This window comes from Maricaulis salignorans, assembly GCF_900103475.1.
Lineage (GTDB): Bacteria > Pseudomonadota > Alphaproteobacteria > Caulobacterales > Maricaulaceae > Maricaulis > Maricaulis salignorans.
The window spans coordinates 343,476-401,146 of the sequence record NZ_FNHG01000001.1 but is presented as its reverse complement, the minus strand read 5'-3'; the positions used below and the strand labels follow the sequence as shown (position 1 = coordinate 401,146).

Sequence of the window (57,671 nt, the reverse complement as noted above, 5' to 3'; positions counted from 1 at the left end):
CCATCACCGATGCCGAGCAGGAGCGTATTGTCGGGCAGGAAAGCCAGCCGGGCGCCGTAATGGACATCCGTATTGCGGCGCGGCGCGGCCGCGAAGATTTCCTCGAAACCGGTCAGGGCCATGCCCTCGAGCCGGCCACGGCCGAGCTTGAGCGTGTTGTCGCGAGCCTCACCCTCCGACCAGGTCAGATAGATGATTTGATTGGCCGCGAAGTCCGGATGCAGCACGACATCGAGCAGACCGCCCTGCCCTGAATGGAGCACATCGGGCACGCCCGAGATGGCTTCGGCGCGAAGGCCGGTTTCATCGATCACGCGCAGGCGGCCCGGCTTCTCGGTGACCAGCATGCGGCCATCGGGCAGGAAAGCCAGGCTCCAGGGGTATTCCAGTCCCTCGGCAACCGTCTCATGCCGTTGTTCGGCAAATCCGGCCGTGCTCATCATGGCCGCCGCAAAAGCTGCAATAACCCAGTGTTTCATGGTCAAACTCCGCCAATTGTCGTGTCGCCGGACAGCCTATAGGCTGACGCGCATTGTGTAGAGCCCCGGAAAGCCACCGCTGATGTCTATTTTTCGCACCGTCCTGATTTTCGTCCTCAGCGTGCTGGTTGGAACTGTCCTGGTCAGCATCGCCAATACCCATGTCGTGCTGCAATCACTGGCGGCGGTCGGGGCGGAAATTCCCCCGGCCGTGCGGATCGACGCCATCACGCGCGACTTGCTGGGCTTTGGACCGACACTCTTTATCGTCGTGCTGATCGGCTTCGCCATCGCCTTTCCGGTCGCCGGCTGGATCGCACGATTGCTCGGAAAACCCTGGCGGCGGATCGGCTTTACGCTGGCGGGCGGTGTTGCTGTCGCCTGCATCATGCTGGCCATCACCGCCTTTTATGCCGAGGCCCTGCAATCGACGATCACACCCGTTGCCTCCAGCCGGACACTGGGCGGTCTGCTCAGCCTGGCACTTGGCGGTGCCGGTGCGGGCTTCTTCTTTTCACTGCTCAAGCGACCCGCACACACGCGCTGACGGGCCCGACCGCTGATCAAGCTGAAGCGGGGCCGGTGTGCGGGAAACCCTTTGGCCTCCCGCACACGCTCAAGCCTCGTTACTCAACGGTCACCCGGCTGAGATTATCGTCGGAGTCGCGATCGATCAGCTTGTTGTAGGGATCGATCCCGACGAAAACGGGCTCTTCATCAACAATCAGTTCGAAGCGCATCGTCGTCTCATTGATGCGGTGCTTCTCCATGTAGAGGACATGGTCGGAGCCCTCGATGGCGCCTTCCAGATTGCGCGTGAAGACGCCGATATCAATCATGTAGTCGATATCTTCCTCGGTCTGCTCACCCGCACCGTCGGCGGAGAATTTGTGAGCTTCCACATCGATCACCACATCCCAGCGGCCATCCTCACGTTGGGTGGCCGTGGCTTCGGTGACCTTGAGATCAAACAACACGATCCGCTCGAAGAAGTCATGGATCATCTGCTCGTGCTCCGGCCCGGCCTCCTCGCGCAATATGCGCAGGAAATCGAGCGTGGTCGCATAGGGCTCGCTCGAATAGGCCCGCTCCTCGATCAAACGCGCCATGACATGATTGACCGTCTCCTCGCCGAGATAATCCTGCAGCGCATACATGATCACCGAACCCTTGCGGTAGTGAATGTATTGCTGGTTCTCGACTCGGTAGAGCGGCTGTTCCTCGATCGCTTCCGAACCGCGCGCGCCCAGATAGCGGTCGAGTTCATATTTGAGGAAACGACGCATGGCATCGGCGCCATATTCCTGGCGCATCACCATCAGGGCCGAATACTGGGCGAAACTCTCGATCAGCATCGTGCCGCCCTGCACATTCGCCGACATCACCTGGTGCGCCCACCACTGGTGCGCTGCCTCATGAGCGGTGACGTAATAGACGTAATCGATATCCTCGATTTCGCGCAAATCAGCAATGAAGCCAATACCTTCCGAGAAAGGAATCGTATTCGGGAAGGCTTGGGCGAATGACTGATAGGCCGGGAATTCCAGGATACGGAACTGACGGTATTGATAAGGGCTGAAATGCTCGGAGAAATACCCCAGAGAATCCTCGGCCGCGTCCAGCATGCGCTCGACATTCCAGGCATGTGGTTGGTGATAGAAGACCTGTAGATCAATCCCGTCACGCGTGCGTTCGACCAGCTCGTAATCGGCCGAGAGCCATGAGTAGAAATTGAGGATCGGCCGGTCCATCACATATTCGAAGTAACGACGATCGCCCTCAACCCATTCGCGCTCGAGATAACCCGGTGCGATAGCGGTCTGGTCGCGACTGGTCGACACGATGGTGCGGAAGTTCACATAATGAGCCGAGTTGCCAAAAGCCCCTTCGGTCCAGCGGCTTTCATCCTCCAGATCATAGGCCCGGGGCAAAGGCTCAAGCCCCTCACGCCGGCGTTGCTGGCGATCCTGCAGGAAGACACCCTGATTGACGCCAATGCCCGGCATGGCTTCGCTGTTATTGAAGAAACTGCCGTTGTAATTGACCGTCGTCACATTGCCCGAATTGCGAAATCCGGGATTGAGGCGCGCGACTTCGAAATCGAAGGCACGGCTCTCGTCCGGCTGCATCGGTACATCCAGCGCGAAGCTGTAAATGTAAGACTCCTCATCGGAGGTCGCGATGGATGCGCCCTCGAAGACCTGGCTGCGGATAGTTGTGCCGGGCCCGTAGGAAATCCACAAAGTATCGAGTGGGCCGTCGGTCTGGTTTTGCAGCACATAGCTGCCCCGCGCTTCATAACGCCGCTCATCGGGATAGATGTCGACATCATAGGAAACGTCCGTGATGGTCGGCTGCGGCAGGTCGACCAGATGTTCGTACTCACGCTCATAGGCCGCCTGCTGATGCCGGACATCAGGGCCAGAGACATATTCGTTGAGCACATTGGTGTTGTAGAAGATCCAGCCTCCGGTCACAGACGCCCCGATCAGGGCCGCCGCAGTGAGGCCGGCAGTCGCCGGCGTGAACCGGCCGAACAATCCGCCGAGTCGCGACCAGATCGGCGTCAGGGCACCCCGGCTCCAAAGCTGATAGGCCAGCACGAGCAGGATGACCGCGACAAAGCTCCAATACAAGCTGTACCACAGCGCTATGCCGAGGAAATGGCCATAGCCGTTCATGTCGGACCACGGGCCCGTCGGCGGGAAGCCATAGCTGTAGAGCTGGTGGTCGAACCCGACCTGCGACATCACCAGGGTGATGATGAAGAAGACCATCATCGCCGCCATGCCGAGCCAGCGATTATTGAGGACGACCTGCAGGAAGATCGCCAGTGCCGCCAGCAATACCGGTGGGACAATCAGCTCGATGAAGCCGCGAATGGCGTACTGGCCGAACTCGAACACCGTATAGCCCTGGATCAGCTGCGAGATGATTGCCGAGACAATGATCACCACCGCCAGGGACACGATCACCACGCACATGGCGAGGAATTTCGAGACGATAAAGACCCAGCTCGGCGTCGGCGTGGCATCGGTGATTTCCGAGAAACCGACACCGCGCTCGCGCCACATCAGTTCTGCGGCATAGAAGATCACGATGATGATCGGGAAAATCCCATAACCGCCCGCAATCATGTCCATCATGACACGGGTGACGGGATAATTGTCGGTCCCGAAAATGCCGCCGCCGAGGAAGAAGCCCGGCACGGTATTGATCAGGCCGATGGCGAGGATGATCCAGAAGGCGACATTGAAGACAACGCCCTTCACCTCGAAATTCAGGCGGGCCAGGAATTGCTGCCATGACGTCGCACCACCCAGCGTCGGGGTGACGCGCGGCAGGGCCACTTCGGAGATCGCGGAGGGCGAGACGGCCACAGCGGCTGGCTTGCCCCGGCGTCCGGCCGAGGATGCGGCCTTGCGGAAGCGGAAGCTGGCAATATTGATCACCAGCAGGACCAGGCCAAAGCCCATCCAGCCCAGCCGATTGATCATGAACACGCCTTCAAAGGGCACGACCTGGCTGTTCTGTTCGAACGTGGTCCAGTAGCGCGTCATCTCACCATAGGTGTTGAGCCCAAATGGATCGATCAGGGCGATGGTATCGCGCAATTCCGGTTCCTGGCCGGCGATGATCGAGCCCGTCAGATAGAGGACGAACAGGACCAGGAAGGCGATCCAGACCAGAAGGTTGGAGCGGGTGAAATTGGCGACCGTGAACAGGATCGTCCCCATTACCCACATATTCACCAGGCCAATCACGGCATAGACATAGCCATACCAGGCCAGATTGGTCGCTCCGATCAATTCCTGGTCAAGCCAGGGCATTTGCGAACCGATCAGGAAGGCCAGCGGGACGCTGGCAAAGCACAGCGCCGTCGCGATAAAGCCGCCGGTGAAGCGGCCGAGCACGAAATCCGTTTCCCGGATCGGGCGCGAGAAGAAGAGCTCTTCGGTCTTGAAGCTCCGGTCGCGCAAAATTCCGGACGACAGGAACGCAGCCGGAATGAAGCCGCCGAATAGCGAGAAGATCATCACATTGATGGTCAGCGCATTGGGTGAATTGATATTGGTCGAGCCGCCGCCACCGATCTGGATATTGTCGATGGTGACGCCACCGAAGACCAGGAAGAAGAAAATGGCGAAAACGGCGATGAAGGTGGGCGAGAACAGCTGATAGCGAATCTCGAACCCGGCAATTTTGGAGAGCATGGTGAGCTCCTTCCGTTCAGGTTCGAGGATCAGGCGGCCGCCGCAGCGGCCGGACGGCCCTGGCGGATGGTCGAGAAATACACGTCTTCCAGATCGGCCTGGATCGGCTCGAAGCCCTCACCGGGATTGGCGTCAGACACGACATGGATGCGGACCTGGCCGACGGTCAGCCGCTCGGAGATGATATTGTACTGGCTGCGCAGGCCGGCCAGTTCGGACTTGGCAATCGTACGTGCCCAGACCTTGCCCTCCATCTGTGCGATCAGCTCGCCGGGCGAACCCTTGGCGACAATCTTGCCGCCATTGAGGATCGCCATGTTCGGGCAGAGATCCGAGACATCCTCGACGATATGGGTCGAGAGGATGACAACGACATTCTCACCGATTTCCGAGAGGAGGTTGTGGAAGCGATTGCGCTCTTCCGGGTCGAGACCGGCGGTCGGTTCGTCGACAATGATCAATTGCGGATCGCCGAGCAGGGCCTGGGCGATGCCGAAGCGCTGGCGCATGCCGCCGGAAAAGCTGGCAACGGCCTTGTTGGCGTGCTGGGCCAGATTGGTCTGTTCCAGCAGGCCGGTGACGACGTCCTTGCGCTGCTTGCCGTTGGAGATGCCCTTGAGGACGGCGAGATGGTCCAGCATGGCCCGCGCCGACATGCGCGGATAGACGCCGAAATCCTGGGGCAGATAGCCCAGAGTGGCGCGCAGGGCCTGGGGATCCTTGAGAATGTCGATATCGCCGAAAGTCAGGCTGCCTTCATCCGGCGCCTGTAGCGTCGCGATCGTGCGCATCAGGGTCGATTTGCCGGCGCCATTGGGCCCGAGCAGGCCGAACATGCCCTTGGGGATGGACAGGTCGACCCCGTCCAGCGCGCGAACCTTATTGCCGTAGGTTTTCGACAGTCCCTTGATTTCCAACATATTCTGATCGCGGCCGCTTGCGGGCCCCGCCCCTCTTGATTGCCATTCCCGGCCGGATTGGCCGCGAAGTTTATCAGTCCATACCACCGGCCCTCGGCCCGCTGGAGGGGGACACGCCTTGGCGGAATCCCCGTTTCTTACATCATCCGGCGCTGCGTTGCGGCGCCTGCATCCCTGTTTCCGTCTGCATCCGGGTCAGCAGTGGACGAGCCAGAAGTGCCGCACGGGCATCAACCATGCCCGTGTGCAAATCCATTCCGATCTCGTTGAACAGGTCGCTATAGGCCCGCTCCAGCCGAGGCAGGAAGGCCTGAAGCTTGTCACCTTCGGTCTGGCCGGCACTCGTCAGGCTGACCAGGCGGCGGCGGCGGTCTTCGGGATCATCATCGATCACCACCAGGCCCTCCTTGACCAGCCAGCGCAGCCGCTGGGAGGCGAGCTGGTGGGACAGGCCCAGGCGTTCAGCCAGCGCCGACACGGATTGCGGCCCGCCATGATAGAGGGTCTGGACGAGGCTGGTCGCATAGGCGGGCAGGGTCAGCCCGTGCGCCTGCAGACACTGGTCCATCTGCTCATACAGCGCGGCCGAAGCCTGGCGAACACGCAGGGCAAAGGCCGCCGGGCGGCCGAAGAACGGGATTTCATTCATGGATCTTGTCACCACTCCTGGGTCGATTTGAATGCACATCTAGCATCATACAACTAATTGCACAATTTACCGCAGAATTACTTTTTGTACGGGTTTGACTTTTCGGCTCGCCCACCTGATCGCGGACCGTGACCTTCCACGCGCGGACCTGTATGCGGTGCCTCATGGCTCCACCTCTTCTTACTCTCCAGAATATCCACCTCACCTTCGGCGTCACCGCCCTGCTCGACGGCGCTGAGCTCAGCGTCGGCGAAGGCGAACGCCTGTGCCTGGTCGGCCGTAATGGCTCGGGCAAGTCCACGCTGATGAAAGTCGCCGCCGGCACAGTTGAGCCCGATGAGGGCGAACGCTTCGTCCATCCCGGCTCGACGATCCGTTATCTCGAGCAGGACCCGGACCTGACGAAGTTCAAGACGGTGATGGAGTATGTCGAGTCCGGCCTGACCGGCGGCGATGATCCCTATCGCGCCCAATACCTGCTGGAGCATCTCGGCCTGACCGGGCTGGAAGACCCCAAAGTCCTGTCCGGCGGCGAGGCGCGCCGCGCCGCCCTGGCCCAGGCGCTCGCCCCGAGCCCGGATATTCTCCTCCTCGACGAGCCGACCAATCACCTCGACCTGCCGGCGATCGAATGGCTGGAATCCGAGCTCAAATCCAGCCGCTCCGCCCTCGTCCTGATCAGCCATGACCGGCGTTTCCTGTCCAATCTCTCGCGCAAGACGCTGTGGCTTGATCGCGGCCGCACCCGGCTGATGGACCGCAGCTTCTCCGCCTTCGAGGCCTGGCGGGATGAAGTGCTCGAAGCCGAACAGCTGGAAATGCACAAGCTCGACCGCAAGATCGTGCGCGAGGAGCACTGGCTGCGCTATGGCGTCACCGCCCGGCGCAAGCGCAATGTGAAGCGCCTGTCCGATCTGCAGGGCCTGCGCCAGCAGCGCACCGAGCATCGCGGGCCGCAGGGTCAGGTCAATCTGCAATCCTCCGCTGCCCAGGATTCCGGCAAGCTGGTGGCCGAGGCGATTGACCTCAACAAGGCCTATGAAGGCCGCGATATCGTCAAGGATTTCTCGACCAAGATCGCGCGCGGTGCCCGCATCGGCCTGATCGGGCCCAATGGTGCCGGCAAGACCACCCTGCTCAATTTGCTGACCGGCAAACTCGAGCCCGATAGCGGCGAAGTCCGCCTTGGCACCAAGCTGGAAATGGCCAGTCTCGACCAGAAGCGCGTCGCGCTAAAGCCGGAATGGACCCTGTCCGAAGCCCTCACCCAGGGCGGTGGCAATACCGTCGAAGTCAATGGCCAGTCCAAACATGTCATTGCCTATATGAAGGACTTCCTGTTCCCGCCGGAGCAGATCAATACCCCGATCGAAGTGTTGTCCGGCGGCGAGAAGGCGCGCGTCATGCTGGCCCGCGCGCTCGCCCTGCCCTCCAACCTCCTGGTGCTGGACGAGCCGACCAATGATCTCGATCTGGAGACGCTCGACCTGCTGCAGGCGCTGATCGACGAGTATTCCGGCACCGTGTTCATCGTTTCCCACGACCGGGACTTTCTCGACCGGGTCTGTACCAGTGTCATGATTGCCGAGGGGGATGGTCACTGGACCGAATATGCCGGTGGCTATTCCGACATGGTGTCCCAGCGCGGCTATGGACTGACGCCGCTTGGCGGCGATGTCGCGCCGAACCGCAAGGCCGCCGCCAAGGCCGCCGCGCCGGCCCGTGTCGTGAAACGCAAGATGGCGAACAAGGACCGCTATGCGCTGAAACTCCTGCCCGGCGAGATCGACGTGCTCGACAAGGCCATCGCCAAGCTGGAAACCGAGCTGGCCGATCCGGAGATCTTCAAAGACACGGCCCGCTTCACCAAGGCGAGCAAAGACCTCGCGGCGGCGCTGGCCTCACGCTCGGAGAAGGAAGACCGCTGGCTCGAACTGGAAGCCGAACGCGTCGAGATCGAGGGCGAATAAGCCCCCCATCCCGAAGCCGTCAGCGCATGCCGCGACTATGGGCCGGCCCGAGCAGAACGGCGTTGAGCAACAAGAGATCAAGCCCTTCCAGATAGGCGCGCGTTGTCGGCGCCTGGGTGAAGGCGATCACCTGGCCTGACCCCATCGAGTTGGAAATCACGAATGGCTTGAAAGCGATCTGTGAGGCCGATTCCGCCCACATATACCCGCCAGCCACGAGCGTGTCGGGCCCGGCGAAACGCATCGCCGTATCAGCCGCGTCGCGGCTGACCGGTGCATAGATGTCAGACCCTGTCACCAGCGCGGCGGCGCCACGTGAATAGCCCGCCGACATCCAGGCGTCCGGATTGGCTTCGACACGCAGCAGCGCGCCAGGCGAATAATCCGGCATCGCGCCCTGTTCGGCCTGCACGACATCGAGTTCATCGACCGAGGTGAGCAAGACCGCATCGACGACAGCATTGTCCTGCGCACCGGCGCGTGGCGTTTCCGCGGCGCGCTCACGGCGGGTCGGGATCAGGCCCACTTCGGGGTCAGCCAGCCAGCGTGTCGCATCACCCAGGCCCACCAGCACACCGCCGGCACGGACGAAGCGGGTCAATTGCGCCGAACCGCTTGCGCCGAGCACCGATGAATAGCCGCTACGGCCCTGCTCGGGCAGGATCAGGACATCAAAAGCTGACAGATCGGCCCGCCCCAGCGTCCCGGCCCGGATAATGCTGACAGGCATGCCATAGCGCTGCTCGAGTACATAGCGTGTGGCGCCGGCGGAATTGGAATCGGTGCCATCATCCCAGAGCATCGCAATGCGCGGCGCCGTCACAGGGACAAAGTGTTCGGACCCCGGATTGGGACCCTCATCGACCCAGCTCGAGGCGAGGCCGACAAAGCGTGCACCGATCTCACCGCCGAGGCGGGTGATCAGGCTGTCGAGATTGGCCGGCGCGCCATGGCGCGGCACGACGACACTGCCGCGCGGGAAGGTGCGCTCACCAATCCTGAAAGCCACATCGCTGGAACGAACCGACACGCCCGCCGCGGCGAGGGCTGCCACGAGGCGAGCCTGACCGGCATCCTCCCAGGCAATCGCATAGCCCCAGGCCCCACCGGCACTGGAACCGGTCGAGGCAATCGGGTCATCGGCAGCAACCGGCTCGCCATTCAGGCCGGGATCGCGGCGGCAGACCACCGAATTGACGTTGTGCATCAGCGGCAAGGACCAGGCCGTGACGTCATAGAGCTCGGCGTGCAGGCCGCGCGTGCGGCGGCTCTCCTGCTCCTGCATGAAATCGCCCGGCAATTCGGTGGTGTCCTCGAGGAGTGTGCGCGCCAGCCGGCCTGCGGGCTGGTTGAAGCGGACCTCGAAGGCGCCGTCCTCAAAACGGCTGCCGCAGGCGGATAGCGAGCCATCAACACGGCTGACTTCTATGCCCTGGGCCACCAGCAAGCGGGCCAGCCGTTCGGCGCCCCACCGATTGGAGGACAGGTCGAGCAGAACCGCTTGCGGTCCGTTCTGATCGTCGGCCGCGGAGGCGCGGAAATTGAGATAGTCGCGAACAAAGCGCTCACGATTGGCGGCCACCACTTCGGCGGTCGACAGACTGGCGACATAATGATGCTCGACGGCTTCGCCATAGGTCAGAAGCGAACCATCGCGCCGGCGCCAGACCAGACCGCGGGCCGAGGCCTGTTCATAGGTCATCGCCACGGCACCCTGCAGGGTTGGCCACATATCGCCATAGCCCGGATAGAAAGCGTCGAAGACTTCACGCGTGAAATAGTCATAGCCGAATTGGTCGAACCAGCGGCCATGATTGCGCCCGATCAAATCCTGGGCATCGCGCTGGCTCTGGACCACATGCGGATTGAAGGGTTCGGCCGAGGGCGCGAAGAAATAGCTGCTGTCTCCGCCCATTTCATGCGCATCGACAACGACCACGGGACGCCAGTCGAGCATCGCCGCGACGCGGCCACGCGTCTCCGGTTGCGTCATCGCAAACCAGTCGCGATTCATGTCGAACAGATAGTGGTTGGTGCGGCCGCCCGGCCAGGGCTGGTCGTGCTCGGCCGTAAAGCGGTTTTCATCCATTTGCAGGCCACGCGCCGCGGTAAAGCTGTGCACGAAGCGCGCCCGGCCATCGGGGTTTTGCACCGGGTCAATGATGACAATGGTCTGATCCAGGATCTGGTCGACACCGGCGTCATTGCGCGAGGCGAGCAGGTGGTAGGCGGTTCGCAGGCCGGCATCGGTCGAGGAAATCTCATCGCCATGCACGCCATAGGAGAGCCAGACCACAGCCGGCGTCGAGGCGACCAGGCTGTCGCGCTCACCGGCGCTCAGCCCGCGCGGATCGGCCAGTTGCTGCAGGTCGGCCTGGATGTCATCAAGCCGCGCCATGGAGTCCGGATTGGCAATAATGGCGTAGGCGAGCGGGCGCCCTTCCCAGCTGGTCGCGTAATCAACGACCCGGACGCGGTCAGGGGCGGCAGCCTCCAGGGCCCGAAGATAGGCAATCGCCTGATCGGGCGGGGTGATTTCAGCACCAAATTGATGACCCAATACCGATTGCGCGGTCGGAATCTGCGCATCGTATTGGCCGGCCAGCGGCGAAGATTGCGCCAGCGCCGGTACCGACGCCATAACCAGACCGACCAAGGCCCCGAACAAATGCTTCATCATGAAATCCCCGTATATCCTGCGACCAGTAAAGCAGGTTTTTCGCGGCCGGTGAAAGCCTTGTTGCTGTGCGTCCCCAACGCGCCGGGCCGGTGAAGATCAATCGGCCAGCGTTTCCCATTCAGCGCACGGTGCCTGGATTCGGCATGCTCCCCGCCCGGTTCGGCGGCCTTTTTCGCTGGCCTTCTGCGGGGGGATCGCCGATTATCCCTAACACGCAACTGTTTGCGGGATGGGGACACGCATGATGGCGGACAAATCCTGGGCAAGGGCCCTGGATGCTCTCTCTCTGACGGACCAAGATGCTCGCGCTGCGTTGATGACGCGCGCCGAAATTCGACGCTTCCCCGCCGGCGCCAGCATCATCGCACAGGATGATCAGGGCGATCAGGTCTTCCTCGTGCTGGATGGCACCGCACGCGTGGTTCTGCTCTCCGAGGGCGGCCAGGAAATCTGGCTCGACACGCTACAGGCCGGCACGATCATCGGCGAGCTCGCCGCCCTGACTGACCGGCGCCGGACCTCGGAAATCATCGCCGAAACCGAGTGCGAGCTGGCGAGCTATCCGGCCGCTGTCTTTCTCGATCTGCTCCAGCAATATGGCGATCTGGGACTGGCGTTGGCGCGCATTCTGGCGCACCGCGTACACCACACGACCCAGCGGATGTTCGAGCTATCTGCCCTGTCTGCCCCCGGCCGGATCTATGCGGAAATCCTGCGCATGTCCGAGTGTTCGAAGGCGGGGCCGACCCGGGTTATCCGCCCCATTCCCTCGCTGACCGCCATCGCGTTACGGGTCAACACGACGCGCGAAACCGTGTCGCGCACGGTCAGCAATCTTGAGCGGCGCGGCATGCTGATGCGACGCCCCGATGCCTTCGAACTCGTCGACCCCGACCATCTGGCGCGGCTAAGCACCGCCAATTGACGCCGCCGCGTCGAGCGCTGCCGGGCAATCGGCTGCCACGGCGCGCAAACTGTACATGCCGATCTCCGGCATCAAGGCGTCGATCGCTGTCTGACCGACATACTCACACCGGAACTCGCTGCCGCGTGCCATCGCCAGGGCCGCCGCGAAAAACGCGCTGACGAAAATCGAACCGGGCAAGGTTGCGCGCTCGATGCGTGAGGCGATCGCCACCTGGCCGCCAAACAGGGTCGGCGTCTTGCGCAGCGGGTCCTGCGCCTCGTGCACCGGGCCGTAATGCCCTCCGATCCGCAGGGCGAGATGTTCTGGCAGGCCAAGCGCTGCAAGATCAATCGCTGAAAAAGCGCGGCGGAGCGTGTCGGCCGCGCGGGCCGCCTCGTCGACATCGCGGAAGGCGAGAAAGAGACCATCACCCCAGCTATCGGCGTGCAGCGGGGCCGGCTCCAGCGCATCGCACACTTGCGCCAGGACGCTCATGACCGACGTCACGAAGACCGGCACCAGATCATCGGCGACAGTCGATGAGCCGCAGACATCGATGAAGAGCATAGCCCGAAGGACTTGTCGGAAATCCGGATCGGCGACCGATTTTGCGAGGTCATCGCCGCGATAGCGCTCCAGGCCGGTCGCCGGGACCACGATCTGACGCAGTCCCGCCTCCTGCCAGACGTCACGGTCATGGGCGGTGCCGAACGGATCGGCGGGCGGCGCATCGTCGGCGACCAGGAGTTGAACGGGTGAGGTCGACAGGGCACTGGCCCGCATTCGCGCCAACCCCATCGCGACCTCGCTGGCGAAGCGGATATGCTGGCCGGACAAAAGCTTGCGATCCGTGGTGACCTCGTGGATAGCCGCAGCGCTGGACAGGCAGGCCTCACAGCGCCGGACCCAATGCCCGCCCAGCGGGCGAACAGAGGCATCGATGAAAACATTGACCGGGACGGGCAGGACCAGGTGCAGCTCATTGCCGCGCGCGATGGCCACCTCGGCGACCAAAATGTCCGCGCCGGCCGCGATGGCACCGTAACAGGGCCCGATATTCTCCCGCTCAAAGGCCTCGGCAATGGCCAGGCTAAGGCCTGCCTCACGCGCCGGCGCGACCCCGTCCGCATCGCCCCCGGCGTGAAACAAATGGCCGGCGAAATGGCACGGGCCGGGCGGCTCAAGCTCGTGCAGCCACGGGGCTGACAATTGAAGAAGGCGCTTGACCATGCGCAATTGCCGGATCGTCGTCGCATGCGCCATCGAGTTGCCGCGATCGCAGGCGATCGCCGATTCCAGCGCCATCTGGGCCGCACCGGAATCGCCGAGAAGGAGATGGGCCTCGGCCTGCGAGGCCAGGCGGTAATACGCCTCTTCGGCATCGGTCGGGTTGGCGCCGCGGCAACAGGCCAAAACCTTGCGCGCCAACGCGTCGGCGCGCTGACCATCGCCGGCCAACAGATACAGGGTTGCCGCATTGATGCCGGGATAATGGCCGCCCGTCTGGGAGAATATCCGCTGATACTGGGCCGCGGCGACGGCCGCCAGGGGCCGGACCTCCTCAGCGTGGGCCTCCAGCGCCATACTCTTGCTCAACCGCGCGCCGAGCGCCAGGCTATCCTCGTCATGGCTGGCCTCAGACAGACGGAAACGGCGAAAATCGAGCTCCGCACGCTCCAGCGCCCCGGAACGAACGAGGCAGAGCACGGCGCGGTGCTTGAACCAGCCATCATCAGGTTGTTGCGCCAGGGCAGCCAGGCACAGATCATAGGCCCGCGCCAGATCGCCCTGGTTGAACCTTTCGAGGATTATCCGGCGCATCCGCCCTCCAGCGACCGTCCTGGCTCAAAAAGGCCCGATGATCGCCGGCGGGTCAATCTTCATTCTTGATGATCGGATCGACAATGACGCGTGTGTGCTGGGCGCCGCCGGCCTGCGCGACATCCATGAAGAGCGCGAACTCGAAGCTCTCGTCAGTCTGGGTGCAGCTATCGACCAGCTGGAAGGCATTGGGCTCCAGGCTCACCCCATTGAGGGTCAGCCATTCAAGACCGCCGAACTCGCCCTTGCCAAAGCCCGTCTTCAGCTTGATCCGGGCGGGTTCAAAACTCCAGTTTTGCATGCTCAGGGCGAAGATCAGCCGGCTGGCACAATGCACGTTGAGATCATACGGGCTGGGCTTGACGCTATTGCTCGGCGTCCACATCGGCGCGAGCGTCGTATAGGCCAGTGTGCGCAATTGCGCGGCCGTCAGGCCGGGATTGCCGGTGACGACAGAGTCGAATGTGGCGAGAATGACGCCGATCTCGGTATCGGTGAACGGATCACGATCATCATCACTGCCGGCGAGCACAACGAAACTGCCGTCGCGTAACGTGCTCACGCTGATCTGGGTGCACTCGAAACTGCGCGTCGGCAGGTCAAGGAGTTCAGCCTGTACCTTGGTCCCGTCAAGCCCACTCATGTCTGAAAGCGTCATCGCTGGCCTCAATCTTCAAGCTGGCGCCCGGTTATCCGGGCGCGTGGACGATCCCGCAGGACCTAATTTGCCTCCGCAGCCTCCAGGGCGGTCACGGATTGCGCGCGGTGAAATTCCATCGCGGCATCAAGCCGCAACTGACTGGAAATCGGAGTCAGCATGGTCACCATATGTGAACGCAGCGTTTCCGCAGCCGCAGGGGCGCCCCGGCGCAATTCAAGATCGGCCAGCTCATTGGCTGACGCGGCGTAGAGATAGGGACCATACTGGAATTCGGTCTGCCAATTGGCTTCAGCGACCAGCGATGTCATCAAATGATCCAGCCGCAAATGCGCCGATTCATCCTGCCCCATCGCGACAAAAATCCGCGCCTCGACCAGGGCCGCATAGAGCCGGGTCTCCGCGATACGGGCACTGGCATCGGCCATCCAGGACGGATGCGCCATATAGGCAGACGCGTCGAGATAGGCCTCGCGGGCGCCGGCGACATCATGGGCAAGCAGGCGGGCCTGGGCCAGCCACAAGCGCTGCCGGACCGTGGTCAGACGCCAGTTCCCATTGGCCGGGTCACGCTGCAGCAAGGCGTCAGCCTCGAACGACGTCGCCTCCAGGATGGCCAACGCGATCTGCAGATCAGCCGCCGGCGTATCGGCACCCGGTGCGATCAGGAGACGAGCCAGGGCGCGCTCGGCATTGATCGCGTCGCGACGGATATTCCAGTCATCGACCTCAGCGGACAACTGGTCCTCATAGATGGCGATTTCCTGCTGGCGCGCCGCGATGGCGGCATCCCGGCCATCGGTCATCTCATAGACCGTCGCAACCCAGGCCAGGGCGTTGGCATGGTCGACATGCGCCTGCACCACATCCGGTTGACGCGACGCAAGATCGGCCATCAGCGCACTGGCGGCGACGAAGGAGTCGCGGGCTTCCGGCAAACGCGCTGACTGAAGATAGACCACACCCAGATTGGTGTTGGCATAGGCAAATTCGGCGAGCCATTCGGTATTGCCGGCATCGATTTCGGTGAGACGCCCGGCCAGGTCGCGGTAAGCCCGGAAATGGCCTTCAGCATCATCGAGCCGCCCCTGGCGCCAGGCATAATAGCCAACCCAGTAAGCGCTCTGGGAGTGTTCGAAAATGCGGTCAGGATCATCGTCGGCGATCAGGAGCAATTGTTGGGTCGCGTCATAGGCGCGGCGAAAATGCTCATAGGCAGATTCCAGATCCCCCTCAGCCGATTCGATTTCCCCAAGCAGATGGAAGGCGCGCGACCGGCGCCCGAGCGCATCCGCCGACAATTGCCGTGTCGGCTGCGCCGCGTAATAGGCGACAACCTTCTCGCCTACTGCATCGAGGACATCGAGCCGCCCGACCGGCTCCAGCTTGTCTTGAAGGTCACTCAACATAAACTCGATCAAATCCTCTGCATCGGCCTTGCGGCGTTCCGCCTCGGATCGGGCCGAAGACGCGAGCAGGGTCAGACCCGTCATGATTACCGCGAGCAGAAGTGAGAGCATCGTGACGGTAGTCACGCGCTGTTGACGGCGCTGGAGGTCGCGCTGGATGATCTCGTCGAGCCGCAGGCCCAACATGCCCGCAACGAGCTTGACCACGCCCATCCGGAAGCCATCGCCCTTCGGCCGGAAGTCCGCACCGACCGGCTCAGCCTCCGATTCCGGCAAGCCATTCTCAAGCAGGGCTGCCGGGAAGCAGCCATCCCCGGCGCCATCAGGGCCAGCCACCGTGCCAGGATTGCCAGCGACGATCGCCGCAAGAATCTGTCCCTGCGGACGCACGGTGCGGAATTCCTGGATCTCCTGGTTCACCCAGCGCGAGGCTGCCGCAGCGGGCGAGCAGACCACGATCAGAACATCGGACTGCGCGAGCGCCGTGCGGACCGACGCCGTGAGGTCACCGGCCGCGGGCAAATCATCGCGGTCGCGGAAAATGGGATTGAGCCGCTTCGGCACCAGCCCATGCGCGGTCGATGTCCCGACCAGATTCGCGGGCAGGCGATAGGCTTCCAGGGCGCGGTGAATCCGGCGCGCCCAGCGGCTGTCATCATGGCTGTAACTGATAAACGCCCGGTATTTCGTCTGCCCGCTCATAATGCCCCTGCTCCCAAGCCCGGCACATGATCGGGCCAGTTGCCGCAAGGTGCAAGCTCGAGGGCAAATTGCGCGGCAGCGCACCGGAAAACCCGGGCAAACAGCAAAAATTCGGCGGGGCGCGAGGCGAAGTTGGGGCTTCGCTTGGGCAAGGACTCGCGCCCCGACCGACCCCCAATCGAGGAGGAGGAGGGAAGCTGCAAAGGGCAGCCTGCCAATGAAGCTACAGATTAGCCGGCGCGCATGGTGTGATCGCGGTCACACTGACCCGCGAATTTCAAGGCGCGCTAGGGTTCGGCGGACGCCAACTGGATGTCGAGCTCGGCGACCTGGATCGTCACACCGCCGAAGCCGGCCCGCGTGTGCAGCCGGACCGGCAGGTAGAAACCGTGCTCGGGAAAGGGCGCCAACCAGATATCGAGCGGATAACGCAATTCCGCCTGTGTCGGGTAGTCCTCGGGATCATAACCCGCAATCGGCTCATACCAGGCGTGGCACAGCAAGGCCTCACCGCGCCAGGCCGGAGTCCGGATGGTCTGGCTTTCCCCGGCCTCGAGGCGCAGGTTATAGCGCGCCTTGCCATCGAACACCGGCAGGCTTCCGGAACACACTCCTGCCTCACCACCGATCCGCGCCTGCGCCAGCAGAAAAATGGCAGAAATCGGATCGATCACGCCTTCGCGCTGCTCCGCTGTCGCGGGCGGTACACCAAGCGAGCCGAACGGCGGCGTGGCGTGGGCCGAGGCCATACGGTTGTCGAAGGCGATATCGACGGCGCGAACCTTCGAACCCGTGCGCTCGACATGGGCGTAACGCAGGGGCAGCACCGAGGCCTCAGTGCGTCTGCCCTCCACCTCGGCGCGAATATCGAAATCCGTGAACAGGGCTGCCAGACCGGCCGCTTCAACGACCGTGTCGGCCGCATAATGCTCCGGATCGATCCGGGCCGTGAGGCTGATCGCCCCGACCCTGAAAATCAGCACCGAACTGGAATAGCGCGCCGAAATGACCCGTCCGCCGGGATAGGGCTCGGCAGCGGCGTCGGACTCGCGTGCGATCTCGCCAACGGCGGACCCCGCCAAAACCAGGCTTGTGGCCGCCACAAGGACTTGAAACAATGCCGGCATGATCCCCACCCAATCGGTTCGAGCCTGTAAGCTTGCGCGATAATTGCGGTGGCAATTTGGCGTCGTGGCGGATCCTGCACAAGGGCGCACACAAGGGCGCAGCCGGCCGGGTGACACCGGCACGCCCTGCCGGCGCCGAGATGCAGAGAGTCTATGACGGAACTCGCCCGCATGCCTATATGACACAGCGTCCGCAGGAAGGTGGCCCCGCTTGAAGTCCCTCATCGTCTCACTTGCCGTTCTGATGGCCTGCGGTCCCGCCTTCGCAGCGCCGCTCGCAACGATTGAAGGCATAGCGGACCCGGTGCTGCTGGGCGCATTGCAGTCTGCGGTCGGTGAGCGTGCGGAAACCGATAACCCTGCAGACGGGCCGATGCGCCAGGCGCGCACTGCGGCGGACCGGGCGCGGCGGCTGCTGAGATCCGAAGGCTATTATCGGGCACAAGTCGATCCGCGCCTCGACAGCCGCTCGCAGGCTGTCGTCCACATCACCCTGGGCCCCCGCGTCCGGATTGCGACAATCGACGCCCTCACCACACCCGACCTCGATGCGGTTCCGGTCGCACGCGGCGCCATCACCCTGAGCCCAGATGCGCCGCTGCGCGCCGCCGACGTTATTGCCAGTGACGCGCTCGGGCTCGCAGCCCTGCAGGATGCCGGCTGGCCCAGCGCCGAAAGCGGCGATCGTCGGGTCAGGGTCGATCACGCCACCGACACCGCCACGGTTCAGTTTGTCTACGATACCGGGCCTTTTTCGGTCTATGGCCCGTTTGAGCTGGACGGCGACAATTGGCGCCCCGGTTTCATTGCCGGCCTGTCACCGCTGACCCGCGGAGCGACCGCCAGCCGCACACAGATCCTGGAATACCAGCGCCGGCTGGACGCGCTGGCCAGCGTGCGCACCTCACAGGTCATGCTCGGTGATGCCGACCCCGCAACCGGCGAACGACCGGTCAGGGTGGAGCTGACCCCGACTTCGCGCCACAGTATCGAAGCCTCGTTGAGCTTTGCCACCAGCGAAGGTGCCGGTGCCAATTTCGACTGGACGCGGCGCAATATGTTTCTCGGGGACGAAACCCTCACCGTGCAGGCGGGCATCGCCACCCTGCAGCAGGGTCTCGGCGCGACGTTGACCCTGCCGCATTGGCGCCGCTACCAGCAAACCCTGTCATTCAGTGCCGGACTTCTATCCCAGGAGACCGATGCTTTCGATCAGACCGAGCTCCTGCTGAGCGCCGGCGTGACGCGCCGGGCCGGCCATCTCGAATATGGCGCGGCGACGCGGCTCGACATCTCGCAAGTGACCGATGCGACCGGTCCACGCGATGCCAATACGCTGGCCCTCGACCTGAGTGCCGCCTACGACACGCGCAATAATCCGCTCGACCCGGAAGCGGGTTTGCGTGGCAGCCTGCAACTCTCGCCCGCCGCGACCTTCGGCGATGTCGAAACGCGCTATGTTCGCGTTGAAGCCCGCGCCAGCAGCTATTACCGGCTCTCCGGTGACCTCGTCGCGGCGGCGCGCATGCGGATCGGGACGGTGCTGGGGACTTCCGCTGAAAGCCTGCCGGCCGACTTGCGACTCTATGCCGGCGGCGGCGGATCGGTGCGGGGTTATAGTTATCAGTCGCTCAGCCCGCTTGGCATTGATGGTTCGCCATTCGGTGGCCAGTCCGTGACGGAAACCAGCCTTGAGCTACGCTGGCGCGCGCGAGAAAAATGGGGCGCGGTGGCTTTCCTCGATTCCGGGGCGGCCTCGACCGCATCAACACCGGACTTTTCCGAATTCCGTTCTGCCGTCGGTATCGGTGTCCGCTATTATTTTGATTTCGCGCCGGTCCGCTTCGACATTGCCACCCCGCTCGATCGCCGCTCCGGTGATGCGGCCGTCCAGATCTATTTCAGCCTCGGACAGGCATTTTGATGGCGGTGCGAGACATTCCCTGGCGCGGCCTTCTGCAAGCCCTGGCTTTGGGGCTCGGCCTGTTATTGATCCTGGCGACCGGTGCGATTCTCGCCCTGAGCCACGGACCGGGGCGCTGGCTGGTCCGTTCCTTCGTTGACGGACAGGAGATCGGCTCGATCGGACACGTCCGGATCGAAGGCCTGCGCGGCGACCTCCTCTCTGAGTTTTCCATTGACCGGATCGTGCTGACCGATACGGACGGCGTCTGGCTGGAGGCCGATTCCATTGCGGTGCGCTGGCAGCCCCTCTCCCTGGTCAACGGACCGGTCCGGGTCGACCTGCTTGCGACCGAACGGGTCATGATCGCACGACGTCCGGATCTGCCGGAACGGGCTGATCGAGGGTCTGGCGGCGGCTTGCCGGAGTTCATCCTGACCGAGGCCCGGATTGACCAGCTCGACCTGGCCGAGGGCCTGGCTGGACCGGCCGTGCGCTTGCAGGCGCGCGGTGACATGCAGCTACAGGACGGCGCGCCGGGACAGGCCTCGATCTCCATCCGCCGCCTGGACGCGCCGGGCGATGCCGTTGACGGCCGGCTCGAAATTTACGCAGACGGCCGTATCGACGGGCATTTCACCGCCTCCGGTGCGCCGGGCGGACCACTGGCCGTGCTGGCCCGAATGCCCGATGAGCAGATCGAAATTGCCGCGGACCTCTCCGGCGACAGGCAGTCCGGCAGCGGCGATTTCAGCGTCCGGATTACCGGCCGTGAACTGGCCATTGGCCAGCTGGCCTGGGCCGACAATGCCTGGCAGCTCGACAGCGCCGTCGCGCCCGGCCACTGGACCGGCCTGCCCGAGCCCCTGGCCCCCATCCTGTCGCAGGGGCGGATGAGCGCCAGCGGCAGGGTCTCGAAATTCGGCGTCTACAACGCACAGCTACGTGCCGATACAATCGAGATTGATCTGGCCCTCAATGCCGAGCAGAGCTGGGATCTCGTGCTTCAAACGAGCGGCCAGGCGCTGGCGCAATTATCCGGCGGCGAGGTCAGTGCCGGCTCGCTGCGTTTCGCAGGCAGCGTCGACATGGTCGAAGGCTATGGCCTCGACGGGGCGCTCGCCGTCGAGCAGCTGGCCACCGGTGAAGCGCAAATCGGTATGATCGGCGGCCCCTTGCAGCTGCGCTATGATTCCGGGCAGCTGGACGTCACGGCCCAGCTCGCACTGTCGGGTCCCGCACTGGGCGAGCGCACCCTCAATGATCTGGTCGGCGAACAGGCCACACTGACCTTCGACCTGGCGGCCGATCTCGACGAGGGCCGCTATCAGCTCACTGGTTCGCGACTGCTGGGGGCACATATTCAGATCGATGCCGACGGGGTTTACGGTCCGGGCAGCGACCGGATTGCGCTCAATGCCCGTGCAAGGCTCGACGACCTTGCCCTCCTGACTGACCGGGCCAGCGGCCCGGTTTCCGCTGTCATCACCACGACCGGCGCCAATGAAATCCAGCTGGTGATTGATGGCAGCGCCCTCGAGACCGATGCCCGCCTTGCCAGCTTGATCGAAGCCCTGAGCGTGACGGCCACGCTGCGCCTGGAAGAGGCCGGCTGGCGCGTGCCGGCCCTGTCGCTCAGCTCGACGCGGCTATCGCTGGAAGCCGAGGCGCAGGGGAGTTCCGGCGAGGACTGGCAGGCCAGCGGCGATCTGGCATTTTCCGGCGCGCTGGAGGGCGTGGCATTGAGTTTCACCGGCGGCCTGGCGACGGGTTTCGAACTGAATTCAGTGGCCGGTCTGATCAGCGCCCGCACCGTCACCGCCACTGAGGCGATCCTGCTGGGCGAGACCCGCTTCAACGCGCCGCGACTGGCGCTCAATGCCGCGTATGATGACGGCAATCTCTCCGCCGACTGGACGCTCGCTGGCCGCTATGATGCCCGGGAGCTCTTGCTGGCCGGTGCGGCCGAACAGGACGGCGCGGACTGGACGGTGGCTGTTCGCGATGGTCAGTTCGGCCCGTCGGTGATCGAAGCCGATGCCAGGATCGAGCAAGACCGGCTGCAATTCAGCCTGTTGGCCGGCACACAAGCGCGCTGGTCGCTCTCGGTCGAATACAATGCCGCGCTCGAAGCCCTGCTCGACGGCGACTTCGATGCCCGGCTGGGCGTCCGGGATCTGGTCGCCGGCTCCTTTGTGCTGACCGATGCCCAGGTCTCATTGAGCGGGCCGATGGCGGGTCTGGCCCTGGAGGCCGAATTGTCGGGCCTTGCCGGCGTGCCCTTCGACCTCGATGCCACCGGCATGATCAGCCTCGACGAAACCGGGATGCGCGCTGAATTGCGCCCGGCTGGGCATCTCGGTGCCAATGCCTGGACAACGGTCGAGCCCATCCTCGCTGTGATTGCGGGGGAGGATCGCTCACTGGGCGGACGCATCGAATTCGGCGGCGGCGAACTCGGGGCGAACTGGCAGGAAAGCGCCGGACGGGCGCAGCTTGATGTCCAGGTCAACCGCTTGCCGATCGCCTTGATGGTCGATCTGGCGGGATTGCCGACGGTAGACGGCATGATCGATGCCAGTGCAGCCCTGCAACAGACCGACGGCATCTGGCGCGGCAATGCCGAGCTGGTGGCAAGCGGTCTGACGGCGGCCTCGCTGGCAGACGCACCGGTATTGCGGATCGAAAACCGCCTCACCCTTGGCGAGAATGCCCAGATCGAGAGCCTGGCAACCGGCGGCGGGTTGCGCGCGCGCAGCTTCCTGACCCGCCAGGGCAGCACAACCGGACTGCTGGCGATTCTCGACGGACCCGATGCGGTCATCACCGGCGGCATTGAGGCCAGCGGTGAAATCCAGTCCCTGACATCGCTGCTGCTGCCGATCGGCACCGCCCTCGCCGGCGCAGCCGATATCAATCTCGCAATTTCCGGAACCCGCAGCGCGCCGCAAATCGACGGCTCGATCGCGCTGCATGACGGCCGTTTCAGCGCTGCGGAGAGCGGCACGGATATTCTCGACATCCAGCTCCTCGCGAACCTCCACAACAGCCGGGTCACGCTGGAGAGTTTCACGGCCGGTGACGGCTCGACCGGGCAGATGCACGCCACCGCCTCCGGCGTCATCACAGCGCAGGGGCCACGTGGCCAGGCCGAGTTCAATTTCGAGAATTTCACCGCGACCCGGCGCCCCGACCTGACCGCACGCATGACCGGCCAGACCCGCCTGACCATGGATGAGGAGGGCCTGCTCGTCGCCGGAGAAACCCGGCTCGACCGCGTCTACGCCCAGCCCCCGGCCAATGGGGTCGCATCCATTCCGCAGATCGAGGTCGTCGAGCTCAACCTGCCCAAGAACCAGATCCGCGCCTCGCGGGCCCGATTGCCAATCCAGCTGGATTACCGGGTCTATGCCACCGACCAGATCTATTTCAATTCATCCAGCTTCAACACGGAGTGGCGTGCCGATATCCGCATTACCGGCCAGGCCAAGAAACCGACCCTGACGGGAACGGCAAACCTGGTGCGCGGCTCGGCGACCGTCTTCAGCCGGCGCTTCACGCTGGAAGAGGGCGAGGTCTTGTTCAACGGCCCGCCGGCCGATGCCCGGGTATCCCTGCTGGCGCATTATCAGCGCGAGGACTTCCAGGCCGATGTCGCCATCGCCGGGCCGCTGATGACGCCGAGTGTTACCCTGACGAGCACGCCAACCCTGCCGGATGACGAGATTATTGCCCGCCTCCTGTTCGACCGTTCGGCCAGCCAGCTCGGCCCCTTCGAGGCGGCCCAGCTGGCGGCGCAGCTGGCCGGTCAGGACATTTTCGGCTTCTTCGGGCGCTTCCGCGAACTGGTCGGCGTCGACCGGCTTGATATCGGATCGGACGCCAATGGCGGCCTGACCGTTACCAGCGGGCGACGGTTCGGCAATGATTTCTACGTCGAGGTCGAGAGCGCCGGCGCCGCTGCGCTGAGCACGGCCAGCGTCGAGTGGACACTGACGCCGCAGCTCAGCATTCTGTCCCGCCTGAGCGCCGATACCGAAGCGTCGGTCGCGATCCGCTGGCGCCGCGATTATTGAGCCACAGGCGCAGCGTGCCCGGCCAGTCGCCTTGCACCACCAGCCGTGGCAGAGTAGGCAGCGAGATGATGACCCGGCAGTCTTGCCGGTCCCGAAACGGGTAGCAGAACGGGTGGGCTGGCATGGGTGATTTCTGGAAGCATATCATCAAGCCGAGGGGGCCCTGGGCCCACTGGCTGATCTTTTTCAGCCTGCTGGGCATTGTCGCCGCCGGCGTCACCGGCAATCTGGCAATTGTCGCCCAGTATCTCGACACCGAGGCGCTGACTTTCCGGGCCGGTGAGTTCCATGTCAGCCCCTATGACGCTCTGCGCGCGCTGGTGCTGCTGGTCCTGATATTCTGGGTCACAGCGGCGATTGCCGATCTGGTTCAGCACCGGGTTCGCGGGCTTTCCAGACTGCACCCGACAACGCGGACACTCGTTTCGAAAATCCTCCAGATCGCGATCTATATCATCGCGATTCTGGTCTCGATGGACGTGCTCGGCCTCAATCTGACGACGCTGACCGTGTTCAGCGGCGCGGTCGGCATCGGCATCGGTTTCGGCTTGCAGAATATCGCCTCCAACTTCATCTCAGGCCTGATCCTGCTGCTGGAACGCTCGGTTGATATCGATGATCTGATCGAATTGCCCGACGGGGTGACGGGCTTCGTGCGTAAATCGAGCGCGCGCTACACCCTGCTCGAAACGCTCGACGGCAAGGAAGTCCTGGTGCCGAACGAGGATTTCATCACCAACCGGGTGACCAACTGGACCCTCTCGACCAGCAAGGCGCGGGTCGAAATCAGTGTCGGCGTCGCCTATGGCTGCGATCTTGAGCTGGCGCATAACCTCATCCTGCAAGCCGCGACCGAACACGCGATGTGCATGAGCGACCCGGCACCGCAATGCTTTCTGCGTAATTTCGGCGACAGCTCGATCGATTTCATACTGACCTTCTGGGTCGAGGATATTGTCGCCGGCCGCTGGCGGCCGCAGAGCGATGTGATGTTCGCGATCTGGCACAAATTCCGCGATAACGGCATCGAGATTCCCTTCCCGCAACGCGATCTGCATATCAAGAATGCGGCCGCCCTGAAGGAGGCCATCAATGCCCAATGAATTCGGCATTCTGCACGCCTGCTCGATCAATGGTGACGGGCATGGCGATGTGCTGACCGGCGATGATGTCTCGCGCCTGATCCGCGATGAGGCGCTCGCCTGGGTCCATCTCGATGCCGGCCATCCCGGGGCACGCGCCTGGCTTGAACGCGAGATCACCTATCTCGACCCGATCATCATCAACGCCCTGCTGGCCGAGGAAACCCGCCCGCGCATGGTGATGTTCGAACAGGGCGCATTGATGATCCTGCGCGGCGTCAATCTCAATGAAGACGCCCAGCCTGAGGATATGGTCTCGATCCGGCTCTGGATCGACGGTTCGCGCATCATCAGCGTACGCCGGCGCCGGCTGAAAGCTGTCTCGGACTTGCGAGAACGTCTGGCCGAGGGCACGGGTCCGAAAAACTCTGCAGACTTCATCTCCATGCTCACCGCGCGCCTGTTTGAGCGCATGGAGCCGGTCCTGACGGAACTGGACGAGCGGCTCGATGACGTCGAGGAAGACGTGATGGAAGCGCCGACACCGGCCTCGCGCCAGGCCATTAACGGCCTGCGCAAGCAGGCGATCATGTTTCGTCGCTATATCGCCCCCCAGCGCGATGTCATCGCGCATTTGCGCATTTCCGAGCTGGCCTGGCTCGACGCGATGAACAAGCGGCGCCTGCAGGAAAACCTCGATATGGTGATCCGCTATATCGAGGATCTCGACACGATTCGAGAACGGGCCCAGATCGTCAAGGACGAGTTGGCCAATGGTCTGGCCGACCGGATGAACAAAAATCTCTACGTGCTGTCGGTGATCGCCGCCATCTTCCTGCCGCTGGGCTTCCTGACCGGCCTGCTCGGCATCAATGTCGGCGGCATTCCCGGCTCCGACAATGTCAGCGCCTTCTGGTTCTTCGTCGCCCTCCTGTTCGGTATTGGCGGCGTCCAGATTGCGGCCTTCAAATATCTGAAATGGATCTAGCATGAGACTGGCGGCGCTATTGGCCGGTCTGGCTATCGTCCTCGGCGGCGCACCGGTGATGGCGCAATCGGCAGCCGATCCCGGCCCCGGCGCCTGGTATGGGCAGGCAGACAGGGTGGAGCGGGCGGACGCCAGTCCGGTCTGGACCGGCCCTGCCGCCGATCCGGCCCAGCTGAAAGGCCTGGTCACCGCGATCCGCGCATCGGCCACTCACGGGCTCAATCCGCAAGACTATCATCTGGCCCAGCTGGAGGCCGTCGATTCCCTCCGTTCCGACCCAGCGATCGATGCGCTCGCGACCCGCGCCTGTCTGAGCCTGGCCGGGCACCTTCTGGCGGGCCGGTTTGACCCGGTCCGCTTCGAACCGGACTGGACAGCGCCGCGCCGCACACGCGATCTGCGGGCCTGGCTGGAACAGGCCATGGCCGACGGCGACATCGCCGCCAGTCTCGATGCCCTCGCCCCGGACGAGCCGGGTTATGCGGCCTTGCGCAATGCGCTGCTGCGCCATGAGGCGATCTTCGAGGCGGGCGGCTGGCCCTCGATCGCGGAAGGCCCCGAGATGCGGCCCGGTGACCGGGGTCCACGCGTGGCCCAGCTTCGGGCCCGGCTGGAGGCCAGTGGCGATCTTGCTCCGCTGCCAAGCCCCACCGAAGCCGACGGTCAGGCAAGCGGCGCCAGCGACCTGGTCACGCCAGATCCCGCCAGCCCAGATGACACCAGCCCGGACCCCGCCGACTCCGGGCCCGGCGATCCGGAATTCTTCGACGCACCCTTGCAGGCCGCGGTCGAGGCTTTCCAGCAAGCCAGCCGGCTTGAAATCGATGGCCGTGTCGGGAGCCAGACCCTGCACGAGCTGAATTTGAGTGCCGGGCACCGCGTCTCGCAGATCCGCGCCAATCTTGAACGCTATCGCTGGCTGCCCGCGGATATGGGCCGGCGTCATATCCGGGTAAATATCCCGGACTTTTCGCTTGAAGCCCGCCATGAGGGCGTGGTCGAGCGCCGCCATGATGCGATCGTTGGCCTGAGCTACCGGCCGACGCCCGTCTTCTCGGCGGAGATGACCTATATTGTCGTCAATCCCTGGTGGGAGACGCCGCGAAGCATCGCCGTGCGCAATGAGTTGCCGCTCTTTCGCAGGGATCCCGGTGCGGTCACCCGGCTGGGCTTCCAGGTGCTGGACCGCGACGGCAATGTGGTCGATCCGGCAATGATTGACTGGAACACCGTCTCGGCGAGCGATTTCCCCTACCGGCTACGCCAGGCGCCCGGCCCGCTCAATGCGCTGGGCGAGGTCAAGCTGATCTTCCCCAATCGGCACAATGTCTATCTGCACGACACCTCGAACCGGGAATTGTTCGCTCATAACCGGCGTTGCTATTCATCGGGCTGTGTCCGGCTGCGTGATCCGTTCGAGCTGGCCGATTGGGTGATCGCCGAAACACCCGAATTGACACCGGAAGGGCTGCGCGAAATTGCCGCCGGCAATACCGAAACCCGCCTGCCCCTGGCCCGGCCCATCCCGGTCTATATCCTATACTGGACAACCGTTCACGACCCGTCGACTGGCATCCGCTTTATCGCAGACCTATATCAAAGGGATGATGAGTTGATTGCGGCGCTGGAGGCTACTCCGTCGTCCATGGAGTAGCGTAATGAAAAAATTTCTCGGAAAAGCCCTGTTGAGTGCCGCCCTGGTGTCTGTCCTGCCCCAGATCGCGCACGCCAGGCTTCTCAACCCGGTCATCGACCGGACGACCCCGCCCGCGGCCGGCTTCGAACCCGGGCGCCTTCCCTTCGCGATCACCCTGCGTGATGGTCTCGTCGTCGATCTGGACACTTTTGCCGTATTCGCCCACCCGGGCGAACAGGTCCGCATTCGCGCCGATACGCCGCTCAGCTGGCTGGAGGGCGAAGCCAGCCGGGCCGCAGCGACCGATCTCGACTGGACGGCGCCGGTCACACCGGGTCTGACGCAAGTGCAGCTGGATGATGGTGACGGTCACGTCATGACGCTCAACCTGGTCGTGATGCGATCGCACGCACCCGATGATGGCGAGACAATCAATGGCTACCGGCTTGGAAGCTATCCGTCGGAACCCTATCGTGGTCACGAGAATTACCGCGCACCGGAGAATTTCCTCGAGGTCACCGACGGGCTTGAGGATCTGGCCGTATCGCCGCATTTCCGGCTCGGCCAGTTTCTTTGCAAACAGCCCGCCGACGGCAACCAGTATCTGGTGCTGAGCGAACGCCTCCTCGTCAAGCTTGAGGGCATTCTTGAAGCGGCCAATGAGCGCGGCTGGGAAGCCGACACCTTCACCGTGATGAGTGGCTACCGGACTCCGGCCTATAATGCCTCCATCGGCAATGGCCGCCATTCGCGCCACATCTATGGTGGTGCCGCCGATATTTTCATCGACGCCAATCAGGACGGCGTGATGGATGATCTCAATGGCGATGGCGTGCATGACCGCCGCGATGCCGCAGCCCTGTTCGATCTGGTCGACAGCCTGTCGCACAATGCGCCGCAATTTACCCCGCTGATCGGTGGGCTGGGCGAATACGCCCCGACCTCCAATCACGGCCCCTTCGTCCATGTCGATGAACGCGGCTGGCGCGCTCGCTGGGGCCGGAGCTAGGCGCCCCGGCGCGTGACCGCATTGGTCAGCCCCGGCGAGTCAGGATAGGCTTTGGGCGGGTCCATCGGCCCGCCCCTGAAGAATGAGGCTATCCATGATCAAGCGGCTGAAACGCCTTGCCCTCGCCTGTGCGGCGGCCCCCCTGCTGGGCCTGTCGCCGGCCAGTGCGGTCATCGTCAATTATGATTGCCGCGCCTGCGAGACCGGCACGCGCTTCTATCAGGCCCGAGAGCTCAGCCTCGCCTGGACCGGACCAGCCAACGCCCATCTCTATACCGATCTCATTACCGCCGTGCGCGGTGCCGCGTCACACGGGCTCGACCCGGCCGATTATCACCTGGCGCTGCTCGAAGCGGCCGACCCGTTGCAGGCCGATCTTGATCTCGATGAGGTCGCGACCGACGCCTATCTGACGCTGGCGGCGCATCTGCTCTCCGGTCGCCTCAATCCGGTGACCATCGAACCGGATTGGACAGCCGCACGCCGGGGCCGCGATCTGGTCGCCTATCTTCAGGCTGCCCTCGGCAATGATGCGATCGCCGAAAGCCTTGAAGCGCTGGCTCCGGACCAGCCGGGCTATCACGCGCTGCGCGCGGCACTGACGCGGTTTGAAACCATCGCTGCGGCGGGCGGCTGGCCCGGCGTGGACGCGGGGCCGACCGTGCGTCCGGGAGATCGTGGCCCACGCGTCGCCCAGATCCGCGCCCGGCTGGGGGCAACCGGCGATCTGGCCGCGGCGATGCCCCCGACTGATCCGGCCACGCTACCGCCCGACCCGGAATATTTTGATCCGGCGCTTGATGCATCTGTGCGCATCTTCCAGCACCGCGCCAGTCTCGATGCGGATGGCGTTGTGGGCGCCCTGACCGTCGCCCAGCTCAATACAAGTGCAGACCAGCGTGTTGCACAGATCCGGGCCAATCTGGAGCGCTGGCGCTGGCTACCCGATGATCTCGGCCGCCGGCATATCCGCGTCAATATCGCCGATTATTCGCTGGAAGCCCGCAATGACGGCGTGGTCGAACGCACGCATGACGTCATCGTCGGGCGGCTCTACCGGCGCACGCCGGTCTTTTCGGCCAGCATGACCTATTTTGTCATCAATCCCTGGTGGGAGACCCCGCCCAGCCTGGCCGCACGCGACAAACTGCCAGCCTTCCGCGCCGATCCGGGTGCGGTGACGCGGCTGGGCTTTCAGGTCATTGACCGGTCCGGCACCCTCGTCGATCCGGCGACGATCGACTGGGCCAGCGTTCCGGCCAATAATTTCCCCTATCGCCTGCGTCAGGCGCCCGGGCCGCTCAATGCGCTCGGCGAAATCAAATTCATGTTCCCCAACCGGCATAATGTCTATCTGCACGATACGCCGACGCGCGGCCTCTTCGCCCAGACCCGGCGCGACTTCTCCTCAGGCTGCGTGCGGGTGCGTGACCCGCTCGCCCTGGCCGAATGGGTCGCGGCGGAGAGCCCCGGCATGACACCGGCCCGCCTGCAGTCGATCGCCGCCGGCAATGACGAGACCCGGATTTCGCTCGGCCGCGCGATTCCGGTCCACATCCTGTATTGGACGGCGGTGCTCGATTCAGACACTGGCGTGCGTTTCGTGAACGACGTATATGACAGGGATGCCGTGTTAATCGCCGCGCTGGATTCACCACCGCCGCCTTTGGAGTAGCGTCCTTGAACGCCATTATCGGGAGTGCGCTGATCGCCACTCTTTGGCTTGCCGGCCCTGTCCATGCGGCCGAGCTCGCCGCACCAGGCCCAATGAACCTGACCCCGCCGCCAGCCTCCACGCTCGCTGCCGAGTTCGCGCCGGGTCATCTGCCCTTCTCGCTGACCATACGCGACGGGCTGAGCGTCGATTACGAAACCTTCGCCATTTTCGCCCGCCCCGGCGAGCAGGTCCGCATCCGCGCCGACCGGCCCCTGAGCTGGACCGATGACGCGGTGATGCGCGCGCCCTCACCCGAGCTCGACTGGACAGCGCCGATGCAGCCCGGCCTGTCGCGCGTCAGCCTCGAGGATGACGAAGGCCATGTGATGACCCTCAATCTGATCGTGATGCGATCGGCCGATGGCGACAGCATTAATGGCTATCATCTCGGTAATTATCCCAGTGAACCCTATCGCGGCCACGAGAATTATCGCGCCCCGGAATTCTTTCTCGAAGTCGATAGCGAGCTGGGCGAAATTGCCGTCTCGCCGCATTTCCGGCTGGGTCAATTCCTGTGCAAGCAGGAAGCCGATGGTCCGCAATATCTCGTCCTGAGCGAGCGGCTTCTGGTCAAGCTCGAACGTATCCTGGAAGCGGCCAATGACCGCGGCTGGCGCACGGATGGCTTCACCGTCATGAGCGGCTATCGCACGCCGGCCTATAATGCCGATCTCGGCAATGGCGAGAATTCACGCCATATCTATGGCGGCGCCGCCGACATCTTTATCGATGTCGATGGCGATGAGGTGATGGACGATCTCAATGGCGATGGTGAACTGGACCGGCGCGATGCCGCCGCCCTGTTCGACCTGGTCGAATCCCTGGCCGACAATCCGCTCTTCGCCGGACTGGCTGGCGGTCTGGGCGAATATGCGCCCAATGCCTGGCACGGCCCCTTCGTCCATGTCGATGAGCGCGGCTGGAATGTGCAATGGGGCCGTTAGGCGCTAGCTGAAGCTCTTGGCCGCCATCCGCCGGATAAAGGCTTCCGTCTCGGCCGGCCGGTTGATCTGTACCATGTGACCAATGCCCGGCAGGACTTCCTCATCAAGCTGCGGGATACTCGCCCGCAGAGCGTCCAGATTGGCGTTCGCGTCGAGAATGCGGTCGCTATCGCCATAAATGACACCGGCGGGCATCTTGATCTCGGAAAAGCGCGCCGTTAGCGCCGGCATGTCGAGCCCGACCGCAGCATAGTCTGTCGAGGCGGTGACAAAGGCGCGCGGGCGCAAACCGAGCAGGCCGCCACCACGAAGGCGGAAATCGGCGGGCGCTTCATTGGGGCCAAAGACGAGGCGTAGCGTCGCATCGCCGGTGCGGATCGACATCGGAACCGCCAGCGTCTCGCCGATCAGGCGCCGCATCAGCGGGCTGGCGATCTTGAGCGCGTTGAAGGCTTTGGCACCCTCTTCGGGAAGCTTCGCCAGGGGCGCGATCAGGGCGATGCCCGAGATCGAGTCCGGATGGTTCAACGCCAGGGTCAGCGCCACGGCACCGCCCAGCGAGTGACCGACGATCAGGGGTTTTTCGATCCCCTTCGCGGCAAGGAATTCAGCGATCATCCGCGCCTGTTCGGGGATGCGCGCCTGCTCATCACTGTCGCGGGCCGAATAGCCGCTGCCGGGACGGTCCAGCGCGATCACGCGAAAATCACCCTTCAGCGCATCCGTGGTCGAATGGGTGAAATTCTGCAAATGCCCGGCAAGTCCGTGGATCATCACGATCGGGCGGCCCTCGCCCTGGTCGAGGAAGTGGATCTTGCCGCCCGTCACCGTCGCGATCTCACCGGCGGGCGGGATCGCCGCCTCGACCCGGCGCGCGATCATGCGCGACCAGATGCTGAGCCCGGCCAATATGGCAAGACTGATCAAAACCAGCCCGCCCAGAACCGTCACGAGAACTGAAGTCATGCGTTTATTCCTTGTTCCGGAGCTGCGGCTTCGGGGCTCGCATTGCGACCGATCAGGCTCCAGTAATGGGCTGGCAGGATGCGCTCGATCAGGGCCATGAAATGGGCATCACGGCCAACCAGGACGCGCGGGCGGCGGCGCGTGACACCGCGCAATATGATTTCGGCCGCCTGTTCCGGCGGCATGACGAGAAATTTCTCGAAGGCTTCCTGACCCCGGGCCAGCTCCGCCGGATCCGCATTGGCAGCGTGGCGGGCATTTTTCGCGATCGATGTCCGGATACCGCCCGGATGCACCGTGGTGACGCCGACCGTTGTGCCGGCCAGCTCGTGACGCAGCGAGTCGGAGAAACCACGCACCGCAAACTTGCTGGCGCTATAGGCGGTCTGACCGGCCGGAGCGACCAGGCCGAACAGGCTGGAAATATTGGTAATCTGGGCCTGATCCGGTTCCCGAAGCATGGGCAGGAAAGCGCGTGTCATCCGGACCACGCCCCAGAAATTGATCGACATCAGCCAGTCGAAATCCGCCTCCGACACGTCTTCGAACTGGCCGCCTACAGCAACGCCGGCATTGTTGAACAGGAGCGCTGCGCCGCCATGAGCGAGCCGGACCGCATCCGGGAAAGCGGCAATCGCCTGGGCGTCGGACACGTCGAGATGATGCAGGCTGACACGGTCGGCCGCGATCCCGGTGGAGGCCGCAACCTGATCGAGGCCGTCGCGATCGATATCCGCCAGAGCCAGACGGCAACCGCGCGCGGCCAGGCCGTGGGCCAGGGCGGCACCGATACCGCTGGCGGCCCCCGTAATCACCGCCGTGCGGTCAGCAAACTCGAACTGGGCGGGCATGGGCACTCCTGAGGCTTGGGCCGTCACGATCCGGATGGATCGTCCGAATACTTGCCCAAGTATGCCTCAGCGCCAAGCTACAAAAGCGGGAAGTCGGGTATTTCTCTTTTCCGGTATGGCAACCCGGTCAGGGCGCCGGATCGCTTTCCGGGCCCTGACCGATGTCAGGCTTGGGCAGACGCGCGGAAACCCAGCGGCCGACCACATAGAAGACCGGAGTAAAGATCAGACCGAATATCGTCACGCCAATCATGCCCGAGAAGACAGCAACGCCGAGCGCCTGGCGCATTTCAGCACCGGCCCCATGGGCGAAGGCCAGCGGCGTCACGCCGAGAATGAAGGCCAGCGCGGTCATCAGGATCGGCCGCAGACGCAGCCGCGCTGACATCACAGCCGCCTCGCCCGGCGCGACGCCGTCGCTCTCTTCGGCCTGCTTGGCGAATTCCACCAGGAGAATGGCGTTCTTCGCGGCCAGGGCGATCAGGACGATCAGGCCCACCTGGGTGAGGATATTATTGTCCATCCCCGCCAGATTGATGCCGATCATCGCCGCCAGGATACACATCGGCACGATGAAGATCACCGCCCAGGGCAGGGTGAAAGCCTCGTACTGGGCGGCCAGCACCAGGAAAACGAAAACCACGGCCAGCGCGAAGACGATCAGTCCGGAATTGCCGGCAGCCTTCTCCTGATAGGCCAGCTCGGTCCATTCATAGCCAAAGCCCGGTGGCAGGGCCGCGTCGGCAATCTCTTCCATCGCGGCGAGCGACTGGCTCGTCGACATGCCCGGCGGCGTACTGCCCTGCACCTCGACGGCGGAGAAGATATTGTGGCGGACAACGCGCACCGGACCGGAATCCGGGCTCACGGTCGCGACCGCGGAGATCGGCACCATCTCGCCGCTCAGGGACCGCACCTGCAGGCGACCAATATCGGCGACATCATCGCGGAAGGGCGCATCGGCCTGGGCCATGACCCGGAATGTGCGGCCAAGGAAGTTGAAATCATTGACGTAGCTTCCGCCAAGATAGATCCCCAGCGTTTGATAGACAGCCTGCGGGTCCACCCCGATGCGCTGCGCCCGGTCACGATCGACATCAACGCGGATGCGCGGCGAACCGGTATTGAAACTCGTATAGACCCGCGCGACACGTGGATCCTGGTTGGCCGCCGCGATGACCGCATTGGCGGCCTGCTGCAGCGCTTCCATCCCCTGGCCGGAACGATCCTGGACCATGAGTTTGAAACCACCGCCATTGCCCAGACCGCGCACCGCCGGCGGAGCGATGATGAAGGCAAAGCCTTCCGGAATGGCTTGCCCCAGAATACCGGTGAGGCGTTGCGACATCTCGACAGCGGACATGCCCGGCCGGCCTTCCCGCTCGTCATAGGGGGCGAGCCGGATGAACATGGTCGCCGCATTCGAGCCCATGGTGAAACTCGATCCGTCCAGGCCGACCAGGGCTGCCAGTGTGTCGACACCCTCGGTGGCGAGCAGAACATCTTGCGCCCGGCGCACGACTTCGTCGGTACGGGCCAGGGAGGCGCCCGGCGGCAATTGGATGACACCGATCAGCGAGCCCTGGTCCTGCTCGGGAATGAAGCCGGTTGGTGTGTCCGCGAGCTGCCAGGCGGTCAGGCCGAGCAAACCACCATAGACGATCAGGACGAGTGCTATGGTGCGCACGAGGCGCGCCACCGAGCGGCCGTAAAAAGCGGCGAGCCGGTCAAAGCCCTCATTGAACTTGCGGCCGGCAAAGCGCAGCGGCGCCATGAAGGGGAGCCGGTCAGGCGAGCCGTCGCTGGCATGCGGCTTGAGCAGGAGCGCGCACATGGCCGGCGTCAGGGTCAGGGAGACAAAGAGCGAAATCACTGCCGCCGAAGCAATCGCAACAGCGAACTGGCGATAGAAAATGCCCGGAATACCGCTCAGGAAAGCGGTCGGGACGAAGACCGAAACCAGCACCAGCGTCATGGCGATCAGGGCACCGCTGACCTCGTCCATGGATTTGCGCGAGGCATCGCGAGCCGACAGGCCGTTACGCATCAGGCGTTCGACATTCTCGACCACCACGATGGCGTCATCGACCACAATCCCGACGGCAAGAACCATGGCGAACAGGGACAGGGAATTGATTGAATAGCCCAGGGCCAGCTGGATCGCGAAAATCCCGATGATCGAAATCGGGATCGCGGCGATGGGGATCAGGGCCGCGCGCCAGCTTTGCAGGAAGATGATGACCACCAGCACGACGAGGAAGACCGCTTCAAGCAGCGTGCTTTGCACCGCATGCACCGAAGCCTCGACGAATTCGGTCGGGTTGTAGGGGATGATATAATCCATCCCCTCGGGGAAGCTGGCCGAGGCGTCCTCCACCGCGGCGAGCACGAGATCGGCCGTGGCCAGGGCATTGGCACCCGGTTGCTGGATGATCGCCATGCCAACGCCGGATATGCCGCCGAAATAGCCGCGCACCAGATAGGATTCCGAGCCGAGCTCGACGCGAGCGATATCATTGAGACGGGTGACGGCACCATCGGCATCACGATGCACGACGACATCGGCAAATTCCGCCGGTTCAATCAGACGGCCCCGCACCTGGACGGGCAGCTGGAAAGCGGCGGGCTGACCATCGGCGAAAGGCGGCTGGCCGAGATTGCCACCCGCGGCCTGGATATTCTGGGCCCGCAGGGCATTGACCACATCAATCGCGGTCAGGCCACGCGCGGCCGCCCGGTCGGGATCGATCCAGACACGCATCGAATAGCTGCCGGCACCGAAGATGCGGACATCGCCCACCCCGTCGAGCCGCAACATCCGGTCACGCAATTCGGAACTGGCATAATTGCCGAGATAGTCGGCATCAAGCGAGCCATCGACCGAGCGCAGGGCGAAGAGAAGGAGAAAGCCACTCGCTTGCGCCTGAACGGTCACACCGGTCTGGCGAACAGTTTCCGGCAGGCGGGTCTGGGCGCGATTGACCCGGTTCTGCACCAGGACCTGGGCGGTATCGATATCCGTGCCGGGTTCAAACGTGACCGTGACCGAGGCCAGCCCGTCAGCCGTTGATGAGGAGGCCATGTACAACATGCCCTCGACACCATTGATCTCCTGCTCGAGCGGTGCCGCGACCTGGGCTGCGACAGCCTCCGCGGTGGCACCGGGATAGCTCGCGGTGACGGAAATGGTCGGCGGCGCGATCTCGGGATATTGCGCCAGCGGCAATTGCGGATAGGCGAACACGCCCATCAATGTTGTGAAGACCGCGAGGACCAGCGCAAAAATCGGACGGTCGATGAAGAAGTGTGACAGACGCATGGCGGGAGGTCCTGAACGGATGCGGGAATGCGGGAGCGGTGATTACTGCTCGACGGGATAGGCAGCGGAGGCGGGTTGCGCCTGGGTCAGCGCAGTCGGCTCGTCCAGGTCCTCCCGGACCAGTTCGACCAGCTGCGGGGTCACGGTCACGCCGGGGCGGGCGCGCATGATGCCATTGACGATCACGCGATCCGTGGGCTCCAGGCCTGCGGAAATGACCTGGAGATTGCCGCTCGGCGGGCCGGGCGTGACGATGCGCGGCTCGACGACATTCTCGTCATTGACGACATAGACCAGACGCCGTGGTCCATCGGAAAGGATGGCGGTCTCGGGGACCAGGATCGCCTCATAGAAAGCGCTGCCGCCGACGCGCGCCGCGCCGAGCATGCCCGGGCGGATCAGGCCGTCCGGATTGGCGACCCGCGCCCGCACCCGGATCGTGCCGGAGGCCGGATTGATGCGATTGTCGGCAAAGACGATTTCGCCAACATGCAGGTATTCCGTCTCATCCTGCAGCCGGATTTCCACGCGCGAGACATCATCGGTACGTTCGCGCCGCTGATAGCGCAGATAGACAGCCTCCGAGGCATCAAATTCGAAATAGAGCGGGTCTGAGCCGACAATTGTCGTGAGGATATCACCGGCGGAATTACCACCCGACACCAGATTGCCCGGATCGACCATGCGCGAGGAGGTTCGCCCGGCAGCCGGGGCGGTCACCTGGGTGAATTCAAGATTGAGCGCGGCGGCAGCCGAATTGGCATTCGCTGAAGCCAGCCCGGCTTCGGCTGTGCGCACGGCGGTGCGGCGTTGTTCAATCGCCTCTTCGGAGATTGCCCGCGAGGACACGAGGCGCTCGGCCCGGTCAAGATCGGCGCGAGCCTGGGCCAATTGCGCCCGGGCCTGGGCCGTCTGGCCATTGGCCGCAGCCAACACGGCTTCAAACGGGCGCGGATCGATCGTGAACAACAGATCGCCAGCCTCGACGATGGCACCATCCTCGAAATGAACGGCCTCGAGATAGCCGCTGACCCGGCTTCGGACATCGACATGTTCCGGCGAGTCAAAGCGGCCGGTGAAGGCGTCCCAGTCGGCAACCCGCTCGACCAGGGGCAGGGCGACATCAACGCCCGGCGCGCCCGGCGCCTGTTGTGAGGCACCGCCGCCGCCACAGCTGGCCAAAGCAAAAGCGAAGCAGAAAAGAATGAAGCGGGGAGCGAGGCGTGCCATGTCGAGTCCTTGGAAAATGGGCCGATACGGGCGCAGCTGCGGCTACAAGTCATCGGTCGATGACATAATTGCGCCCGATGGCTATACTATGTCAACAGCCGATGACAAGTTGTTGCTGCGAACCAGGATTGTTTTATGACCAAGCCCGCCCGCCCCCGTAATGCCGAGGCCACACGCGCCGCAATTCTGGCCGCAGCGCGCTATTGTTTCTCGCGCGAGAGCTATGACCAGGTCGGGGTTCGCGATATCGCCGTCAAGGCGGGCGTCGATGCGGCCCTGGTCTGCCGCTATTTCGGCTCCAAGGAAGAATTGTTCGCCCAGCTCCTGCTGCGCCCGGACAAACCTCTCGATGTGATCGAGGCCGGCCGCGACGGGCTCAGTGTCCGGGTTGCGGAGATGGTCGTCAGCAAGGATGGCGACCAGGAGGCGGTTGAGGACCTGCTCATCATGCTGCGCTCGGCCTCGTCCAGGACCGCCGCGACCCTGGTGCGCGACGCGATGGTCCAGCGCTTCGATGAACCGATCTCGCAATTGCTCGACGGCGAGAGCCCGCAATTGCGCGCGCGCATGATGGGCAGCGTCATTATCGGTTTGATCGTCAGCAAGATCATCCGCGGCTCCTGGGATATCGAGGCGCCCGGACAGGCCGCCTTCCAGAAGCGGATCGAGGATCTCGTTCGCCTCAGCATCAAGGAATTCTGAGGCCGCAAGCCAGACCTCTGGCCCGGTGCGCCGGCCAAAGCCCGCCTAGACGATCCAGGGCAGGAAGGCTGACGCCAGGCTGAGTACCAGGAAGAAGCCGGCCATGTCGGTAATGGTCGTCAATAAGGGCCCGCTCGCCGCGGCGGGATCCTGGCCGAAGCGCTTGAGCAGAAGCGGCACTACGCCGCCGATGGAGACGGCCAGCACGGTATTAAGCGCCAGTGCGACGCCGATGACGCCGCCCAGCACCGCATTGCCCTTCCAGATCCAGGCCACCAGCCCGATCAGGATGCCCAGCACGATCCCGTTGATCACCCCGACCGAGGCCTCCTTGGCCCAGACCCGGAACGCGTCGATCGGCTTGACCAGCCCCAGCGATAATTCGCGCATCGTGACCGCCACCGCCTGATTGCCGGAACAACCGCTCATGTCGGACACCATGGGCAGGAAGATGGCGATCGCGATGATGGCGGTCAGGGTTTCCTCATAAGCCGAGATCACACAGGCCGCGATGATGTTGAGGACAATATTGGTCGAGAGCCAGGCGAGCCGGCGCCGCGCGCGCAGGACGGTCGGTTGCGAGCGCAACTCATCGCCAACCAGACCCTGGCGCTTCAGGCCATCGGACTCGGAGCGCTCCAGGACCGCCTCGTCCATCGCCGAGCGGGAGACGACACCGACCAGGCGACCATCGGCCTCCACCACCGGAATCCCCAGATAACTGTACTTGTCGAACAGGTCCCGCAGCTCATCGAGCGGAGCCTGCGCCCCGACCGTGACCGGTGTGCTCATGATGCCGGAGAGCGCGGCGCTGCGCTTGGAGGTCAGCAAGGCCCGCAAGGAGACAACCCCGACCGGCCGCTCCTCTGCGTCGAGGATATAGGGGTGCTGACCGCGATAGGGCTCGAAGTCCTCCTCATCGGAGGCGAGCCGGCGCAGAACCTGGCCGACCGTATCGCCTTCGTGAAAAGTGAACGCCTCGGCGATCATCAGGCCACCGGCCGTGCCGTCATCATAGGAGACCAGACGCCGGACATCGGCGGCGTCCTGTTCATCCATCTCCGCCAGGATCGCCTCGGCATCCTCATCGCTGAGCTCGCCGATGACATCAGCCTGAACATCGGAATCCAGCTCATCGATAATATCGACGGCGGTGCCCACCGAGAGCCGCTCGACGAGTTCGACGGCAATTTCGTTCGGTGCCTCATTGATCAGTTCGGCGGCGCGGTCGGCATGCAGCATGCCGAAGATGCGGTCGCGTTCCTTCGGGGCGAATTGCAGGATTTCACGCAGGGCATCGCTGAGCGTCAGCGTCGCGAGCAAGGCTTCCAGCCCGTCGACATCATCGGCCGCAATCGCGTCGCGGATCCGGTCGTGGATATCGCCGGGTTCGTCGAATTCAGGTTCTGGGTGGGTCTGCGACACGGGACGCCCTCCGGATCAGTGCGTATCGATTATGGATTTACTGCTTAATGACATAAAAAACTTTCTCTGGACAATTATTTTATGTCTTTCTATCGTGTGGCATGAATTTGACCCCACCTTGCTTCGAGACGGCCGCCGACAAGCTTGCAGCCCTGTTCGACACACCGTTCGGCGGCAAGCCGAAGGGACGGTTCCGGATATCGAACAAGCTCCTGCGCCAGATATTTCAACGCCGCCGCCTCTATGATGATGATATCCGCCAACTGACCCGAAGCCTGCTCGAACGCGGCTATATCCTTGTCGACATGGACAGTTTTTTCGTGGTTCTGAGTGCGAATTCCTTCGTGAACTACCGGCGCGCCAATGAGGAAAGCCTGCGGTGACAAAGCCTCACCGCGCCTCCCCCAGGACAGAAATCGGCTGGCGCGAAATCGTCGGGCTACCGGGCCTCGATATCCCGGCGCTCCACGCCAAGATCGATACCGGTGCGCGCACTTCTGCGCTCAATGCGTCCATCGTCCGCGAGTTTGAGCGCGCCGGCGAAACCTGGGTGGAATTCGATGTGACCTTCACCGAGGACCGTCATGTCCAACGCTGCCTCGCCCCGATTGCGGACCGGCGTGAAATCAAGAATACCAGCGGCATTCCCGAGCTGCGCCATGTCATAGAAACCCGGCTGACGCTCGGCTCGCGCCAATGGTCAATCGAACTCTCGCTCGCCGATCGCGAACCGATGAAATACGACCTGATCCTGGGGCGAACGGCGCTGCGAAACCGCCGGATCTGCGTCAATCCGGGCCGCTCATTCCTCAGCGGACCGCCTTCCCATCCCGTGCCGGCCGCAGGCCAACCGGCCTGACACATGCTGACGGCGAACCATCCGGCCGCTGTCCGACCACCTCTGAAAGGACTATCGCCATGAAAATCGCCATGCTGGCCCGCAATGCCAATCTCTACTCGCACAAGCGCCTGAAAGAGGCGGCGGAAGCACGCGGCCACGAGCTCGACATCATCGATACGCTGCGCTGCTACATGAATATCGCCTCGCGCAATCCGGCGATTTACTACAATGGCGAGAAACTGCCGAAATACGACGCGGTCATCCCGCGCATCGGTGCCTCGGTAACATTTTACGGCCTCGCCGTGCTGCGCCAGTTCGAGATGATGGGCGTCTATCCGCTCAATGAATCCGTCGCCATCGGGCGCTCGCGCGACAAGCTGCGCTCCTTGCAGCTGCTGGCGCGCGACGGGATTGGCCTGCCGGTGACGACCTTCGCCCATGATCCCAAACAGACCACCGAAGTGCTCGCCGTCACCGGCGGCTCGCCCCTGGTCATCAAACTGCTTGAGGGCACACAAGGCATTGGCGTCGTGCTGGTCGATTCCGACCGCTCCGCCAAATCCGTCATCGAGGCCTTCCGCGGTGCCGGCGTGAATATCCTGGTGCAGGAATTCATCAAGGAAGCCGGCGGCTCGGACATCCGCGCCCTCGTGGTCGGCGGCAAGGTCGTCGCGGCGATGCAGCGCACCGGCGCCAAGGGCGAGTTCCGCTCCAACCTGCACCAGGGCGGCACGGCCCAGGCGGTGAAGATCTCACCGGAAGAGCGCTCGACCGCCGTGCGCGCCGCCAAAAGCATGGGGCTGAATGTCTGCGGCGTCGACATGCTGCGCTCCAATCACGGCCCGGTGGTGATGGAGGTCAATTCCTCGCCCGGCCTAGAAGGCGTCGAGAAAGCGACCGGGATTGATGTCGCCGGCAAGATTATCGAGACGCTGGAGAAGACCAGCGTGCCCGGCAAGACCAAGACCAAGGGCGCGGGCTGATGCCGGCCCGTCCCGCTTTCGAAATCGGCCGGCATGCCATTGCCGCCGGCAGCCGCGCCACGGTCGACCTGCCGGTCAGCGTGCTGTCGGACCACACGCCCGTCACCATGTCGGCGCATGTCGTCCACGGCAAGCGCGCCGGACCGAGGCTGTTCGTCAGCGCTGCGGTTCATGGTGACGAGATCATCGGTGTCGAGATCGTACGCCGCCTGCTGCGCAATCCGGCCCTGAACCGGCTGCGCGGCACACTGCTGGCTGTGCCGATCGTCAATTCCTATGGCTTCATGTCGCATTCGCGCTATCTGCCCGACCGGCGCGATCTCAATCGCTGCTTCCCCGGCAGCACCCAGGGATCACTGGCGGCGCGGCTGGCGCACATTTTCATGACGGAGATCGTCAAGCGCTCCGATGTCGGGATTGACCTGCACTCCGCCGCCATCAACCGCACCAATCTGCCGCAGATCCGCATCTCACCCGCGATGCCGCGCACCATGGAGCTGGCCGAGGCCTTTGGTGCGCCACTGATCCTGACCTCGAAAACCCGCGAGGGCTCGCTGCGCTACACGGCGCAGGAAGCCGGCGTCGATGTGCTGCTCTATGAGGCGGGCGAAGGACTGCGCTTCGACGAATTCGCCATCCGTGCCGGCGTCACCGGCATCATGCGCGTCATGCGTCATCTGGAAATGCTGCCCGCCAAGGATGCCACGCGTCCCCGCACCCCGCCAATGAAGTCGCGCTCGAGCTATTGGATACGCGCACCGGCCGGCGGCCTGATGCGCAGCTACAAGACGATTGGCGACCAGGTGATGGCCAATGATGTGCTGGGCGTGATTTCCGATCCCTTCGGCGAGGTCGAGATCGAGCTGATTGTCGAGGAGCCCGGCCTGATCGTTGGCCGCACCAATCTGCCGGTGGTCAATGAGGGCGATGGCCTGTTCCACATCGCCAAGCTCAGCAAGGCCGCCGACGCGGAATCGACGCTCGACAATATGGCGCTCGAATTCGAGGCCGACCCGATCTTCGACGAAGACGAGATCATCTAGACCGTTTGCCCCTGAGAACCGGCCCGCCAGCACCTGTGTGCCGGCGGGCCGTTTGCGTTTCAGCCGTCAGCCGGGGCGACGGGTTTCTCCGGTCCGCGCAGCAGGATCGAGACCGACATCAGGCCGACAATCGCGACCACGATCACTGCCCCCGTCGGCAGATCGAAGGCCGCCGAGGCCAGCAGACCGATGACATAGCCTGCGACAGCCACACCATAGGCGATGGCGAGCCCGAAACGGTCGGGCCAGAAGCGGGCCGCGAGGGCCGGCGCGATCAGCGTCGCGAAGACGAGATAGATGCCGACCAGCTGCACCGACTGGGTCACGACCAGGGCGAACAGGGCGTAGAAACCGAAGCGGCCGATACGGTCGCGCGCCAGGAACCAGACCGCCAGCACGACGGCATACATCGCCGCGACGGGCCAGAGACTGTCGATCGAGACCCAGAGGATCTGACCGACCAGCAAGTCCTTGAGATGCTCGCCGCCATGGGGATTATTGGCGAGCAACAAGAGCTCGACGCTGGCGGCGAAGACGAACAGGACGCCGATCAGGGCCTCCTGCACAGACGGCCAGCGTCGCTCGGTCCAGCGCAGGAGCAAGGCCGCGAGCAAGGCGGCCGCGACCGCCGAGATCTGCACCGTCCAGCCCGCCCCGTCGAAGCCGAAGGCGGCAGCAGCGGTCACGCCGAGCCCGGCGACCTGGGCAATCGCCAGATCAATGAAGACAATGCCACGCGCCAGCACCTGACGGCCCATTGGCACATGCGTCGAGATGACCAGGAGCCCGGCAATAAAGGCCGGAAACAACAGGCTCAGTTCCAGCGCGCCCATGTCAGCTACTCCTGTGCTGCAGCGGCCAGAAGCCGGCGCAGGGTTTCGTCATACAGGCCAAACAGGTCATCGGCCGCATCATTGCCGCCGACCGTAAAGGGCAGCTCGACGGCAGGGATTCCCAGCCGCTCGGCAATGAAATGGGTCGGCCGATCATCCTCATAGGCGGCCCGGATCACCATCCGCGCCGGCTGGTCTTGCAGCGTGCTGACCACTTCGGCCAGATGCCCGCTCGAGGGCGGAACACCCGGCTGGGATTCCAGCACGGCGACCCGGTCCAGTCCGAGCCAGTCTTCCAGATAGATCCAGCTTTGATGCTGGGTCACCACGGGAAGACCGTGCAGGGGCGCCGCCTCGGCCTCCCAGCGCAGCAGGGCCGCATCCCAGCGCTGCAGGAAGTCTGCAAGCCGGGCCTGATACACGCTCGCATTGGCCGGATCGAGCTCGATGAAGCGCTGGCCCAGGGCCCGGGCAACCAGAGCGATATTATGCGGATTGGTCTGGATGTGCGGATTGCCCGGTGCATGGACATCGCCTTGTGAGCGATCCACCGAGCTGGGCACTTCCAGCATGGTCACGACGCTGGTCGCCTCGAAATATCCTGGCTGACCTTCGGCGATATTGCGATTGGCCGCCTGGCGCACGACTTGCGGCAACCAGCCAATTTCCAGCGTCGCACCGGTGCAGATCAGGATATCGGCGCGGCGGGCGCGGGAGATCAGGGATGGCCGGGCCTGGATATGATGCGGATCCTGGCCGCCCGTCGTGGCGGTATAGATATCGACATGATCGCCGCCGATTTCCTCCGACAAGGCGCCCCATTCCGGTTCGCAGGCGAAGACCCGCAGATCGGCGAAGGCCGGGACTGAAACAGACAGGCTGAGGGCAACCGCCATCGCGGCACCGGGGATGAAGTTTTTCATGATCACGGTTCCAGTCCTCAATAGCGGTGGGCGCTGTGCGGCCCATAAATGACGGTGTATTGCAGCCGGAATTCATCATTCGCGACCGGACCGGTTTCATCATGCGTGAACTGGGCCCGCAGGCGTCCAAATTCGCTGGTGTCGAACTCGAGCAGGGCCGTCGCCGCCCAGGGATCAACCCCGTCAGCATCAAACACGCTGCCGGCGAGGGCCGCTGGCACACTGTCCGGCGTCAGCGCGGCATAGCGCAGGCCGACACTCCAGCGGCGGCGGAATTGATACACGCCCTGGGCATACCAGCCGCTGCGATCGAGACTGATTGGAACGGCGTCAAATTCGCCCTCCATCGTGTCGAAGAAATACTCCCCCGACAGGGTGAGATTCTGTTCGCGGCGATTACCGCCCGGTGCCCATTTATAGACGAGGGACAGAATGCCCAGCGTCTCGTCGCCGGTGAAGGAACTGCCATCGATATCGCGATCATCCGCTCCGGCATTCATGTAGGAGGCCGAGGCGAGCCAGCTCGAGCTATCGCCGATATCGCCGCCGGTGCGGACCCAGACCGCCTGGGTGCCGGTACCGCCATTGGCCGCACCGCCGGCCGGGAAGCTGTCACCCTTGTAGAGCTCGGCACCGAATTCGACATACTGGTCGAGCGGGGCGAGCCAGCGCAGCTGTACCCCGTCATCGCCATACTGTCCGCCGAGCAGGGCGCGGTAAGGCAAGGGCTGGTCGGAGAAGGACCAGTTATGGCCGTGCACTTCGTTGAGATAGCCGATGCCGGAGAAGAGCCGGCCGCCGCGCAGGGTGACGCCGCCGCCCAGGGCTGTGGTCTGGATATAGGCTTCCTCGACCTCGGCCTCGCCTTCAGGGGTCAGCGCAAAGGTGAGATTGCCATACAGGGACGGGTCGATATTCGCGGTCAGGACGATCTCGGACTCACCGAGATTGAAACCGCGCTCCGGACGTCCGGCTTCCTCGTCGAGCGCAAAGCCTGACACGCCGGCACCATCGGGATCCTCGCTACTGGCGGCGTATTGCCCGTTCAGGACAACGGAAATGCCCGGATTGAAGGCATTGTCAGCGGTCCGGCTGGCGCTGGAGACCGGCATGGCCCGGGGCGCCACTGTGGCCGCCGGCGGAATGGCGGCCACCGCCGTGCGGGCGGAATTGGCCGTCGCCTCGGCATTGGCGGCGCGAGTTTCCGCTTCGGCAAGCCGGTTTTCAAGCTCTGAAATCCGGGACTGGTACTCGCTGCGCATCGCGTCGATCTCGGCGCGGATGGATGACAGATCGTCATCAGCAAAGGCTGGGCTGGCAATACTCGTGAGGCCGGCTAGCGCGGCCGCATTCAACAAATGTCTCATGGACATCCTCCATCGAAAGCTGGGAAAGGCCGTCATCGCCCGGCAGGGGCGATACGGCGGATCGGCAGTCAGGCGTGGAGATGAAGCGGCGGTCCGCGCACGCGCCAGACGCCCTTCGGCACGGCGCGCGTATGGGGCTGGTGGAGAACCGGGCGTGCCACACTGGAAACGGTGAAGGCTACCGACAGGCCGGTCTGGGCTGCCGGCAGTATCGAAACAGACCCGAGGGAGGAATGACAAAGCTTGCATTGCGCCGCCGGGGCCGGATTGCCCGGCATTGGCGCATCGGAACCGGACTGTGCCGTCAGGCTGATATGGTCCGGCTCGAACTCTTGATAATGCGCATTGCGGTGCGCCATGGCGGCCGCGCCTTGCAGACTCATCAGCAAGACCACGACCAGGCCGAGGCCCAGTCGCCGCCAATCGGGCATGAATGCCCGCTTGCGATGATGACTCTGATTCATGCGCATAAGCTTCCAGCACTCCCTCAGCGATAGCATGTCAACGATACAATATAACGTCACCTTACGGAACGGTAAGGTGACGGATTGCCTCAGTCGCCCGCCGCACGCGGTTTGCGCGGTTTCACCCCCTCACCGCGCGGCGCCTCCTGCCCGGCGGCGAAGCCCAGCAGGAATTGCTGCACACCGCGCCGGATATTGGCGAGACTATAGCCGCCTTCCTGCACGATCAGGGTTTTGTATTTCTCCCGGCCGATCGCCTCGGCAATACGGTGCATTCCCTCCGGCGTGATGAAGAAATTCCCGGTCGGATCGCCCTTCATGATGTCGACGCCGAGGCTGACCACCAGATAGTCGGGCGCGAACGCCTTGATGCGCCGCAGCGCACGGCCGAGCACGGTCAGATAGCCGGCATCATCGACGCCGGGCCGGATCGGATAATTGCGGTTGAAGCCGAGCCCGGCATCGCGGCCGCGCTCATCCTCGAAGCCGGCGAAAAAGGGGTAGCAATCCTCCGGATGGCCGTGGATCGAGACGGTGAGGACATCATCGCGCTCGTAGAATATATCCTGGGTGCCATTGCCGTGATGATGGTCGATATCGAGCACCGCGACGCGGGCCGGTTTCGCCGTCTTGCCGGCGGCCTTGCCCTGGCCTGACAGATGATGCGCGGCGATCGAGGCATTGTTGAAATAGCAAAACCCGCCAAAGGCGCGGCGCTCGGCATGATGGCCCGGCGGGCGGACCACGACATAGGCCCAGCCGGCCTTGCCGTCCCTGATCAGCCTGGCACCACTGAGCGCCGCATCGACGGCGCGGCGGGCGGCGGGATAGACAGCGCGGGTCAGCGGCGTTGAGGTGTCGATACAGAAATACCCGGCGCGCATCTCGAAATTGCGCGGCAGGCGGTCGGCATGGCGGATCGGGAAGATCTCCGGATAGACGATGCGCCCTTCGGGGATGCGGGTCGCGGTCTCCTCGAGAAATTTCACCATGCGGTGATCATGCACTTCGAGAATATGCTCCAGCCCCCAGCGGCCGGCCTCGTGATCATTGACCGGCAGGCCTTCCAGCGCCTTGCGCACGGCGGCGACGCGGGCGGGGCGTTCGTAATAGCCCTTGAAGGGCGAGTGCTCGATCGACGGCGCTTCATCGGCAGTGATCACAACATCAATCGGCCGCGCCAGAGCGGGCAATTTCTTCGGGCGCAGATTGGTGTATTGCGGCGGCCGGATCCGCACCGGCTCGTCCTGGATCGAGGCCAGCAGCTCGACCAGAACCGGATCGTCAGCGGCCATGCCATTCTTGGCCTGCATGATCCGCGCGATGGCGGCCTTCAGCGTGCGGCGATGGAGCGGTTTCTCATCGCCCATCCCGTCATGCAGCAGCATATTGGCATCGCCCATATTCGACCTGGTGACCAGGCGCTCATAGCCGGTGCCCAGCACCGGCCGCGCGCCGAGCCGTTCGTAAAAAGCCATGCGGCGTCGACCGTCGGCGAGGAGCTCGTGCTCATTGAGCAATTCGGCCTCGTCGGGGAGGCTGTCGAGGAAGAGCCGCCTTGAGCCGCGCTTGCGCTGATCCTCTCGCGTCATCTCGTAGAGCGCCCCGCCAATCCCGCGCGAGGCGCGCGCCGGATCGCTGGCGATATAGTCGAGATAGGAGGCCTTGATATCGGCAAAAAAGAATGTGACGGAGAAGCCGAGCACCTTGCCGGCCTTCGTGGCGCAGAGCAGAATGACCTCGCAATCGGGCGGGTATTCTCCGGCGGAGTAGTGGGCAATCTTGTCGATGTAACTCGAATTGAACGGGAAGGCCTTCAGGAAGACGTCCTGTATCCCTTCCAGATGGCGCTGATAGTCCGGATCAATCCCCGCTATCACCCGCACGAATTTCAGCATTTTACGTGTTCCGCATCGCCAGAAGCCAGACCGATACTCAACGGCGTCCCGCAAGCGGAAACATCCCGATCGGCCTGTCGGGCAAGGTGATCTCCCCTGCCCGTCACTGGAGTCTCAAATCGCATGACACAAAGCAAGCAAGAAGTTTCGCGCCGCTACGACCTCTTCCCGACGCCGGTCGTGACCTGGGAGCATGAGGTGCCCGATCTCAATGCCGCGCTGAAGCAGGCCCTGGTCGATGACCCCTTTTATCGCAGCGCCGACCAGGCCCAGAAATCCGACTCGATCAATCTGTGTGACCTGGCCGGCACCGTCCCTGCCTTCAAGCAATTGGAGACGCTGGCGCTGGCCGATCTGACCGAATATTGCCGCCAGATCGGCTGGATCGGCGAGTTCGATGTCGAGATGCAGATGTTCGCCAATGTCTCGGCCGCGCGCCATTATGTGCCCTCGCACAATCATGTCGCCCACATCGCCTCGGTCTATTATGTCGCCACCACCCCGACCGATCGGCCGGTGCTGGAAGCGCAATCAGCGATGAAGAATTACTGGCAGCCGGCCGAGGGCGCGCTGATCCTGCATGATCCGCGCTTCAACGCTTCGCTGATGGGTGGTTGGCAACACCACGCCCATGTCCATCCGCGCCCCGGCCTGATGATCATGTTCCCGGCCTTTGTCTGGCATGAGGTCGTGCCGCATTTCCAGCCCGAACCACGCCTGTCGATCGCGGTCAATTTCACCCTCACCTATCGCAATATCGACCAGGCCCAGAAGCGCACCCGGCTGACCGTCGACCCCGCCTGAACCGGCGTCCCGCGCCGTGATGGATTGTCCCGCCCGATATTATGTCATAGTGTCTGCCACAATAATGATCACGCAGAGATAACGGGACGGAAAAGCCATGCGGGCGAGAACAAGCGGAATTCTGGCCGGGCTGGGCCTGATCGGCGCGCTCATGGCGGCGCCGGCACTGCTGGCGCAACAGGCGCCGGCGGAACGCCCGAATTTCGTGCTCGTCCTGGTCGATGATGCCGCCTTCATGGATTTCGGCATTTATGGCGGCGAGGCCCGCACGCCGGTAATCGACCGGCTGGCGCGGCGCGGCATGATTTTCTCGAATTACCATTCCTCGCCGCTATGCGCGCCGTCACGCGCCATGTTGCTGACCGGGCTCGATAATCATCGCACCGGCCTGGCGACCATTCCCGAAGTCCTGCCACCGGAACACCGCGGCCAGCCGGGCTATGGCATGAGCCTGGAACCGGGCGTCGTCACCGTCGCCGACCGGCTGCAGGCGGCCGGCTATCGCACCTATATGACCGGCAAATGGCATCTCGGGCATGGCGAAGGCGATCTGCCCGACGCGCACGGTTTCGACCGCTCCTTCGTGCTCGACGCGTCCGGCGCCGATAATTGGGAAGAAAAACCCTATATGCCCTTCTACCGGACCGCCGACTGGTTCGAGGATGGCACGCGCGCGCATTTGCCGGACGAATTCTACTCCTCGGAATTCCTCGTCGACCGGATGATCGATTATATCGATGCCGACGCCGGCCGCGATGATCCGTTTTTCGCCTATCTCGCCTTCCAGGCGATTCACATCCCGATCCAGGCGCCCGCCGAGTTCACCGCGAACTACCACGAGACTTACAGCCAGGGATGGGAAGCCTTGCGGCAGGCTCGCGCCCGGCGAGCGGTAGAGCTGGAGCTGGTGTCCGCGACAACATCCATCATGCCGCTGCCGGAGCGCATGCGCGCCTGGTCGGACCTGTCCGAAGCGGACCAGGCCCTGTATGCGCGCTCGATGGCGGTCAATGCCGGCATGCTCGAAGCGATGGATCACCATCTCGGCCGCCTGGTTGAACACCTAGAAACAACAGGAGAATTCGACAATACGGTGTTCATCGTCACCTCCGATAACGGTCCCGAGCCCAGCCATCCGGTCGGCGAGCCGGGTTTCGGCACCTGGATGTCTCTGCACGGCTATAGCCGGGAGCTGGAAAATCTGGGCGAAACAGGCAGTTATGCCTTTATCGGCCCGGAATGGGCGATGGCCGCAGCCGCCCCGTTCAACCTGTTCAAATTCTATGCCTCGGAAGGCGGATTGCGCGTCCCCTTCCTGATCGCCGGACCGGGAATCGCCAGCGGTCAGCACAGCCGAGCAGCGGGCTATGTCACTGACGTAACACCGACAATTCTCGACCTGGCGGGCCTGTCCGGGATGACGGGTGACGTCACAGGCCGCAGCCTGCGTGCCGTCATAAGCGGTGAGGCTGATGCCGCCTATACACCTGATGATGCAGTGGGTTTCGAGGTCTCCGGAAATTCGGCCCTGTTCCGCGGCGATTATAAACTGGTCCGAACCATGCCGCCCTGGGGCGATGGAAACTGGCAATTATTCAACCTGGCCGTCGACCCCGGCGAAACCTTCGACCTCGCCCCCGGCCAACCGGCACTGGCCGCATCCATGCTTGAAGACTACACCACCTATGCCGAAGCCAATGGCGTGCTCGACCTGCCCGAAGGCTATGATGTCCACGGCCAGATCTCGATCAATGCCACCCTGCGGCAGCTCGAATTCTACGGCTGGCAGCTGGGATTTGTGATCCTGCTGATCCTCGGACTGGGTGGATTTGGCCTCTACAATGCCATCAGGATATGGCGTCAACGCTGACCGGCCCGGCATCCGGACCGCCGTCAAGGATCGCCAGGGCCGCAGCCAGCATCACTCGCGCCGCCTCCTCTGGCGGCAAATTCTGGTCCGACCGCAAGCGGCGCCAAAAGTCGAAACAGGTCACCGCGGACAGAGCCTCGGCCGTCACGGCATCGAGCCGTCTGTCAGGATTGACCGCCGCATCGAGGCGCTCCCGCTCCATCGCCACCAGAAAGGCATGATCGCCCGCGAGCACGCCGGAGCGGTGTCGATAGGCCTCGGCGGCGAGGCGGAAGGGGGTCATGTCCTCGAACATGGAAGCCCGGTTTCTCACCAGCCGGATCAGCCGCTCACGGCGGTCCGGGGTCGACAGATCCAGTGTTGCGCGTGGCAGGAATTCATCCCGCAGGGCAATGACGACCTCGCGATTGAGCGATTCCATATCCTGAAAACAGCGAAAAACCGTTCGCGGGCTGACTTTCGCCCGCTCGGCCACCGCCTGCGCGCTCGGCGACACCATGCCCGAGCGGATCAGCTCGAGAAAAGCCGTCACGATCCGGTCGCGGTTGTCCGATCGACGACGCGTGCGTCCGTCGCCGGGTTGCGTGGTCCTGGATCCGGTTGTCGCGATCACACGGCCCTCTTCATTTTCCAGCGGCCGAGCATCAGGACCAGCAAAAGACCGGAATCGACGGCAAAGAGCGGCAGGGCGGCGAGCCCGTCCGGGTCGACCACCATGCCGATGATGCGACCGACCAGCAAAAGCATGGCCCATGCCACAGGGATATCCAGCTTGCTGCCATCGCCAGCCAGGGCTGCCCGACCGGCCAGTGCACCGATCAGGAGCAGCGAGGCACCAGCATCACCGCGCAGGAAATTCAGACCGATCGCGCCGTCAGCATGCAGGCCCAGCGGAGCCATGATGAGGTCCGGCGTGATCAGAAATGCTGCGCCGATCGCGCAAAGTACAAGGGCGGACAGCGCGGTAGCGGCTCGCAGAATCATTTGCATGGCATTTCCCCAAAACTTGACAGCGTCCATCGCCAAACAATTGACGCACCGTGTGACATATCCTACCGTCACTCGAAATCACCGGCCTTGTCAAATGCCGGACTGGGGAGCGCCGCATGATCGAACTCTACACATCCGCCACGCCCAATGGCTGGAAAGCCTCCGTAACGCTTGAAGAACTGGGCCTGCCCTATGAAGTGCACGCCATCGATCTGATGCAGGGCGCCCAGAAAACCCCCGGGTTTCTGGCGATGAATCCAAATGGCCGCATTCCGGTCATCCGCGACCGCGAGGCCGATGATTTCACCGTCTTCGAGAGCGGCGCCATCATGATCTACCTCGCCGAAAAGGCGGGCCGTCTGATGCCGTCAGACGCGAAGGGTCGCTCGCGCGTGATCCAGTGGCTGATGTTCCAGATGGGAGGCCTGGGCCCGATGATGGGGCAGGCCAATGTCTTTTATCGCTACATGCCCGAAAAGATCGACGTGGCAATCAAGCGCTATCAGGGCGAATCCGCCCGCTTGCTCTCAGTGCTCGACGGACGCCTGGCCGGGCATGAATACCTGGCCGGCGAATACTCGATCGCCGATATCGCCAACTGGTGCTGGGCCCGCACCGCATCCTGGTCCGGCGTCGACCTTGAGCCCTACACCCATCTGAAGCGCTGGATCGACCAGATCGCCGAACGCCCGGCTGCCCAGGCCGGGATCAAGGTGCCCTATGATCTCGCCGAAATGCTTGCCAAGACCAAGGGCAAGGAAACCGGCAGCGCCGCCGAGCGTTTCGCCAAGGGCGCCCGGAGCATCGTCAATACAGGTGAGGACGGGAAATAGATGATGAACATGCGTCTCTGGATATTCCTCGCTGCCGGTGCCGCAGTGCTGGCCGCCGGCTTTGGCGCCTTCATGCATTACCGGATCGGCCTGCCCGGCATGATCAACCGGATGCGAGATCCGATTCTGGCAACCCAACCGGTTGCCTGGGATCAGGGCCCGGCGGCCGCTGACACAGCGGCCGGAGACCGTCAGCCCAATATCATCGTCATTCTGGTCGATGATCTGGGCATCAATGACATTTCCACCTTCGGCGGCGGCGTTGCTGGCGGCTTGTTGCAAACGCCCAATATCGACGCGCTGGCGGCACGTGGCGCCATTTTCACCAACGGCTATGCCGGAAACGCCACCTGTGCTCCTTCGCGCGCGGCCATCATGACCGGTCGTTTCGCCACGCGGTTCGGCTTCGAATTTACCCCGGCGCCGGTGCCGTTTCACCGCCTGCTGGGCTCGTTCGATTTCGGTCCGCACCCGGCAGTCTATCACGCCGATCGTGAGAGCGACGCAATTCCGCTTGATGAGCAGGGATTGCCGACGAGCGAAATAACCATGGCCGAACTCCTGCGTGACCAGGGCTATCGCACACTGTTCTTCGGCAAATGGCATCTCGGCGGCGCGGAAGAATTCCAGCCACAAAACCAGGGTTTTGACGAGTGGCTCGGCTTCATGCCCGGGGCCGCCTTATTCATGGATGTCGACGACCCGGATGTCGTCAATGCGGTCGCTGATTTCGACCCGATTGACCGTTTCCTGTGGCCCAATCTGAACTTCGCCGTGCGCCATAATGGCAGCCAGCGCTTCCATCCTGATCGCTATATGACCGATTATCTTGCCGACAATGCCGTTGCCGCCATCGAGGCCAATGCGAACCGGCCCTTCTTCATGTATTTCGCGCTCAATGCGCCGCATACACCACTGCAGGCGCTGCGCTCGGACTATGACGCGCTCGCGGAGATCGAGGATGAACGCCTGCGGGTCTATGCCGCGATGATCCGCGCGGCTGACCGCGCTGTCGGCGAGATCGTCGCCTCGCTTGAGGAACAGGGCATTGCCGACAATACGCTGATCGTCTTCTCCAGCGATAATGGCGGCGCCAGCTATGTCGGCTTCCCGGAAATCAACGCGCCCTATCGCGGCTGGAAAGCGACCTTCTTCGAAGGCGGAATCCGGGTGCCAATGTTCGTCAACTGGCCGGCCCGTATCGCGGCGGGGACCATCGTCGAAGCACCGGCCGCCCATGTCGATATTTTCGCCACCGCCGCAAACGCAGCCGGAGCACCGATCCCGCAGGATCGCGTGATGGACGGGATTGATATGCTCGGCCTGATCGATGCAGCCGACACCGCACCGCCGGAGCGCGACCTGTTCTGGCGATCGGATCGCTATCGCGTCCTGATGCGCGATGGCTGGAAGCTGCAAATCTCCGAGCTGCCGCCGAGAACCTGGCTGTTCAATCTCAATGATGACCCGACCGAACAGGTCAATCTGGCGGCCGCCGAGCCGGACCGCCTGGCGGTCATGACCGAGGCCCTCAACGCGATCGACGCCGTGCAGGCCGAGCCGATCTGGCCGAGCCTCGTGGCCCCGCCGGTCTATATCGACCGGCATATTCTCGAACCGCGATCCGTGGATGACGAATATGTCCACTGGGCGAATTGAGGAATGAGGATGCGGGTCTGGTTGAGACGGCAGGTTTATCGCGCCCTGACAAGTTCCGCCCGGCGCGAGGCCAGGCGCAAGCGCGCCGAGGCCAAGCGGGTACGGCGCAATGAACCCCATCGGGTGCATTATTTTCACCGTCCGGGCGACCCTGCCTGCGCCTTGATGGCGCCGCTGGCCGTGGCCCTGTGTGAACGGTTCGATATCGAATTGACCGTCCATCTCACCGGTCTTCCTGCCGCGGATGTAAATCCAGACCCTGAACGCTTGCCCGACTGCGCCCGGCGCGACACCGCCGCATTGGCCCGGCAGTTCGGCCTGCCTTTCACAGATCCGGGGCATGCGCCTGATTCAGCGCTGGAAGCGCGCGCCGCCGCGATCGTGACCGCGGCCCTGAACAGCCGAGACGTCTTGCAGGCCGCCATCGCGACCGATGAAGCCCTGTGGCGCCGCGACGACGGCGCCATGGCTGCCGCCGCCGCCGGTTTCGGCGAGGCCAGTCCCGAGGCTGCCGCGAATGCGGCAGAGCAAGGCTCGGCCCTGCGCGACGAGCTCGGACATTTCCAGAGCGCCACGCTCTATTATGGGGGCGAATGGTATTGGACCGCCGATCGGCTACACTATCTGGAAGCTCGCCTGACTGACCTCGGCGCCGCGCGCGCCGGCACTTCGACGTCACCACTCGCACCGCCCTTGCTCGAAAGCCAGGCCAGCGGCGAGAGTGGCGGCGTTCTGGAAGTCTACCCATCCTTGCGCAGCCCCTACACCTATCTCGCCATGGAGCGCGCTTTTGCGCTCGCCGACCGCTGGCAAACCCAGGTCGAGATCCGTTTCGTCCTGCCCATGGTGATGCGGAGCCTGCCGGTACCGCGCCGCAAGGGTCAGTATTTCCTGCTCGATGCCAAACGTGAGGCCGAGCGCCTCGGCCTGCCCTTCGGCAATATCTGCGACCCGCTCGGGCCACCGACCGAGCGCGGCCTCGCGGTACTCCATTTTGCGATGGGCCAGGACAAGGGTCGTGAATTCCTGACCAGCTTCCTGCGCGGCGTGTGGGCTGAGGGCGTTGATGCCGGATCCGATCACGGCCTGCGCCTGTTGGTCGAACGCGCCGGGCTGGACTGGGCGGCAGCCAAGGCCGCCCTCGGTGATGAAAGCTGGCGCGTCGTCGCAGAGACCAATCGTGAGCGATTGCTGGAGCTCGGCCTTTGGGGCGTGCCCTCCTTCCACACCGGCGGTTTGTCAGTCTGGGGCCAGGATCGCCTCTGGCGCATTGAACAGGCCCTTTCAGCCCGGGCGGAAGCCAACTCATCATGACCAGCCAAGGATAACGAGCATGTTGAAACGCGTCCTGTTCGGGGCCCTCGGCCTCGCCCTGCTCGTCACCGGTCTGGCTTTTGCGTTCCAGGCGCAGTTGGCCCGCGCGCTCTATGAGCGCCGCGTGGACCGCCAGATGTCACTCGACCGGATGGCTGAACTGCCCGATGGTCTGCACTTGGCTTTCTGTGGCACCGGCTCGCCCCTGCCCGATCCGTCGCGCGCGCCGAGCTGCGCCGTTGTGATCGCGGGCGACCGGTTATTCGTCGTCGATTCCGGCGCCGGTTCGGTTGGCAATCTGTTGCTGATGGGGATTCCGGCCGGGCAGATCGAAGCCGTCCTCCTGACGCATTTCCACTCCGACCATATTGGCGGGCTCGGCGACCTTGCGCTGCAACGCTGGATCGGCGAGGGGCGCAACGAACCCCTGCCTGTCTATGGCGCTGCCGGCGTCGAGACGGTCGTGGCCGGCTTCAATCAGGCCTATGCGATCGACGCAACCTATCGCACCGGACATCATGGCGAGGTCATCGCGCCGCCCTCCGGCTTTGGCATGGAGGCACAGCCCTTCGCGATTGCCGGTTTCGATCAGACCGCTCCGGTCAAATTGCTGGAGAATAACGGGCTGACGATCTGGGCCGTCGCGGTAGACCACGCCCCGGCCAGCCCGGCCGTAGCCTATCGCTTCGATTACCAGGGACGCTCCCTGGTGATGAGCGGCGACCTCGTCGCGGATGCCTCACCGGGTTTCCAGGCCCTCGCGGCGGGAACAGATCTGCTGGTTGTTGAGGCGCTGCAGCCCGACCTGCTCGACATCATCAATGCAGGCGCCCGGGCTCGCGGCAATGAGCGGCTGGATACGATCATGATCGACATCCGCGACTACCACACCACGCCGGAACAGGCCGCCTCTGTCGCCCGCTCGGCGCAGGCACGGGCCCTTGTGCTCAATCACATTGTCCCGGCGCTGCCCAGCCGGAGTCTCAATGCCGCCTTCCTCGGAGACGCCGCTGCGGCTTACTCCGGACCTATCCGGATTGCCGAGGATGGCCTGGTCGTCAGCCTGCCGACCGGCGATGACGGTGTCAGTTTTCAGTCCTGGCGCTGAGAGGGATAGAGCCATCATGCAGAAATGGATCCTTGCCGGCGCTGCGGGTTTGCTGGCTCTGTCCGGTGCCGCAGCCGGCTATTGGCTACTCGACCGCGACACGACCGGTGAGCCGCCAGCGCTCCGGCATTGCACCGCGACCCCCGCCGACGACCGGCTCTGGGTGGCTGCCGGACGCTATCAAATCGGCGCCACGCCGCGTTATCGCGAGGAGACCGGCCCGCAACAGGTCGAGACCCGCGGGTTCTGGATTGACCGGCATGAAGTGACCAATGCCCAATTCACGCGCTTCGTCGCAGCCACCGGTTATCGCACCATCGCCGAGCAGGCGCCGGACCCTGCCGCTTATCCCGATATTGACCCAGCGGTCCTGACCGCCGGCTCAGCCGTGTTTGGCGTCAGTGCCGGTCAGGGCTATTGGTGGAGTTTCATCCCCGGTGCCAGCTGGCAAACACCCTACGGCCCGGGCAGTTCGATCGAGGGCCTGGATGACCATCCCGTCGTCCATATCGCCTATGCCGACGCTGCGGCCTATGCCGCCTGGGCCGGCGGCGAATTGCCGACAGAAGCCGAATGGGAAGTCGCGGCACGGGCCGGGCAGGCTGGCGCCGAGTTCGAATGGGGCGATGAATTCCGTCCGGACGGACAATGGCGCGCCAATAGCTGGCAGGGCCCTTTTCCGGCGATCGACACCGGCGATGACGGTTTTGCAGGCCTGGCACCGGTCGGCTGTTATGAGCCCAATGATCTTGGCCTGGTCGACATGACCGGCAATGTCTGGGAGTGGACCTCCAGCCCATTCAGCGCCGATCCGGCAACCGGCACAATTCGCGGCGGCTCCTATCTGTGCGCGCCCAATTTCTGCGCCCGCTTTCGTCCTGCCGCGCGGCAGGCCCAGGAATGGGACTTCTCCGCCTCGCATATCGGCTTCCGCACCATCAGCCGGGCCCCGGGACCGGACGAGCCATGACCACTCACCACCGGGCCAGGGCTCCCAACTTCTGCGCTTGAAAAATGAGCGGATCGGGCGCCAAGATGAGGGGCGCTCACTCCAAGGGTAACAGACGACAAACTGAATACGGGAAAGCCTCCATGGCCCATGCCAGACGACCCAGCGGCGAAGCACGCGAAAGCGCCATCATTGCCGCAGCGACAGCGATCTATCTGGAAAGCGGCTATGCCGGCGCCAAAATGTCGGAGATCGCCAGACGCGCCGGCATCGCCGAGGGCACGCTCTATCTCTATTTCCGCAACAAGCACGCGTTGATGCTGGGCGTCGTTGCCGAGCACTGGTCAGAACTGACCCGCGGTGCCCATGCCAGTCTGCGTGACCAGCGCGGCTATTTCGAGCGCATTG

General features: G+C 63.7%; 45 protein-coding genes (2 of these 45 cut by a window edge). 24 read left to right on the top strand and 21 right to left on the bottom strand.

Annotation, left to right across the window (positions count from 1 at the left end):
- A protein-coding gene (locus BLT42_RS01680) for a PQQ-dependent sugar dehydrogenase (RefSeq protein ID WP_091765780.1) crosses the window boundary here: on the bottom strand, positions 1-479 show its 5' portion. It extends 619 nt beyond the left edge of the window; the window shows 479 of its 1,098 coding nt (coding positions 1-479); its start codon is at positions 477-479; the stop codon falls past the left edge of the window.
- Positions 480-561: 82 nt separating this feature from the next.
- Between BLT42_RS01680 and BLT42_RS01675 the strand changes: the two genes are divergently transcribed.
- Positions 562-1,026, top strand: coding sequence for a hypothetical protein (locus BLT42_RS01675; RefSeq protein WP_091765777.1), 465 nt, complete (start codon positions 562-564; stop codon positions 1,024-1,026).
- A gap of 79 nt (positions 1,027-1,105) precedes the next feature.
- Here the strand turns inward: BLT42_RS01675 and BLT42_RS01670 are convergent, their stop codons facing one another.
- The 3 genes from BLT42_RS01670 to BLT42_RS01660 all read right to left on the bottom strand — a co-directional run bounded on the left by BLT42_RS01670 (position 1,106) and on the right by BLT42_RS01660 (position 6,262).
- Positions 1,106-4,693 carry an ABC transporter permease/M1 family aminopeptidase gene (locus tag BLT42_RS01670; RefSeq protein WP_091765774.1) on the bottom strand — a complete coding sequence of 1,196 codons (3,588 nt, stop codon included), beginning with the start codon at positions 4,691-4,693 and terminating at the stop codon, positions 1,106-1,108.
- A 29-nt stretch (positions 4,694-4,722) separates the two neighbouring features.
- Positions 4,723-5,613: an ABC transporter ATP-binding protein gene (locus tag BLT42_RS01665; RefSeq protein ID WP_091765770.1), complete on the bottom strand. Its 891-nt coding sequence runs from the start codon at positions 5,611-5,613 to the stop codon at positions 4,723-4,725.
- A gap of 142 nt (positions 5,614-5,755) precedes the next feature.
- Complete coding sequence (locus BLT42_RS01660; RefSeq protein WP_176780200.1) at positions 5,756-6,262, bottom strand: MarR family winged helix-turn-helix transcriptional regulator; 507 nt, start codon at positions 6,260-6,262, stop codon at positions 5,756-5,758.
- Positions 6,263-6,426: 164 nt separating this feature from the next.
- Between BLT42_RS01660 and BLT42_RS01655 the strand changes: the two genes are divergently transcribed.
- The gene (locus BLT42_RS01655; RefSeq protein WP_091765764.1) at positions 6,427-8,232 is read left to right on the top strand and encodes an ABC-F family ATP-binding cassette domain-containing protein; all 1,806 of its coding nucleotides are present in this window, start codon (positions 6,427-6,429) and stop codon (positions 8,230-8,232) included.
- Positions 8,233-8,251: 19 nt separating this feature from the next.
- On the opposite strand, the gene BLT42_RS01650 is transcribed toward BLT42_RS01655, so the two are convergent.
- Positions 8,252-10,912: a M14 metallopeptidase family protein gene (locus tag BLT42_RS01650; protein WP_091765762.1), complete on the bottom strand. Its 2,661-nt coding sequence runs from the start codon at positions 10,910-10,912 to the stop codon at positions 8,252-8,254.
- Between the two features lie 316 nt (positions 10,913-11,228).
- On the opposite strand from BLT42_RS01650, the gene BLT42_RS01645 reads away from it, so the two are divergent.
- Positions 11,229-11,837, top strand: a complete 609-nt coding sequence (locus BLT42_RS01645; protein WP_176780199.1) for a Crp/Fnr family transcriptional regulator — start codon at positions 11,229-11,231, stop codon at positions 11,835-11,837.
- Here BLT42_RS01645 and BLT42_RS01640 read toward each other — a convergent pair.
- The 4 genes from BLT42_RS01640 to BLT42_RS01625 form a co-directional block, all read right to left on the bottom strand.
- Positions 11,820-13,640, bottom strand: coding sequence for a tetratricopeptide repeat-containing protein (locus BLT42_RS01640; protein WP_091765756.1), 1,821 nt, complete (start codon positions 13,638-13,640; stop codon positions 11,820-11,822). The genes BLT42_RS01645 and BLT42_RS01640 overlap by 18 nt on opposite strands.
- Positions 13,641-13,692: 52 nt before the next feature.
- Positions 13,693-14,298, bottom strand: a complete 606-nt coding sequence (locus BLT42_RS01635; RefSeq protein ID WP_143024002.1) for a hypothetical protein — start codon at positions 14,296-14,298, stop codon at positions 13,693-13,695.
- Positions 14,299-14,360: 62 nt separating this feature from the next.
- Entirely contained in the window at positions 14,361-16,409 is a 2,049-nt protein-coding gene (locus BLT42_RS01630; RefSeq protein WP_091765750.1) for a toll/interleukin-1 receptor domain-containing protein, read from the bottom strand.
- Between the two features lie 287 nt (positions 16,410-16,696).
- Positions 16,697-17,536 carry a DUF3108 domain-containing protein gene (locus BLT42_RS01625; protein WP_176780198.1) on the bottom strand — a complete coding sequence of 280 codons (840 nt, stop codon included), beginning with the start codon at positions 17,534-17,536 and terminating at the stop codon, positions 16,697-16,699.
- A 211-nt stretch (positions 17,537-17,747) separates the two neighbouring features.
- Between BLT42_RS01625 and BLT42_RS01620 the strand changes: the two genes are divergently transcribed.
- The 8 genes from BLT42_RS01620 to BLT42_RS01585 all read left to right on the top strand — a co-directional run bounded on the left by BLT42_RS01620 (position 17,748) and on the right by BLT42_RS01585 (position 30,891).
- A complete protein-coding gene (locus BLT42_RS01620; RefSeq protein WP_143024001.1) occupies positions 17,748-19,460 on the top strand; it encodes an autotransporter assembly complex protein TamA in 1,713 nt (570 codons plus the stop codon).
- The gene (locus tag BLT42_RS01615; RefSeq protein WP_091765745.1) at positions 19,460-23,515 is read left to right on the top strand and encodes a translocation/assembly module TamB domain-containing protein; all 4,056 of its coding nucleotides are present in this window, start codon (positions 19,460-19,462) and stop codon (positions 23,513-23,515) included. The genes BLT42_RS01620 and BLT42_RS01615 overlap by 1 nt, the downstream gene beginning before the upstream one ends.
- Before the next feature lie 122 nt (positions 23,516-23,637).
- Positions 23,638-24,618 carry a mechanosensitive ion channel family protein gene (locus BLT42_RS01610; RefSeq protein ID WP_091765742.1) on the top strand — a complete coding sequence of 327 codons (981 nt, stop codon included), beginning with the start codon at positions 23,638-23,640 and terminating at the stop codon, positions 24,616-24,618.
- Positions 24,608-25,585 carry a zinc transporter ZntB gene (locus BLT42_RS01605; protein ID WP_091765739.1) on the top strand — a complete coding sequence of 326 codons (978 nt, stop codon included), beginning with the start codon at positions 24,608-24,610 and terminating at the stop codon, positions 25,583-25,585. The genes BLT42_RS01610 and BLT42_RS01605 overlap by 11 nt, the downstream gene beginning before the upstream one ends.
- Position 25,586: 1 nt before the next feature.
- Positions 25,587-27,239 (top strand): L,D-transpeptidase family protein, encoded by a 1,653-nt coding sequence (locus BLT42_RS01600; protein WP_091765736.1) that lies wholly within the window; start codon positions 25,587-25,589, stop codon positions 27,237-27,239.
- Positions 27,240-27,243: 4 nt separating this feature from the next.
- On the top strand, positions 27,244-28,230 hold the full coding sequence (locus BLT42_RS01595) for a D-Ala-D-Ala carboxypeptidase family metallohydrolase (RefSeq protein ID WP_091765733.1): 987 nt from the start codon (positions 27,244-27,246) through the stop codon (positions 28,228-28,230).
- A gap of 94 nt (positions 28,231-28,324) precedes the next feature.
- A complete protein-coding gene (locus tag BLT42_RS01590) occupies positions 28,325-29,905 on the top strand; it encodes a L,D-transpeptidase family protein (protein ID WP_176780197.1) in 1,581 nt (526 codons plus the stop codon).
- A gap of 5 nt (positions 29,906-29,910) precedes the next feature.
- Positions 29,911-30,891: a D-Ala-D-Ala carboxypeptidase family metallohydrolase gene (locus BLT42_RS01585; protein WP_091765728.1), complete on the top strand. Its 981-nt coding sequence runs from the start codon at positions 29,911-29,913 to the stop codon at positions 30,889-30,891.
- Between the two features lie 3 nt (positions 30,892-30,894).
- Here BLT42_RS01585 and BLT42_RS01580 read toward each other — a convergent pair whose 3' ends face one another.
- From BLT42_RS01580 to BLT42_RS01565, 4 genes are all read right to left on the bottom strand, one after another.
- On the bottom strand, positions 30,895-31,857 hold the full coding sequence (locus tag BLT42_RS01580) for an alpha/beta fold hydrolase (RefSeq protein WP_091765725.1): 963 nt from the start codon (positions 31,855-31,857) through the stop codon (positions 30,895-30,897).
- Positions 31,854-32,708, bottom strand: coding sequence for an SDR family NAD(P)-dependent oxidoreductase (locus tag BLT42_RS01575; RefSeq protein WP_091765722.1), 855 nt, complete (start codon positions 32,706-32,708; stop codon positions 31,854-31,856). Before BLT42_RS01575 ends, BLT42_RS01580 begins: the two co-directional genes overlap by 4 nt.
- Positions 32,709-32,835: 127 nt before the next feature.
- Positions 32,836-36,027: an efflux RND transporter permease subunit gene (locus tag BLT42_RS01570; RefSeq protein WP_091765718.1), complete on the bottom strand. Its 3,192-nt coding sequence runs from the start codon at positions 36,025-36,027 to the stop codon at positions 32,836-32,838.
- Between the two features lie 42 nt (positions 36,028-36,069).
- On the bottom strand, positions 36,070-37,257 hold the full coding sequence (locus BLT42_RS01565; protein ID WP_091765715.1) for an efflux RND transporter periplasmic adaptor subunit: 1,188 nt from the start codon (positions 37,255-37,257) through the stop codon (positions 36,070-36,072).
- Between the two features lie 135 nt (positions 37,258-37,392).
- On the opposite strand from BLT42_RS01565, the gene BLT42_RS01560 reads away from it, so the two are divergent.
- Positions 37,393-37,959, top strand: a complete 567-nt coding sequence (locus BLT42_RS01560) for a TetR/AcrR family transcriptional regulator (RefSeq protein WP_091765712.1) — start codon at positions 37,393-37,395, stop codon at positions 37,957-37,959.
- Positions 37,960-38,004: 45 nt separating this feature from the next.
- On the opposite strand, the gene mgtE is transcribed toward BLT42_RS01560, so the two are convergent.
- The gene (gene mgtE, locus BLT42_RS01555) at positions 38,005-39,384 is read right to left on the bottom strand and encodes a magnesium transporter (RefSeq protein ID WP_091765709.1); all 1,380 of its coding nucleotides are present in this window, start codon (positions 39,382-39,384) and stop codon (positions 38,005-38,007) included.
- 101 nt (positions 39,385-39,485) lie between these two features.
- Between mgtE and BLT42_RS01550 the strand changes: the two genes are divergently transcribed.
- The 4 genes from BLT42_RS01550 to BLT42_RS01535 are packed head-to-tail and all read left to right on the top strand — an operon-like array spanning position 39,486 to position 42,251.
- Positions 39,486-39,767: a hypothetical protein gene (locus BLT42_RS01550; protein WP_091765706.1), complete on the top strand. Its 282-nt coding sequence runs from the start codon at positions 39,486-39,488 to the stop codon at positions 39,765-39,767.
- Positions 39,764-40,243: an ATP-dependent zinc protease family protein gene (locus BLT42_RS01545; RefSeq protein ID WP_091765703.1), complete on the top strand. Its 480-nt coding sequence runs from the start codon at positions 39,764-39,766 to the stop codon at positions 40,241-40,243. Before BLT42_RS01550 ends, BLT42_RS01545 begins: the two co-directional genes overlap by 4 nt.
- Before the next feature lie 59 nt (positions 40,244-40,302).
- Positions 40,303-41,208, top strand: coding sequence for a 30S ribosomal protein S6--L-glutamate ligase (gene rimK / locus BLT42_RS01540; RefSeq protein ID WP_091765700.1), 906 nt, complete (start codon positions 40,303-40,305; stop codon positions 41,206-41,208).
- On the top strand, positions 41,208-42,251 hold the full coding sequence (locus BLT42_RS01535; RefSeq protein WP_091765697.1) for a succinylglutamate desuccinylase/aspartoacylase family protein: 1,044 nt from the start codon (positions 41,208-41,210) through the stop codon (positions 42,249-42,251). The genes rimK and BLT42_RS01535 overlap by 1 nt, the downstream gene beginning before the upstream one ends.
- 59 nt (positions 42,252-42,310) lie before the next feature.
- Here the strand turns inward: BLT42_RS01535 and BLT42_RS01530 are convergent, their stop codons facing one another.
- The 5 genes from BLT42_RS01530 to BLT42_RS01510 form a co-directional block, all read right to left on the bottom strand.
- Complete coding sequence (locus BLT42_RS01530) at positions 42,311-43,084, bottom strand: metal ABC transporter permease (RefSeq protein WP_091765694.1); 774 nt, start codon at positions 43,082-43,084, stop codon at positions 42,311-42,313.
- Positions 43,085-43,089: 5 nt separating this feature from the next.
- Positions 43,090-44,007, bottom strand: a complete 918-nt coding sequence (locus BLT42_RS01525) for a metal ABC transporter substrate-binding protein (protein ID WP_091765691.1) — start codon at positions 44,005-44,007, stop codon at positions 43,090-43,092.
- 17 nt (positions 44,008-44,024) lie between these two features.
- Positions 44,025-45,374 carry a coiled-coil domain-containing protein gene (locus BLT42_RS01520; RefSeq protein ID WP_143024000.1) on the bottom strand — a complete coding sequence of 450 codons (1,350 nt, stop codon included), beginning with the start codon at positions 45,372-45,374 and terminating at the stop codon, positions 44,025-44,027.
- Between the two features lie 68 nt (positions 45,375-45,442).
- Positions 45,443-45,805, bottom strand: coding sequence for a hypothetical protein (locus BLT42_RS01515; protein WP_233342254.1), 363 nt, complete (start codon positions 45,803-45,805; stop codon positions 45,443-45,445).
- Between the two features lie 122 nt (positions 45,806-45,927).
- Positions 45,928-47,736 carry a hypothetical protein gene (locus BLT42_RS01510; protein ID WP_091765683.1) on the bottom strand — a complete coding sequence of 603 codons (1,809 nt, stop codon included), beginning with the start codon at positions 47,734-47,736 and terminating at the stop codon, positions 45,928-45,930.
- A 123-nt stretch (positions 47,737-47,859) separates the two neighbouring features.
- Here BLT42_RS01510 and BLT42_RS01505 point away from each other — a divergent pair, with 123 nt between their 5' ends.
- Both BLT42_RS01505 and BLT42_RS01500 read left to right on the top strand, forming a co-directional pair.
- Positions 47,860-48,540: a putative 2OG-Fe(II) oxygenase gene (locus BLT42_RS01505; protein WP_091765680.1), complete on the top strand. Its 681-nt coding sequence runs from the start codon at positions 47,860-47,862 to the stop codon at positions 48,538-48,540.
- A 97-nt stretch (positions 48,541-48,637) separates the two neighbouring features.
- A complete protein-coding gene (locus BLT42_RS01500; protein ID WP_091765677.1) occupies positions 48,638-50,410 on the top strand; it encodes an arylsulfatase in 1,773 nt (590 codons plus the stop codon).
- On the opposite strand, the gene BLT42_RS01495 is transcribed toward BLT42_RS01500, so the two are convergent.
- Together BLT42_RS01495 and BLT42_RS01490 are read right to left on the bottom strand one after the other, a co-directional pair.
- Positions 50,388-50,942 (bottom strand): TetR/AcrR family transcriptional regulator, encoded by a 555-nt coding sequence (locus BLT42_RS01495; RefSeq protein WP_143023998.1) that lies wholly within the window; start codon positions 50,940-50,942, stop codon positions 50,388-50,390. The genes BLT42_RS01500 and BLT42_RS01495 overlap by 23 nt on opposite strands.
- A 77-nt stretch (positions 50,943-51,019) precedes the next feature.
- A complete protein-coding gene (locus BLT42_RS01490; RefSeq protein ID WP_143023997.1) occupies positions 51,020-51,400 on the bottom strand; it encodes a hypothetical protein in 381 nt (126 codons plus the stop codon).
- Positions 51,401-51,516: 116 nt separating this feature from the next.
- On the opposite strand from BLT42_RS01490, the gene BLT42_RS01485 reads away from it, so the two are divergent.
- The 6 genes from BLT42_RS01485 to BLT42_RS01460 form a co-directional block, all read left to right on the top strand.
- Positions 51,517-52,233 (top strand): glutathione S-transferase family protein, encoded by a 717-nt coding sequence (locus BLT42_RS01485; protein WP_091765669.1) that lies wholly within the window; start codon positions 51,517-51,519, stop codon positions 52,231-52,233.
- Between the two features lie 3 nt (positions 52,234-52,236).
- Positions 52,237-53,892 carry a sulfatase-like hydrolase/transferase gene (locus BLT42_RS01480; RefSeq protein ID WP_233342253.1) on the top strand — a complete coding sequence of 552 codons (1,656 nt, stop codon included), beginning with the start codon at positions 52,237-52,239 and terminating at the stop codon, positions 53,890-53,892.
- A 21-nt stretch (positions 53,893-53,913) separates the two neighbouring features.
- Entirely contained in the window at positions 53,914-55,206 is a 1,293-nt protein-coding gene (locus tag BLT42_RS01475; protein WP_176780196.1) for a DsbA family protein, read from the top strand.
- Between the two features lie 19 nt (positions 55,207-55,225).
- Positions 55,226-56,314, top strand: a complete 1,089-nt coding sequence (locus BLT42_RS01470; protein WP_233342252.1) for an MBL fold metallo-hydrolase — start codon at positions 55,226-55,228, stop codon at positions 56,312-56,314.
- Between the two features lie 16 nt (positions 56,315-56,330).
- On the top strand, positions 56,331-57,284 hold the full coding sequence (locus BLT42_RS01465; protein ID WP_091765665.1) for an SUMF1/EgtB/PvdO family nonheme iron enzyme: 954 nt from the start codon (positions 56,331-56,333) through the stop codon (positions 57,282-57,284).
- 122 nt (positions 57,285-57,406) lie between these two features.
- Positions 57,407-57,671, top strand: the 5' end (the start) of a protein-coding gene (locus BLT42_RS01460) for a TetR/AcrR family transcriptional regulator (protein WP_176780195.1). It continues 437 nt past the right edge of the window; only the first 265 of its 702 coding nucleotides appear in the window; the start codon lies at positions 57,407-57,409; its stop codon lies off the right edge, out of view.

Excerpts from the sequence above, each read along its gene's own strand:
- BLT42_RS01675 (WP_091765777.1), top strand. The coding sequence starts at position 562 with ATGTCTATTTTTCGCACCGTCCTGATTTTCGTCCTCAGCGTGCTGGTT.
- BLT42_RS01670 (WP_091765774.1), bottom strand. The coding sequence starts at position 4,693 with ATGCTCTCCAAAATTGCCGGGTTCGAGATTCGCTATCAGCTGTTCTCG.
- BLT42_RS01665 (WP_091765770.1), bottom strand. The coding sequence starts at position 5,613 with ATGTTGGAAATCAAGGGACTGTCGAAAACCTACGGCAATAAGGTTCGC.
- BLT42_RS01660 (WP_176780200.1), bottom strand. The coding sequence starts at position 6,262 with ATGAATGAAATCCCGTTCTTCGGCCGCCCGGCGGCCTTTGCCCTGCGT.
- BLT42_RS01655 (WP_091765764.1), top strand. The coding sequence starts at position 6,427 with ATGGCTCCACCTCTTCTTACTCTCCAGAATATCCACCTCACCTTCGGC.
- BLT42_RS01650 (WP_091765762.1), bottom strand. The coding sequence starts at position 10,912 with ATGATGAAGCATTTGTTCGGGGCCTTGGTCGGTCTGGTTATGGCGTCG.
- BLT42_RS01645 (WP_176780199.1), top strand. The coding sequence starts at position 11,229 with ATGACGCGCGCCGAAATTCGACGCTTCCCCGCCGGCGCCAGCATCATC.
- BLT42_RS01640 (WP_091765756.1), bottom strand. The coding sequence starts at position 13,640 with ATGCGCCGGATAATCCTCGAAAGGTTCAACCAGGGCGATCTGGCGCGG.
- BLT42_RS01635 (WP_143024002.1), bottom strand. The coding sequence starts at position 14,298 with ATGACGCTTTCAGACATGAGTGGGCTTGACGGGACCAAGGTACAGGCT.
- BLT42_RS01630 (WP_091765750.1), bottom strand. The coding sequence starts at position 16,409 with ATGAGCGGGCAGACGAAATACCGGGCGTTTATCAGTTACAGCCATGAT.
- BLT42_RS01625 (WP_176780198.1), bottom strand. The coding sequence starts at position 17,536 with ATGCCGGCATTGTTTCAAGTCCTTGTGGCGGCCACAAGCCTGGTTTTG.
- BLT42_RS01615 (WP_091765745.1), top strand. The coding sequence starts at position 19,460 with ATGGCGGTGCGAGACATTCCCTGGCGCGGCCTTCTGCAAGCCCTGGCT.
- BLT42_RS01610 (WP_091765742.1), top strand. The coding sequence starts at position 23,638 with ATGGGTGATTTCTGGAAGCATATCATCAAGCCGAGGGGGCCCTGGGCC.
- BLT42_RS01605 (WP_091765739.1), top strand. The coding sequence starts at position 24,608 with ATGCCCAATGAATTCGGCATTCTGCACGCCTGCTCGATCAATGGTGAC.
- BLT42_RS01600 (WP_091765736.1), top strand. The coding sequence starts at position 25,587 with ATGAGACTGGCGGCGCTATTGGCCGGTCTGGCTATCGTCCTCGGCGGC.
- BLT42_RS01595 (WP_091765733.1), top strand. The coding sequence starts at position 27,244 with ATGAAAAAATTTCTCGGAAAAGCCCTGTTGAGTGCCGCCCTGGTGTCT.
- BLT42_RS01590 (WP_176780197.1), top strand. The coding sequence starts at position 28,325 with ATGATCAAGCGGCTGAAACGCCTTGCCCTCGCCTGTGCGGCGGCCCCC.
- BLT42_RS01580 (WP_091765725.1), bottom strand. The coding sequence starts at position 31,857 with ATGACTTCAGTTCTCGTGACGGTTCTGGGCGGGCTGGTTTTGATCAGT.
- BLT42_RS01575 (WP_091765722.1), bottom strand. The coding sequence starts at position 32,708 with ATGCCCGCCCAGTTCGAGTTTGCTGACCGCACGGCGGTGATTACGGGG.
- BLT42_RS01570 (WP_091765718.1), bottom strand. The coding sequence starts at position 36,027 with ATGCGTCTGTCACACTTCTTCATCGACCGTCCGATTTTTGCGCTGGTC.
- BLT42_RS01565 (WP_091765715.1), bottom strand. The coding sequence starts at position 37,257 with ATGGCACGCCTCGCTCCCCGCTTCATTCTTTTCTGCTTCGCTTTTGCT.
- BLT42_RS01560 (WP_091765712.1), top strand. The coding sequence starts at position 37,393 with ATGACCAAGCCCGCCCGCCCCCGTAATGCCGAGGCCACACGCGCCGCA.
- BLT42_RS01550 (WP_091765706.1), top strand. The coding sequence starts at position 39,486 with ATGAATTTGACCCCACCTTGCTTCGAGACGGCCGCCGACAAGCTTGCA.
- rimK (WP_091765700.1), top strand. The coding sequence starts at position 40,303 with ATGAAAATCGCCATGCTGGCCCGCAATGCCAATCTCTACTCGCACAAG.
- BLT42_RS01535 (WP_091765697.1), top strand. The coding sequence starts at position 41,208 with ATGCCGGCCCGTCCCGCTTTCGAAATCGGCCGGCATGCCATTGCCGCC.
- BLT42_RS01530 (WP_091765694.1), bottom strand. The coding sequence starts at position 43,084 with ATGGGCGCGCTGGAACTGAGCCTGTTGTTTCCGGCCTTTATTGCCGGG.
- BLT42_RS01525 (WP_091765691.1), bottom strand. The coding sequence starts at position 44,007 with ATGAAAAACTTCATCCCCGGTGCCGCGATGGCGGTTGCCCTCAGCCTG.
- BLT42_RS01520 (WP_143024000.1), bottom strand. The coding sequence starts at position 45,374 with ATGAGACATTTGTTGAATGCGGCCGCGCTAGCCGGCCTCACGAGTATT.
- BLT42_RS01515 (WP_233342254.1), bottom strand. The coding sequence starts at position 45,805 with ATGCCCGATTGGCGGCGACTGGGCCTCGGCCTGGTCGTGGTCTTGCTG.
- BLT42_RS01510 (WP_091765683.1), bottom strand. The coding sequence starts at position 47,736 with ATGCTGAAATTCGTGCGGGTGATAGCGGGGATTGATCCGGACTATCAG.
- BLT42_RS01505 (WP_091765680.1), top strand. The coding sequence starts at position 47,860 with ATGACACAAAGCAAGCAAGAAGTTTCGCGCCGCTACGACCTCTTCCCG.
- BLT42_RS01500 (WP_091765677.1), top strand. The coding sequence starts at position 48,638 with ATGCGGGCGAGAACAAGCGGAATTCTGGCCGGGCTGGGCCTGATCGGC.
- BLT42_RS01490 (WP_143023997.1), bottom strand. The coding sequence starts at position 51,400 with ATGCAAATGATTCTGCGAGCCGCTACCGCGCTGTCCGCCCTTGTACTT.
- BLT42_RS01485 (WP_091765669.1), top strand. The coding sequence starts at position 51,517 with ATGATCGAACTCTACACATCCGCCACGCCCAATGGCTGGAAAGCCTCC.
- BLT42_RS01480 (WP_233342253.1), top strand. The coding sequence starts at position 52,237 with ATGAACATGCGTCTCTGGATATTCCTCGCTGCCGGTGCCGCAGTGCTG.
- BLT42_RS01470 (WP_233342252.1), top strand. The coding sequence starts at position 55,226 with ATGTTGAAACGCGTCCTGTTCGGGGCCCTCGGCCTCGCCCTGCTCGTC.
- BLT42_RS01465 (WP_091765665.1), top strand. The coding sequence starts at position 56,331 with ATGCAGAAATGGATCCTTGCCGGCGCTGCGGGTTTGCTGGCTCTGTCC.